At 70.8% G+C, this 55,376-nt stretch carries 57 protein-coding genes, 1 tRNA gene and 1 pseudogene (2 of these 59 running past the window's edge); 17 read left to right on the forward strand and 42 right to left on the reverse strand.

The genetic code is table 11. The features are described 5' to 3' along the window. A protein-coding gene (locus tag QWI33_RS10100; protein ID WP_289957124.1) for a low temperature requirement protein A crosses the window boundary here: on the forward strand, nt 1–920 show its 3' portion. It extends 331 nt beyond the left edge of the window; only the last 920 of its 1,251 coding nucleotides appear in the window; its start codon lies beyond the left edge, outside the window; its stop codon occupies nt 918–920. A gap of 73 nt (nt 921–993) precedes the next feature. On the opposite strand, the gene QWI33_RS10105 is transcribed toward QWI33_RS10100, so the two are convergent. Together QWI33_RS10105 and QWI33_RS10110 are read right to left on the reverse strand one after the other, a co-directional pair. Continuing rightward, nucleotides 994–1,347 (reverse strand): hypothetical protein, encoded by a 354-nt coding sequence (locus QWI33_RS10105; protein WP_289957125.1) that lies wholly within the window; start codon nt 1,345–1,347, stop codon nt 994–996. Further along, nucleotides 1,340–1,636, reverse strand: a complete 297-nt coding sequence (locus QWI33_RS10110; RefSeq protein WP_289957126.1) for a hypothetical protein — start codon at nt 1,634–1,636, stop codon at nt 1,340–1,342. The genes QWI33_RS10105 and QWI33_RS10110 overlap by 8 nt, the downstream gene beginning before the upstream one ends. Before the next feature lie 362 nt (nt 1,637–1,998). On the opposite strand from QWI33_RS10110, the gene QWI33_RS10115 reads away from it, so the two are divergent. Then, a complete protein-coding gene (locus QWI33_RS10115) occupies nt 1,999–2,802 on the forward strand; it encodes a Scr1 family TA system antitoxin-like transcriptional regulator (RefSeq protein WP_289957127.1) in 804 nt (267 codons plus the stop codon). A gap of 58 nt (nt 2,803–2,860) precedes the next feature. Continuing rightward, nucleotides 2,861–3,031: a DUF397 domain-containing protein gene (locus tag QWI33_RS10120; RefSeq protein WP_289957128.1), complete on the forward strand. Its 171-nt coding sequence runs from the start codon at nt 2,861–2,863 to the stop codon at nt 3,029–3,031. Between the two features lie 298 nt (nt 3,032–3,329). Here QWI33_RS10120 and QWI33_RS10125 read toward each other — a convergent pair whose 3' ends face one another. The 3 genes from QWI33_RS10125 to QWI33_RS10135 form a co-directional block, all read right to left on the reverse strand. Further along, nucleotides 3,330–5,084, reverse strand: coding sequence for an HNH endonuclease signature motif containing protein (locus QWI33_RS10125; protein ID WP_289957129.1), 1,755 nt, complete (start codon nt 5,082–5,084; stop codon nt 3,330–3,332). A gap of 405 nt (nt 5,085–5,489) precedes the next feature. Further along, nucleotides 5,490–6,227 (reverse strand): hypothetical protein, encoded by a 738-nt coding sequence (locus tag QWI33_RS10130; protein WP_289957130.1) that lies wholly within the window; start codon nt 6,225–6,227, stop codon nt 5,490–5,492. Between the two features lie 59 nt (nt 6,228–6,286). Next, nucleotides 6,287–6,661, reverse strand: coding sequence for a VOC family protein (locus QWI33_RS10135; protein WP_289957131.1), 375 nt, complete (start codon nt 6,659–6,661; stop codon nt 6,287–6,289). Nucleotides 6,662–6,818: 157 nt separating this feature from the next. Here QWI33_RS10135 and QWI33_RS10140 point away from each other — a divergent pair, with 157 nt between their 5' ends. After that, nucleotides 6,819–7,577, forward strand: coding sequence for a VOC family protein (locus tag QWI33_RS10140; protein WP_289957133.1), 759 nt, complete (start codon nt 6,819–6,821; stop codon nt 7,575–7,577). Nucleotides 7,578–7,649: 72 nt separating this feature from the next. Here QWI33_RS10140 and QWI33_RS10145 read toward each other — a convergent pair whose 3' ends face one another. Continuing rightward, the gene (locus QWI33_RS10145) at nt 7,650–8,078 is read right to left on the reverse strand and encodes a DUF6069 family protein (RefSeq protein WP_289957134.1); all 429 of its coding nucleotides are present in this window, start codon (nt 8,076–8,078) and stop codon (nt 7,650–7,652) included. A 152-nt stretch (nt 8,079–8,230) separates the two neighbouring features. On the opposite strand from QWI33_RS10145, the gene QWI33_RS10150 reads away from it, so the two are divergent. Then, a complete protein-coding gene (locus QWI33_RS10150; protein ID WP_289957135.1) occupies nt 8,231–9,199 on the forward strand; it encodes an AraC family transcriptional regulator in 969 nt (322 codons plus the stop codon). 150 nt (nt 9,200–9,349) lie between these two features. Then, nucleotides 9,350–9,988, forward strand: a pseudogene (locus tag QWI33_RS29345) (Pr6Pr family membrane protein); the annotation flags it as partial. 24 nt (nt 9,989–10,012) lie between these two features. On the opposite strand, the gene QWI33_RS10155 reads toward QWI33_RS29345, so the two are convergent. After that, nucleotides 10,013–11,230, reverse strand: coding sequence for an MFS transporter (locus QWI33_RS10155; RefSeq protein ID WP_289957136.1), 1,218 nt, complete (start codon nt 11,228–11,230; stop codon nt 10,013–10,015). 392 nt (nt 11,231–11,622) lie between these two features. On the opposite strand from QWI33_RS10155, the gene QWI33_RS10160 reads away from it, so the two are divergent. Together QWI33_RS10160 and QWI33_RS10165 are read left to right on the forward strand one after the other, a co-directional pair. Next, entirely contained in the window at nt 11,623–12,546 is a 924-nt protein-coding gene (locus tag QWI33_RS10160; protein ID WP_289957137.1) for a cation diffusion facilitator family transporter, read from the forward strand. A 9-nt stretch (nt 12,547–12,555) separates the two neighbouring features. Continuing rightward, entirely contained in the window at nt 12,556–12,837 is a 282-nt protein-coding gene (locus QWI33_RS10165) for a Smr/MutS family protein (RefSeq protein ID WP_289957138.1), read from the forward strand. 58 nt (nt 12,838–12,895) lie between these two features. Here QWI33_RS10165 and QWI33_RS10170 read toward each other — a convergent pair whose 3' ends face one another. Further along, the gene (locus QWI33_RS10170) at nt 12,896–13,189 is read right to left on the reverse strand and encodes a helix-turn-helix domain-containing protein (RefSeq protein WP_289957139.1); all 294 of its coding nucleotides are present in this window, start codon (nt 13,187–13,189) and stop codon (nt 12,896–12,898) included. 262 nt (nt 13,190–13,451) lie between these two features. On the opposite strand from QWI33_RS10170, the gene QWI33_RS10175 reads away from it, so the two are divergent. The 3 genes from QWI33_RS10175 to QWI33_RS10185 are packed head-to-tail and all read left to right on the forward strand — an operon-like array spanning nt 13,452 to nt 17,381. Beyond that, nucleotides 13,452–14,285 carry an ABC transporter ATP-binding protein gene (locus QWI33_RS10175; protein ID WP_289957140.1) on the forward strand — a complete coding sequence of 278 codons (834 nt, stop codon included), beginning with the start codon at nt 13,452–13,454 and terminating at the stop codon, nt 14,283–14,285. A gap of 10 nt (nt 14,286–14,295) precedes the next feature. Continuing rightward, nucleotides 14,296–15,291 (forward strand): ABC transporter substrate-binding protein, encoded by a 996-nt coding sequence (locus QWI33_RS10180; protein ID WP_289957141.1) that lies wholly within the window; start codon nt 14,296–14,298, stop codon nt 15,289–15,291. Beyond that, the gene (locus QWI33_RS10185) at nt 15,288–17,381 is read left to right on the forward strand and encodes an iron ABC transporter permease (RefSeq protein WP_289957142.1); all 2,094 of its coding nucleotides are present in this window, start codon (nt 15,288–15,290) and stop codon (nt 17,379–17,381) included. Before QWI33_RS10180 ends, QWI33_RS10185 begins: the two co-directional genes overlap by 4 nt. On the opposite strand, the gene QWI33_RS10190 is transcribed toward QWI33_RS10185, so the two are convergent. After that, nucleotides 17,344–17,616 carry an HIT family protein gene (locus tag QWI33_RS10190; RefSeq protein ID WP_289957143.1) on the reverse strand — a complete coding sequence of 91 codons (273 nt, stop codon included), beginning with the start codon at nt 17,614–17,616 and terminating at the stop codon, nt 17,344–17,346. The genes QWI33_RS10185 and QWI33_RS10190 overlap by 38 nt on opposite strands. A gap of 342 nt (nt 17,617–17,958) precedes the next feature. Between QWI33_RS10190 and QWI33_RS10195 the strand changes: the two genes are divergently transcribed. Continuing rightward, nucleotides 17,959–19,227, forward strand: coding sequence for a phytase (locus QWI33_RS10195; RefSeq protein WP_289957144.1), 1,269 nt, complete (start codon nt 17,959–17,961; stop codon nt 19,225–19,227). Nucleotides 19,228–19,273: 46 nt separating this feature from the next. On the opposite strand, the gene QWI33_RS10200 is transcribed toward QWI33_RS10195, so the two are convergent. The 9 genes from QWI33_RS10200 to iolC form a co-directional block, all read right to left on the reverse strand. After that, nucleotides 19,274–20,104, reverse strand: a complete 831-nt coding sequence (locus tag QWI33_RS10200; protein ID WP_289957145.1) for a DUF817 domain-containing protein — start codon at nt 20,102–20,104, stop codon at nt 19,274–19,276. A gap of 58 nt (nt 20,105–20,162) precedes the next feature. Then, nucleotides 20,163–21,200, reverse strand: a complete 1,038-nt coding sequence (locus tag QWI33_RS10205) for a TRM11 family SAM-dependent methyltransferase (protein WP_289957146.1) — start codon at nt 21,198–21,200, stop codon at nt 20,163–20,165. 173 nt (nt 21,201–21,373) lie between these two features. Further along, nucleotides 21,374–22,381 carry a Gfo/Idh/MocA family protein gene (locus QWI33_RS10210; protein ID WP_289957147.1) on the reverse strand — a complete coding sequence of 336 codons (1,008 nt, stop codon included), beginning with the start codon at nt 22,379–22,381 and terminating at the stop codon, nt 21,374–21,376. Nucleotides 22,382–22,410: 29 nt separating this feature from the next. Next, nucleotides 22,411–23,364: a TIM barrel protein gene (locus QWI33_RS10215; RefSeq protein WP_289957148.1), complete on the reverse strand. Its 954-nt coding sequence runs from the start codon at nt 23,362–23,364 to the stop codon at nt 22,411–22,413. Between the two features lie 11 nt (nt 23,365–23,375). Further along, entirely contained in the window at nt 23,376–24,872 is a 1,497-nt protein-coding gene (locus QWI33_RS10220; RefSeq protein ID WP_289957149.1) for a CoA-acylating methylmalonate-semialdehyde dehydrogenase, read from the reverse strand. Between the two features lie 12 nt (nt 24,873–24,884). Further along, nucleotides 24,885–26,768: a 3D-(3,5/4)-trihydroxycyclohexane-1,2-dione acylhydrolase (decyclizing) gene (iolD, locus tag QWI33_RS10225; RefSeq protein WP_289957150.1), complete on the reverse strand. Its 1,884-nt coding sequence runs from the start codon at nt 26,766–26,768 to the stop codon at nt 24,885–24,887. Then, a complete protein-coding gene (gene iolB / locus QWI33_RS10230; protein WP_289957151.1) occupies nt 26,758–27,639 on the reverse strand; it encodes a 5-deoxy-glucuronate isomerase in 882 nt (293 codons plus the stop codon). The genes iolD and iolB overlap by 11 nt, the downstream gene beginning before the upstream one ends. Then, nucleotides 27,636–28,508 (reverse strand): Cgl0159 family (beta/alpha)8-fold protein, encoded by an 873-nt coding sequence (locus QWI33_RS10235; protein WP_289957152.1) that lies wholly within the window; start codon nt 28,506–28,508, stop codon nt 27,636–27,638. Before QWI33_RS10235 ends, iolB begins: the two co-directional genes overlap by 4 nt. Then, nucleotides 28,498–29,478: a 5-dehydro-2-deoxygluconokinase gene (iolC, locus tag QWI33_RS10240; protein WP_289957153.1), complete on the reverse strand. Its 981-nt coding sequence runs from the start codon at nt 29,476–29,478 to the stop codon at nt 28,498–28,500. The genes QWI33_RS10235 and iolC overlap by 11 nt, the downstream gene beginning before the upstream one ends. Before the next feature lie 233 nt (nt 29,479–29,711). Here iolC and QWI33_RS10245 point away from each other — a divergent pair, with 233 nt between their 5' ends. Then, nucleotides 29,712–30,689, forward strand: a complete 978-nt coding sequence (locus tag QWI33_RS10245) for a LacI family DNA-binding transcriptional regulator (RefSeq protein WP_353895446.1) — start codon at nt 29,712–29,714, stop codon at nt 30,687–30,689. A 79-nt stretch (nt 30,690–30,768) separates the two neighbouring features. Here the strand turns inward: QWI33_RS10245 and QWI33_RS10250 are convergent, their stop codons facing one another. Both QWI33_RS10250 and QWI33_RS10255 read right to left on the reverse strand, forming a co-directional pair. After that, nucleotides 30,769–31,059, reverse strand: a complete 291-nt coding sequence (locus tag QWI33_RS10250) for an SHOCT domain-containing protein (protein WP_289957155.1) — start codon at nt 31,057–31,059, stop codon at nt 30,769–30,771. An 11-nt stretch (nt 31,060–31,070) separates the two neighbouring features. Next, nucleotides 31,071–31,475 carry a DUF6325 family protein gene (locus QWI33_RS10255; protein WP_289957156.1) on the reverse strand — a complete coding sequence of 135 codons (405 nt, stop codon included), beginning with the start codon at nt 31,473–31,475 and terminating at the stop codon, nt 31,071–31,073. Nucleotides 31,476–31,654: 179 nt separating this feature from the next. On the opposite strand from QWI33_RS10255, the gene QWI33_RS10260 reads away from it, so the two are divergent. Beyond that, nucleotides 31,655–32,038, forward strand: a complete 384-nt coding sequence (locus tag QWI33_RS10260) for a DUF7144 family membrane protein (protein WP_289957157.1) — start codon at nt 31,655–31,657, stop codon at nt 32,036–32,038. A 9-nt stretch (nt 32,039–32,047) separates the two neighbouring features. Here the strand turns inward: QWI33_RS10260 and QWI33_RS10265 are convergent, their stop codons facing one another. The 9 genes from QWI33_RS10265 to QWI33_RS10305 form a co-directional block, all read right to left on the reverse strand. Next, nucleotides 32,048–33,064, reverse strand: a complete 1,017-nt coding sequence (locus tag QWI33_RS10265; RefSeq protein ID WP_289957158.1) for a nitroreductase family protein — start codon at nt 33,062–33,064, stop codon at nt 32,048–32,050. A gap of 21 nt (nt 33,065–33,085) precedes the next feature. Continuing rightward, complete coding sequence (locus QWI33_RS10270; RefSeq protein ID WP_289957159.1) at nt 33,086–34,429, reverse strand: dihydroorotase; 1,344 nt, start codon at nt 34,427–34,429, stop codon at nt 33,086–33,088. Further along, a complete protein-coding gene (locus QWI33_RS10275) occupies nt 34,426–35,445 on the reverse strand; it encodes a PrpF domain-containing protein (RefSeq protein ID WP_289957160.1) in 1,020 nt (339 codons plus the stop codon). The genes QWI33_RS10270 and QWI33_RS10275 overlap by 4 nt, the downstream gene beginning before the upstream one ends. Further along, entirely contained in the window at nt 35,442–37,208 is a 1,767-nt protein-coding gene (asnB, locus tag QWI33_RS10280; RefSeq protein WP_289957161.1) for an asparagine synthase (glutamine-hydrolyzing), read from the reverse strand. The genes QWI33_RS10275 and asnB overlap by 4 nt, the downstream gene beginning before the upstream one ends. Before the next feature lie 14 nt (nt 37,209–37,222). Next, nucleotides 37,223–38,488 carry an MFS transporter gene (locus tag QWI33_RS10285; RefSeq protein WP_289957162.1) on the reverse strand — a complete coding sequence of 422 codons (1,266 nt, stop codon included), beginning with the start codon at nt 38,486–38,488 and terminating at the stop codon, nt 37,223–37,225. An 83-nt stretch (nt 38,489–38,571) separates the two neighbouring features. Beyond that, complete coding sequence (locus QWI33_RS10290) at nt 38,572–38,889, reverse strand: hypothetical protein (RefSeq protein ID WP_289957163.1); 318 nt, start codon at nt 38,887–38,889, stop codon at nt 38,572–38,574. Nucleotides 38,890–38,918: 29 nt separating this feature from the next. After that, a complete protein-coding gene (locus QWI33_RS10295; protein WP_289957164.1) occupies nt 38,919–39,752 on the reverse strand; it encodes a hypothetical protein in 834 nt (277 codons plus the stop codon). Then, nucleotides 39,749–40,624 carry a multinuclear nonheme iron-dependent oxidase gene (locus tag QWI33_RS10300; protein WP_289957165.1) on the reverse strand — a complete coding sequence of 292 codons (876 nt, stop codon included), beginning with the start codon at nt 40,622–40,624 and terminating at the stop codon, nt 39,749–39,751. Before QWI33_RS10300 ends, QWI33_RS10295 begins: the two co-directional genes overlap by 4 nt. Beyond that, on the reverse strand, nt 40,621–42,015 hold the full coding sequence (locus QWI33_RS10305) for an acyl-CoA dehydrogenase family protein (RefSeq protein ID WP_353895415.1): 1,395 nt from the start codon (nt 42,013–42,015) through the stop codon (nt 40,621–40,623). The genes QWI33_RS10300 and QWI33_RS10305 overlap by 4 nt, the downstream gene beginning before the upstream one ends. A gap of 281 nt (nt 42,016–42,296) precedes the next feature. Here QWI33_RS10305 and QWI33_RS10310 point away from each other — a divergent pair, with 281 nt between their 5' ends. Further along, on the forward strand, nt 42,297–42,539 hold the full coding sequence (locus QWI33_RS10310; protein ID WP_289957167.1) for a helix-turn-helix domain-containing protein: 243 nt from the start codon (nt 42,297–42,299) through the stop codon (nt 42,537–42,539). A gap of 220 nt (nt 42,540–42,759) precedes the next feature. Here the strand turns inward: QWI33_RS10310 and QWI33_RS10315 are convergent. From QWI33_RS10315 to hemW, 13 genes are all read right to left on the reverse strand, one after another. Next, nucleotides 42,760–42,833: transfer RNA gene (locus QWI33_RS10315), tRNA-Met, on the reverse strand. Between the two features lie 155 nt (nt 42,834–42,988). Beyond that, complete coding sequence (gene era, locus QWI33_RS10320; RefSeq protein WP_289957168.1) at nt 42,989–43,888, reverse strand: GTPase Era; 900 nt, start codon at nt 43,886–43,888, stop codon at nt 42,989–42,991. Then, on the reverse strand, nt 43,881–44,219 hold the full coding sequence (locus QWI33_RS10325) for a cytidine deaminase-like protein (RefSeq protein ID WP_270118968.1): 339 nt from the start codon (nt 44,217–44,219) through the stop codon (nt 43,881–43,883). The genes era and QWI33_RS10325 overlap by 8 nt, the downstream gene beginning before the upstream one ends. Continuing rightward, nucleotides 44,212–45,516 carry a hemolysin family protein gene (locus tag QWI33_RS10330; RefSeq protein ID WP_289957169.1) on the reverse strand — a complete coding sequence of 435 codons (1,305 nt, stop codon included), beginning with the start codon at nt 45,514–45,516 and terminating at the stop codon, nt 44,212–44,214. The genes QWI33_RS10325 and QWI33_RS10330 overlap by 8 nt, the downstream gene beginning before the upstream one ends. 6 nt (nt 45,517–45,522) lie before the next feature. Beyond that, complete coding sequence (gene ybeY / locus QWI33_RS10335; protein ID WP_289957170.1) at nt 45,523–45,996, reverse strand: rRNA maturation RNase YbeY; 474 nt, start codon at nt 45,994–45,996, stop codon at nt 45,523–45,525. Next, a complete protein-coding gene (locus tag QWI33_RS10340; protein WP_289957171.1) occupies nt 45,974–47,017 on the reverse strand; it encodes a PhoH family protein in 1,044 nt (347 codons plus the stop codon). Before QWI33_RS10340 ends, ybeY begins: the two co-directional genes overlap by 23 nt. Before the next feature lie 141 nt (nt 47,018–47,158). Further along, nucleotides 47,159–47,512, reverse strand: coding sequence for a histidine triad nucleotide-binding protein (locus QWI33_RS10345; RefSeq protein WP_289957172.1), 354 nt, complete (start codon nt 47,510–47,512; stop codon nt 47,159–47,161). A gap of 24 nt (nt 47,513–47,536) precedes the next feature. Beyond that, nucleotides 47,537–48,262, reverse strand: a complete 726-nt coding sequence (locus QWI33_RS10350) for a 16S rRNA (uracil(1498)-N(3))-methyltransferase (protein WP_289957173.1) — start codon at nt 48,260–48,262, stop codon at nt 47,537–47,539. 50 nt (nt 48,263–48,312) lie between these two features. Beyond that, entirely contained in the window at nt 48,313–48,795 is a 483-nt protein-coding gene (locus tag QWI33_RS10355; protein WP_289957174.1) for a hypothetical protein, read from the reverse strand. A gap of 342 nt (nt 48,796–49,137) precedes the next feature. Continuing rightward, complete coding sequence (gene dnaJ / locus QWI33_RS10360; protein ID WP_289957175.1) at nt 49,138–50,271, reverse strand: molecular chaperone DnaJ; 1,134 nt, start codon at nt 50,269–50,271, stop codon at nt 49,138–49,140. Between the two features lie 15 nt (nt 50,272–50,286). Then, nucleotides 50,287–51,300: a heat-inducible transcriptional repressor HrcA gene (gene hrcA / locus QWI33_RS10365; protein WP_289957176.1), complete on the reverse strand. Its 1,014-nt coding sequence runs from the start codon at nt 51,298–51,300 to the stop codon at nt 50,287–50,289. A gap of 166 nt (nt 51,301–51,466) precedes the next feature. Next, nucleotides 51,467–52,585: a CapA family protein gene (locus tag QWI33_RS10370; protein ID WP_289957177.1), complete on the reverse strand. Its 1,119-nt coding sequence runs from the start codon at nt 52,583–52,585 to the stop codon at nt 51,467–51,469. A gap of 191 nt (nt 52,586–52,776) precedes the next feature. Beyond that, nucleotides 52,777–54,024 carry a radical SAM family heme chaperone HemW gene (gene hemW / locus QWI33_RS10375; RefSeq protein WP_435367564.1) on the reverse strand — a complete coding sequence of 416 codons (1,248 nt, stop codon included), beginning with the start codon at nt 54,022–54,024 and terminating at the stop codon, nt 52,777–52,779. 12 nt (nt 54,025–54,036) lie between these two features. Between hemW and QWI33_RS10380 the strand changes: the two genes are divergently transcribed. Next, nucleotides 54,037–54,828 (forward strand): enoyl-CoA hydratase/isomerase family protein, encoded by a 792-nt coding sequence (locus QWI33_RS10380; protein ID WP_289957179.1) that lies wholly within the window; start codon nt 54,037–54,039, stop codon nt 54,826–54,828. Between the two features lie 33 nt (nt 54,829–54,861). Further along, nucleotides 54,862–55,376 carry the 5' portion of a hypothetical protein gene (locus tag QWI33_RS10385; protein ID WP_289957180.1) on the forward strand. 337 nt of this gene lie beyond the right edge of the window, so 515 of the gene's 852 nt are visible here — the first part of the coding sequence; it begins with the start codon at nt 54,862–54,864; its stop codon lies beyond the right edge, outside the window.

Consider the following 55,376-nt stretch of genomic DNA (forward strand, 5'->3'; position numbering starts at 1 on the left):
GGCTGCCGCAGATGTTCCACTCGATCGACGAGGGCGCGCACGTCGACAACAGCGTGGTCGTCGCCGGGTACGTGGTCATGCGCGTGGCCGCGATCGCGCTGTGGCTGCGCGTCGCCCGCCACGACCCCGAGCAGCGCCGCAACGCCCTCACGTACGCCGTCCTCATGGCGATCGCCCAGGTCGGCTGGATCATCCAGATCTTCACCGACCCGCCGCTGGCGGTCACCGCCGTGGTCGTGCTCGTCCTCGTGCTCTTCGAGATGGTGATCCCGGTCGTCGCCGAGCTGCGGGGCGGCCGCAGCCCGTGGCACCCGCACCACATCGCCGAACGCTACGGGCTCTTGGTGATCATCACGCTCGGCGAGATCGTGCTCGGTACGATCCTCGCCGTCTCAGCCGTGATCGAGGCGCAGGGCTGGTCGGTGGAGGCCGTGCTCGTCGCGTTCGGCGGCACCGCGCTCGCGTTCGGGCTGTGGTGGGTGTACTTCATGATGCCCTCGGGCGAGGTGCTCGCCCGGCACCGCGAGCGCGGATTCGTCTGGGGCTACGGGCATCTGCTCATCTTCGGCTCGCTCGCCGCGACCGGCGCGGGCCTGCACGTGGCCGCCACGGTCATCGAGCACATCGCCCACATCAGCGCGACCGCCGCGATCCTCACGCTGGTCATCCCCGTCGCGATCTTCACGACCGCGCTCTTCTCGCTCTACTCGTACCTCCTGCGCGAGTTCGACCCGTTCCACGTGCTCCTGTTCGTGGGCTCGATCCTCGCGCTCGCCGCCTCGGTCGTCGCCGTCGCGGCGGGCGCCACGGTGGGCGTCGGCATCGTGATCGCGGCCTGCTCGCCGCTGGTCGTCATCGTCGGGTACGAGACGGTCGGCCACCGCCACCAGGCCGCCTCCCTCGAACGCGCCCTGGAGTAGTCACCGACACCTGTCGATGTGGGCCGGTCGACCCCCACCTAGGTCGACCGGCCCTGCCGGGAGCATCAAGTCTTCAGTCGTCGCCGGAAGCGGCGATGAGTGATCGGGCGCGTTTCAGGATCCACGGGCACCACTGGTCGTTTTTCCAAGCGCCTCGCCAGACCACTTGGAAGCCTTCGGTATTGCGGTCGACCGGTTCGGCGGGCTCGTCGATGAAGCGGCAGACCTCATGCGGGCCCACGCCGTCGTCGCAGTCGATCAGATACCCGCAAGCGCCGTCCGGGAGATCCGGACCGAGCCGGTAGAGCGAGAACAGCGCATGGCCTCTCGCGAAGTCGCCCAGGAGACCGAGCGTCGACGACCCGCCGTCCGAACGACGACCGACGCGGGCACGCGACTCCCCCGCTGCCGCCGCCGTCTCAGCCATCGCAGAACCTCACCGACGCCGGGGCGCGCTCGATCATGTGCTGTCCCATCGGCGAGGGCCGCCCAGGACGCGGCCGCTCCCGCAGCCGGTCGCCGACGTGCGCGCCCACGATCACGAGGCTGAAGGCGCACTCCTCCACCCACACCTTCCAGTCCTCCTCCGCCCCGGACCAACCCGGGCCCCAGGTCGCCTTGAGGTCGCCGGAGTTCATCCCCGAGACGATGAGCACGATGTCTTCGCGCGAGCCGGAGTACACCTGGAACGAGTCCGGCGCTTCATTACTGGACACGCGAACCCGATAGATCCGCAAGCTGTCCCGGAACTCTCCCCGCTCCAGGCCCTTACCCTGCACCGCATTGCCCTGCTGCTGACCGCCCAATGCCTTACCTCCACTTCGAGTTGTCGCATTCCCGACAGATTCAGGAGCTGCGATGGACTTCTCGATGTATCGAATGTAGGCAACGGCGATGGGGTTCCGAAAGAATGACGAGGTTGCACTAGCTGCCCCGCAGGAGCACTTGGTAAGAATCGACCGGAAAGTTCTGCACCCCAATCCTTTCCTTATCGGACTCCGCATTGCATCGAACACTTGCGCGAGGGTACCGTCTGATCACAGTGCGTTTCCACCGACGAACTCTCCGGGAGGCTTGAATGCCGCTCTCACACCTTGCCGACTGGTACGTCCCTGCGGAACTCCAAGCGTTGTATACCGAGTCCGGACTCACCTACGGACAGATCGGCGCCAAACTCGGCGTGAGTGTGCGGACCATCGGTAACTACCTGACCGGAGAGACCCGGCCGAAGCTCGCAATGGCCGCGAAGTTCGCGGAGGTCTGCGGAGCGACCGAGAAGCGGACCGAATTCCTGATCCACGTCATCAGCCAGATGGACCACGGCCGGATCGTGTCTGATCTCGAGGAACGCAACATCTTCATCATCGAGCGAGCCGAAGCGACCTATGGAGAATTCTGGAAGTGGGAACCCTGGTATATCCCCGGGCCCCTGCAAATCGAGCGGTACCACATGGAAGCGCTGGCGGGTCAAGACGAGCGACCCATGCAGCAGTGGCCACGAAAGCTTCGCCGCCAGATCATGATCCTCCGCCGCAACCCGGCACCCACCATGAGGTTCCTGGTCGGTCTCAACGCCCTCCAGCCGCTCGCGCAATGGGAGTGGGGCGAAGATCAGTTCAAGAAGCTCCTTGAATTCGATCGGATGCCCAACTGTGAGATCCGGGTTCTCGAAGGCCTGCACCGAGGAGTGGAGCACTCCTTCGAAATCTATGCACCTGCCGAAATGGCGAAGGCCGGACCTGCATTTGTCTATGTTGAAGCCCTTGACCAGAGCCGACACATCGAGGAGTCCATCAAGATCGACATGTACCATGGCCGAGTCAACAAGATGTGGTCTTTTGGAACACGATTCGGAGGGCGCCTGGATGACTGGGTTCACTAGCTGGCGGAAAAGCTCCCGCAGCTCAGGGGCGTCGGACAGCAGTTGCGTCGAGTGCCGCGTGACCTGGCGAAAGAGCACCCATAGCTCCGGCGCAAGCGACAGCAACTGCATCGAAGCCCGACCCGAATCCGGCGGCTTCCAGGTCCGGGACTCGAAACTCGGCCACGATTCGCCGATCTTCGACCTCGGCGCACCCGACTTCAAGGCGCTCCTCGCGGCCGCGGAGTAAGCATCTGAGATCAGCTGAGCATTTGCCCGTGCCGATACTCGTGGAAGGGCTGCGGGTACGAGGATGGTTGCGGTCAGGGCGATCAGCGACGACAAGGCGGCGGATGTTCGGGGACGTCCTGCGGCCACCCGGCCTGGTCGGGCGCGGGCCTGGAGCGGCGACCGAGACCGGCCCGGCGATCGCGCTCCGGCCGGGTTGCCCCGTGTCATTCTGTGCCATCACGCCCGCTGCGCATCCCTGAACATCTGGCCGCTCACACTTGCAACCCAGGTCCAGGCATGCCGATGGGGCCGAACCCCTACGGGATGCAGCCTGCGTTGGCGTTGCGGCGTCTCCCCTCGACAGGTGCCGCCTGCCGAGGGCGATGTAAGAACGGGATCGGATCGAGAGCCGACCACCGTTCACCGGTCAGATCCGGTGGGACAGCGGCGGGTCGAGTGGCTCCGCTCGGTGTCCCGGGCGGCCGGTTGGCCTTTCTCTCCCCGTTCCGATCCCGCTCCCCGACTGGGCCCGCGGACGGAGCAGCCGTGTCGGCTTCGCTCGCAGCCTCGGCGGTCAGGGTCCGGTAGGTCTCCCGCGCGCGGGACCGGGCGGCCATGGCGGCTTCGATAGCCTTGTCCGTCCCGTACTGGGCGAGAGCGTCAAGTTCGGCCCGGTGGACCGGGGACCATTCCTCGCGTTCGAGATCGATGTCGAACACCGCGGACAGGTCGTCAGTGTCCACCAAGGGCTTCGTGACTCGGCCCGCCTCAGCGCACGCAGGGCAGCGCTCACAGGGAGTGTCGGGTGTGCAGCCTGCACGAGTGATCAACGCCTTGCCCGGTCCGGTCTTCTCGATCCGCCACCCGTCCGCATGGAGGCGCCCATGATGGAAGCGGCACAGCAGGATCAGGTTCTCGGCATCCGTGGGCCCGCCATCGAGCCAGTGCACCAGGTGGTGCGCTTCGAGCCAGGACACCGGCCGTCCGCACCCCCGCCAAGCGCACCCTGAAGCCTGCTCGGCCTCGAGCTTGCGGCGCAGCGGGGCTGTGGGGAGCCGCTCGTGGCGGCCCAGTTCGACCACTTCGCCCTCGGTGTAGTCGAAGACCATCGGCACCACTCCGGCCTCACACGCCAGGTGGCGCGCGCGGGTGATCCCGACCGGACGGCCTTCCAGACGAGGCGTCCGCTCCGGGTGGTCGGCGAGGGAGACCTCGCCCTTGAGCACCTCGACATCAGCGATCAGCGAGAGCGTCGCGGTGTGGCCGTGGCGAGTCGGCGCCCCCTTGGCGGTTCCGGCGGCGGCGACCAGTTGGTGGAAGGCCTCCGCGGCCCGGTTCGCCTGCGAAGGAATGACACCGTCGGCGTCGACCTCGTCCTGGCGCGGCGGTGCGATCGCGGTCTTCAAGTACTTGTCGAGCAGGCGACCGGTGTCGGCGGTGAGGGTCCCGTCGAGATCCCACATCCCATCGGGACGCTCGGTCACCTCCAGATGCGCCAGCGCCTGCTGGGAGGCCTCGTCCATCATTGCGACCCGGTCGAACAGGGCCGCCGCGATAAGGTCGATCGCCTCGCGCAGCTCCGCGTGCGAGGCGTGGACGCAGTACTCCCTGATCAAGGCCTCAGGCGTCTCGCACTGCACCGATGCGTCGTAGGGGGAGGGCTGCGGCCCGTCGTGATAGGGGATGCGGGCGTGCACCCTCAGGCCCTTGCGGTCCAAAGCGAGCATCGCGTACGCGACTGCGTCGATCTTGGCCGCGCCCGTGCGTGCGCTCTCGGCCAGCACCCGGAACTTCGGTGCCAGGCGCACGATGCGGGCGATCTGAGAGGCGGTGGTGTAGGTGAAGTCAAAGCATTCGCGTAGCCACTCGAGGATGCCGGAATGGCCGTCGAGATCCTTGTGCATGCCCGCCGAAGTGTAGGCCAGCACCGTTCGCAGAGCGGCTGCGTCGCGGACACGAGATTGAGCGGCGAGGACATCGAGCTCGGCGCGCATGACGGCCGCCTGCGCTTCACGTTCGGCATGGCCGGTACCGCAGACCAGGGAGGCTCGGGAGGGGATGGTCGGGGCCATTGGTCCTCACCTCCTCGATGTCTTCTCGAATAAGCTGGCAATTTTCGCTTGCTTGTCGTAATTCAATGATGACAGGGTGAAGTTGGATCGACATCACCCGGAAGGGTGAAACTACTGTGTGGACTATTCATATTGCCGCTGACTTTGCATGCGCCGCAATGAAAAGCACGCGTCGGCGACGGTGAGCTCGCCCCACCCGAGGGCCGAGCGCGGACCGCACCGACCCTCAACCTCTTGTCGCCGCCGGCTTTGACCGCCACCATCGACTGCCCGAGGGCCAGGATCGGACCGCACCGACCCTCAACCTCTTGTCGCCGCCGGCCTTGACCGCCACCATCGACTGCCCGACACCCGGCGACGACCGCCACCACTCTCATCACTGCGGGACTTGACCGAGGCAGGCCGTCAAGCCGGGCGCATGAGGCGGAGGTCGTCGCCCCAATCGTCGAGGATCTTGTGGTGCCCTGCATTGCGAGCCTTGCGTTCCACTTCAGCGAAGAGCCCCCGCTGGATGCCGGTGTCGGCGGTCGTGATGATGCGGCCGATGGTGTCGAGCAGCGCGGAGGTGTCCCAGCCGCGCAGCGGGTAGTGCTCCAGTTCCCACTCCAGGCACTTGTTGTAGGGGCGTGGCCGACAGTCCAGAGTGAACAGCAGGTCGAGGAGGTAGCCGATGCTGTCGGCCGCGTCGAGCCGGCCCGCCAGCGCAAGGCCGTCGCGCTGGTTCTTCACCGATCGGTACAGGGAATTCGCGTAGGCGTCGAGTACCCCTGCGGCGCGCTCGAAGGCCGTCTGCGGGTCGAGGCGGGCCTTGCCTGACAGGTACGCGGTGAGGCGGCCTTTGGTGCGGTCGAGGACGACGCGGCTGCGGGCGAGGGCGTACCGCGTGAACTCGGGCAGGGCATCCCCCAGCAGCTCGTTGACGGGCATGACGTTGAGGTCGAGCGCGGTCGAGCGCATGCCGTGGTGGCGTTCGAGAGTGGTCGTGGCGTCTTCGGCGGTGATGACGAACAGGTCGTGGTCGGAGTGCTCTGTCGTCAAGCCTTCCATGGCATTCGAGCCGATGAGGAACAGCCCGACCACGGCCGGGTCGGCTTCGGCGGCGCGGACGGCGTCGTCATAGGTGAGCGGCTGCGTTTCGGTCATCGCCGATGTCTAGCAGCCGCTGAGGCGCAGGGAAAGCGAGTATCCAGACGACACGACGGTCAGCCGATGAGGTCCCGTTTGGGTCGGACCACGCAGAACTCGTTGCCTTCCGGGTCGGCGAGGACCGTCCAGGACTCGTCACCGGTCTGGCCGATGTCGACCCGGGTCGCGCCGAGGGCGAGGATACGGTCGATCTCGGCGAGGCGGTCGTCCGCGCTCTCGGCGTTGAGGTCGAAGTGCAGGCGGTTCTTCCCGCGCTTGGATTCGGTGACCGGCATGAAGCAGATCCCCCACGCGGCGTTCCGGTCCGCGCCGATGATGACTTCGCGCTCCTTCTCGGAGACGACCTCCCAGCGCAGGACCGCGGCCCAGAACCGGGCGAGACCGGGCAGATCGTGGGCGTCGATGACGATGTGGTGCAGAGCAACGGCCATCGCCGTAGTATGCGCCACAGCGGCATCGGCTGGCACGCGGCAGTCGGGGCGATCTGCCAGGCGGGCAGCGGTTTCGGGGTCGGTTCCCCTTGCGGGACCGGTCCTCGGATCACCGAAAACGGGCGTGAGCGGCGCTCGCCCTCTCTAGACTGCGGGGATGGCGATTCGATGGACGACCGCGTTCTGGGACTATCCGGCCGAGGCCTTCGAGGACGGCATTGCGTTCTGGCTCAAGGTGACCGACTCGACCCTCTCGGAGCGGCGAGGCCCGGGCGGGGAGTTCGCGACCCTGCTGCCGAAGGAGGGCGACCCGTGCCTGCGAGTGCAGCGCATCGGGGAGGGCGAAGGCGGCAGCCACCTCGACCTGCACGTGGACGATGTCGAAGTCGAAGCGGAGCGGGCGATCGGGCTCGGCGCGACCGTGGTCCACGAGGAGCCCGGCTTGGTGGTCCTGCACTCCCCCGGCGGCTTCGCGTTCTGCCTCGTCGAGCACCACGGGGAGGCGGCCGTGCCGCCCCCGCTCGATTGGCCCGGCGGGCAGCGCAGTCGGGTGGACCAGCTGTGCATCGACATTCCGCCGCAGGCGTTCGACCACGAGATGGCGTTCTGGCAGACCTTCACGGGCTGGCGGCAGACCGTGACCGATACTCGGGAGTTCCGGCGGCTCCTGCCGCCGCCGGAGCTCCCGCTCCAATTCCTGTTGCAGCGCTTGGACCTCGCCGAGAAGGGGCAGAGCGCGACCGCGCACATGGACCTGGCCTGCTCGGACATCGACGCCGAGACCGAGCGGCACGTGGGGCTCGGGGCCGAGGAGGTGCGGCGCCACCACTGGTGGCAGGTGATGCGCGACCCCGGCGGCCTCGAGTACTGCATCACCCGCCGGGACCCTGACCTCGATCTGCACCCGATCACCTGAGCATCGGCGCGAACGCCTCCCGCGAGTGTCTGCGGGAGGCGTTCGCCTTGTGCGGCACCAGGTCGTACCGAATCAGGACGTGGGAAGGCGGCGCCCGAGGACCGGGATGAGGATCGCGGCCACGATCACGTGGAGGATCGCGAGGAAGACCTTGGTGCCGATGCTCGCTTCGGTGAAGACCACCGGGAAGACCTCGAGGGCGAAGACGACGCCGGCGCCGATGCGCCAGATGAGCACCGCGCGCTTCCTGGCGAAGCGGTCGAGGATCGCGCGGGCGAGCCACCCGGCGCCGCCGAAGAGCACGACCGACATGGCGACGTTCCACCACGCGATCGGCACCGGGTCCTGGCCGGGCTGGCTCGCGGTCAGCTCGACTCCGGCGAGACTCGCTATGCCCCAGGCGATCAGGGCGGCGACCATGGTGGCGCCGAGGGCGAGCAGTCGGGCGCGCCAGACCGGGGCCGAGGTCTCGACCGCGACTTGTTCGTCTGTTTTGGACATTCGTTGACTCCAGTGCCTTGGGATTCGAGTTCGGGGGAACGCCTTCGAAGGTATGGCCGGGAGCCCGGAGCGCCCATCTGCGAGCGTCCTCGGTTCATACGCGATCGTCCTCGGACCTGCCGTGCAGCGCCCGCGCTGGCTAGGGTTGCCGCATGGATGTGCTCAGCGACGTTTTGGCCGTGCTGCGGACCGGCCGGCCCTTCGCCGCCCGGTTCTCGCTCTCGGCGCCCTTCTCCGATCAGCGCCGGAGCCACGCGAACGGGTTCGGCGTCCAGATCATGGTGCGCGGCAACGCGTTCGTGACCACCGCCGAGGGCCGGGTCGTCGAGGTCGGTGAGGGCGACGTGCTCGTGGTGCCCCGCGGCAGCTCCCACACGATCGTCTCCGATTCGCTCAGCACCCCGACCGGGCCCGAGTGCGACGGCTCCGGCCCTGCGGGGCTCATCCTCCGCACCGCGGACGACCCCGAGGCCACGCACGTCATGGTCTGCCTCGCGTACGCGATGGCGCCCGGGCGCACCCATCCGCTGCTCGCCGCGCTACCCGACTTCACCCGCATCCCCGCCGATCCGGTGGCGCGGCCCGAACTCGCGGGCGCGATCGGCATGCTCGAGCACGAGCTGCGCGCCGAGCGCGGCGGCGGCGACACGCTCGTGTCGGCGCTGCTCGACGCGGTCCTGATGTACCTGCTGCGGGCGCTGCTGGAGGGCAACGCGCGCCATTGCGGGTTCGACGGCTGGGCGGCGGCCCTCGCGGACCGGTCGGTCGGGGCGGCGCTGCAGGCCATCCACGCCGAACCGTCCCGGCAGTGGTCGGTGAGCTCGCTCGGGGAGGTCGCCGGGCTCTCGCGGTCGGCGTTCTCGCGGCGGTTCACCGAGCTGGTGGGCCAGCCGCCGCTGGGGTACTTGACGTTCTGGCGGCTGACGCTGGCCGCGCGGCTGCTCTCGGACACGGACGCGCCCTTGGCGACCGTGGCCCGGCAGGTCGGGTACGCCTCCGAGTTCGCGTTCGCGGCCGCGTTCAAACGCGACTTCGGCCAAGCCCCGGGCCGCTTCCGGAAGCAGGCCCCCTCATGCGAGCCCGCGGTGCCCGCGTTCGACCGCGAGACCGTCCCGGCCTGATCCGCGGCCGCCGACCGCTCCCCGCGGACCGCCCTCCGGCGCTCCACCGCAAGCCCGTGCCCGCCCGATCCGCCCGCCTCCCCGGACGCGCGCCTCCCGGGACGTACCGTCGACCGACAGGCGATTCGAGGAGGCGGCATGGCCATCGAAATGGGGGTCCGCGAGAGCGCGCAGCGGCTGCTGGCGCGCCGGGTCTGGTACGCGGCGCTGTTCGCGGTCGTGCTGGCGTCCCTGGTGGTCCAGACCGTGCTGGTCGTGCAGGGCGGGACCGACGTGAACGCGAGCGAGGCGGCGGCCCCCGCCGGCCTGGCGGTGCGGCTGGTGCGCCTGGCCAGCTACTTCACGATCCAGAGCAACGTGGCCGTGCTGGCGGTCGCGCTCCTGCTGATGCTCCGGCCCGGCCGCGACGGCCCGCTGATGCGGGTGCTGCACCTCGATGCGCTGCTGGGCATCGCGGTCACCGGGCTCGTGTTCGCGATCGTGCTCGCGCCGCTGACCGACCCGCAAGGGATGGCCGCCGCGGTGAACGCGGGCCTGCACGTCGTCTCGCCGATCGCGGCCGTGCTCGGCTGGGTCCTCGTCGGCCCGCGCGGCTGGGTCGAGCGGCGGGTCATCGCGTACGCGTTCCTCTGGCCCGTCGCCTGGATCGCCTACACGCTCGTGCACGGCGCGCTCACCGGCTGGTACCCGTACCCGTTCCTCGACGTGGCCGAGCTCGGCTACCTCAGGTCGCTGGGCAACATCCTGGTCGTCCTGGCCGTGGCGTTCGCACTCGCGCTCGTGGCCGCCTGGGCGGACCGCAGGCTCCAGCGCTTAGGCGCGCTTGCGGGCGGCCTTGACGGCGATCACGACGACCGGGATGAGCAGGAGCGCGCCGATCCAGAGGACGCCGCCGGGCGCGGTCGCGTCCACGACGTAGCCGCCCGCGAAGGAGCCCACCGCGATCGACAGGTTGAACATGACCGTGTTCAGGGAGGTCGCGATCTCGACTTCGCCGGGCTCGACCGCGTTCATGTACCAGGTCTGCAGGACCGGCGAGACCAGGCCGTAGCCGACGCCCCAGAGCACGAGGACGGCCGTGGCGGAGAAGAGGTCGCCGACCGCGAACGCCATGAGCGCCATGCCGAGCGCCATCGCGACGCCGAGCGCGGCGAGGGTGCCGCGCAGGCGGGTGCCGATGAGCGAGCCGGAGGCGACGGTGGCGATGAGGGCCGCCGCGCCGAAGGCGAGGAGCAGGGCGCTGACGTGGCCCGCGGCGATGCCGTTGGCCTGGAGGATCGGGCTGATGAAGGTGTAGGCGATGAAGTGGCCCGTGACGATGAAGAAGGTCAGGGCCAGGCCGATGCGCACGCCCTTGTTGGCGCGCACCAGCTTCGGGAGCGACGCGAACGAGACCGTGGTGTTCGACGGGAGCTTCGGCACGAGCAGCGCGATCGCGGTCATGGCGACGATCGCGAGCGCGGCGAGGGCCCACATGGCGGCGCGCCAGCCGAAGTGGTCGCCGATGAGGGTGCCGGCCGGAACGCCGAGCACGGTGGCCGCGCCGATGCCGCCGTAGACGGCGGCGGTCGCGCGGGGCACGTCGCGTTTGGGGACCAGGCGCAGGGCGATGCCGCCCGCGACGGCCCAGAACGCGCCGATGGAGAGGCCCACGAGGACGCGGGCCGCCAGGAGCAGTTCGAAGCCGGAGGCCAGGGCGGCGCCGACGTTCGCGGCGGCGACGAGCACGGCCAGGCCGATGAGCACGAGGCGGCGGTCGAGCCGGCGGGTGAAGACGATGCTCAAGGGCGCGGCGATGGCGGCGACGAGGCCGGGAACGGTGACCATGAGGCCGGCCGTGCCGGCGGAGACGCCGAGTTCGGAGCCGATCGGGGTGAGCAGGCCGACCGGAAGGACCTCGGAGGTCATGACGACGAAGACGCCGAGGGCGACGGCCGCGACGGCGAGCCACTGCTTGAGCGTGGCGCGCTCGGGCGCGGCGACGGCGGTCGTCGGCAGAGCGGAAGTAGGGCGATCGTCAAGAGTGGTCACGGCGGCGGGCCTTTCGCGGTTCGGTTCGGGTCAGAGTCCTGGGACTCATTCGCCGGAACCGGTCCACCACTCGGTCCGCGCTCGGTGACACGGGCTCGGCTCGTACAGGGGCTGCGGGCCTCGCGAGAGGCGTTCGGCCGGGCGAGGCTCCATAGCGAGCCCGCCCTTGGCGGTGTACGAGCGTTTGCCCTGACCAGCTGCACGATGTACTGCTGGGGCGTCGCCTGTCCCCAAGGGTAGCGCCGTCCGGCGCGATTCGGAATGGTGAACTTCATCGCATCGCGACTCGCACGCCTGGCGGGAAGCCGTGGCCTCGTCGCGTCAGGTGTGGCGGGGCCATGACAGACTCCATGCTGCGTATCACGCACCCCTACGGAAGGAAAGACGAGCAGATGTCAGCAGAAGGCGGCACCAAGGCGATCGTCGCGGCGCTATTGGCGAACACCGGGATCGCGATCAGCAAGTTCATTGCGGCGGGGATCACCGGTTCGGCGTCGATGCTGGCCGAGGGCGTCCACTCGGTGGCCGACGCGTCCAACCAGGTCCTGCTGCTCATCGGCGGCAAGGCCTCGCGCAAGGCCGCGAGCCCGGCCCACCCGTTCGGGTACGGGCGCGAGCGCTACATCTACGCGTTCATCGTCTCGATCGTCCTGTTCTCCATCGGCGGCGTGTACGCGCTGTACGAGGGCTACCACAAGTGGCACGAGCGCGGCCACGGCGGCGAGCTGGAGTGGCCGCAGGTCGCGGTCGGCGTGCTGCTCGTGGCGATCGTCCTGGAGTCGTTCTCGCTGCGCACCGCCGTGAAGGAGTCGAACCACGTCCGCGGGAACCAGACCTGGACGCAGTTCATCAAGGGCTCCCGCTCGCCCGAGCTGCCCGTGATCCTCCTGGAGGACATCGGCGCGCTCGTCGGCCTCATCCTCGCCCTGATCGGCGTGAGCCTCTCGTGGATCACCGGCGACATCCTCTTCGACGCGCTGGGCACCTTCAGCATCGGCGTGCTGCTCGTCCTCATCGCGATCGTCCTCGCCATCGAGATCCGCTCGATGCTCATCGGCGAGTCCGCGACACTGGAGGACATCGACGCGATCAAGACCGCCATCAACGACGGCGAGGGCGACACCCTCATCCACCTCAAGACCCTGCACGTGGGCCCGGACGAGCTGCTGGTGGCCGCGAAGGTCGGCATCGGCGTCTCCGCCACGGGCGAGCAGGTCGCCGCGCAGATCGACGCGGCCGAGGCGCGCATCCGCGCGGCCGTGCCGAAGGCCAAGATCATCTACATCGAGCCCGACATCCCGCGCACCGACGCTTAAGGTGCTCTCATGGCCAAACTGGTGCTGGACCTGCACGACATCTTCAACAAGGGCGACCAGATCGAGAAGGCGCTGCGGGAGGTGATCGACGAGGCGGTCGCGAAGAAGATCGACCTCGTGGAGATCATCCCCGGCAAGGGCTCGGGGCAGCTGAAGAAGAAGGTGCTCAGGTTCCTCGACCAGAAGGAGATCAAGGCCCTGTACCACCGGGTGGACAAGGACTCGAAGAACTTCGGTCGGCTGTTCGTGCACTTCCAGCACAAGGACAAGGACAGGCGCAAGAAGCGGTAGTGATGTCCGACGGCGGCGCCGCCTCCTCCCCTGGGGCGGCGCCGCCGTCGCGCGTTCGCTAGTCGATCAGGATCCGGTCGCGCTCGACTCGTTCCCTCTCCAGCATCGGGTCGGGCGCGCCGAGCAGCTCGAGCAGCCGCAGGACCGGGACCCGGTAGCTGTGGCCGATCCGAAGGACCTGGACGGGGAACTGTCCGTCCTTCGCCAGCCGGTACGCGACCGTCCTGCCGATCCCGAGGATCTGCGCGGCCGTCTCGACATTCGTCATCACGCCGAGCGACTTGACTCGCTCGACGGTCCAGATCTCGTCGATGACGACACTCGAAGGCCCCACCTTCGCATTCGGTGTCATGTTGGTCCTCTCTGGCGAGCCGAGCCGACACGGGGTGCATCGGCCGGGTGACGCCTAGGACCAGTCGACCCCACCCGGCACTGCCAAGTCCAGAGTGCCGCGCCGGAATTCACTCTTACGCGTGGTATCCGATTCCTCACTTGATGAGGATCGTTTGGGCGCGAATGGGACTCATCGCGCATAACGAGCCCGTTCCGAGCCCTCGTCACATCGCTGAGCTGCCGAGATGCGCCGTAGCACGGGATAGGTTAGCCTTGCCTACATGCCAGACGGCCCCACTGACCCCGGCTTGAACGGGCGCGCCCTCCGCCTCGCCTACGACGGCGAGACCGTCGTCCACGACGCCGACATCACCCTGCGCGGCGGCCAGGTCACGGCCCTCCTGGGCCCCAACGGGTCCGGCAAATCCACCCTCCTGCGCTCCCTCGCCCGCCTCCACAAGGCCGACCACGGCACCGTCGAATTCACCGACGGCATCGACGCGGCCACCCTGAGCCCCAAGGACTTCGCCCGGCGCGTCTCCCTCCTCGCCCAGTCCCGGCCCGTCCCCGGCGGCATCCGCGTCGTCGACGTCGTCGGCTACGGCCGCCACCCCCACCGCGGCCGCTGGCGCCAAGGCGACGAAGCCGGCCCCGCGATGATCCAGCGCGCCATGGAGATCTGCGGCGTCGCCGCCATGGCCGAGAAAGGCGTCGAAGCGCTCTCCGGCGGCGAGCGCCAACGGGTCTGGTTCGCCTCCTGCCTCGCCCAGGACACCGCCGTGCTCCTCCTCGACGAGCCCACCAACCACCTCGACCTGCGCTACCAGGTCGAGATCCTCGACCTCGTGCGCGACCTCGCCGACGAGCACGGCACGGCCGTCGGCATCGTCCTGCACGACCTCGACCAGGCCGCCGCGGTCGCCGACCATGTGGTCCTCCTCCACGACGGCCGCGTCAAGGCCACCGGCACCCCGTCAGAGGTCCTCACCGCCGAGAACCTCACCGCCGCATACGGCATCGACATCCGCGTCGACACCGACCCCGCGACCGGCCTGCTCACTGCCCGGCCCATCGGCCGGCACAGCAGCAGGTTCGCGAGCACCGCCACCGAATAGAAGGAACCCGATGCGAATCCCCCACCTCAAGCGCTCCGCCGTGCCCGCGGCACTGGCCGCCGCCGCGCTCCTCGCCGCCTCCGCGTGCGGCACCACCGAGGAAGGCGCCGGCGACGAGGCGACGGAGGCCGAGTCCGGCCCCGTGTCGGTCACCGACTTCCTCGGCCGCACCGTCGAACTCGACGCGCCCGCCGCGAAGGTCGTGACCCTCGAATGGGCCGAGACCGAGATCGCCGCGAGCCTCGGCGTCATGCCCGTCGGCGCGGCCGACCTCGAGGGGTACAACACCTGGGTGGGCGCCTCGGAGCCCATGGACGAATCGGTCGTCGACGTCGGCACCCGCCAGGAGCCCTCGGTGGACGCGATCGCCGGGCTCAGCCCGGACCTGATCATCATGGAGCCCGACGACGAGGCCCTCATCGAGCAGATCGAGGCGTTCGCCCCCGTCCTGGTCGTCGAGGGCTCCAACGCCGCCGACAACCTCGCGCGGATGCAGCGCGACGTCGACATGATCGCCGAACTCACCGGCACGACCGCCGAGGCGGACGCGCTGTGGGCGGAGCTCCAGTCGAAGATCGACGCCACCAGGACCGCCATTGAGGCCGCCGGCACCGGCAGCGTCCCCTACCTGTACGCCGACGGCTGGGTCGAGGGCGACGCGATCTCCATCCGCCCCTTCGGCTCCGGCTCGCTCGTCGGCGCCCTCGGCACCGCCCTGGGCCTGGAGAACGCCTGGACCGGTGAGACCGACGCGGCGTGGGGCCTGGGCGGCACCGACGTCGAGGGCATGGCCCAGTACACCGACACCGAGCTGAAGTTCATCTACAACAACTCGTACAACGACGACATCTTCAACGAGAAGCTCGTCGGCAACCCGATCTGGGACGGCCTGAAGTTCGTCAAGGACGGCAGCATGTACGAACTGCCGCACAGCGTCTGGACCTTCGGCGGCCCGCGCTCCTCAGGCGCCGTCCTCGACTACTTCGCCGAGGTCTACGCCAGTTGAGCACCGTCCGCCCGCCGGCGCGGCCTGCGGTGACGGGCCCTGCGGGCCCGCGCCTCCTCCCGACCGCGGCGGTCTTCACCGCCGCGGTCGGGGCGCTCGTCGCGCTGGCGGCCCTCCACCTCACCCAGGGGACGTCCGCTGTGGACGGCGGGGACCTGCTGCGGCTGCTCACGGGCAGCGCCGACCCGGCCGTGTGGAACGTCCTCGAAGGCGCGCGGCTGCCCCGGCTGACGGGCGCGGTGCTCACCGGGATCGCGCTCGGCGCCTCCGGCGTGCTGCTGCAGTCGGTGGCGCGCAACCCCCTCGCGAGCCCGGACACGCTCGCGGTGAACGCGGGCGCGCACCTGGCCGTCACGGCCGTGGCGGCGTTCGGGCTCACGCTCCCGCTGCTCTCGGGGATCGGTGTGGCGTTCACCGGTGCGCTGCTGACGGCGGGGCTCGTGCTCGCGCTCTCGGCGGGCGGCGGCGAGTCCGCCACGACCCGCCTGATCCTCGCCGGGTCCGCGACCGCGATGGCCGCGAACTCCCTGGTGACCCTCCTGGTGCTCCTGTTCCAGGAGGAGACGACGGGCCTGTACGCCTGGGGCTCGGGCAATCTCAACCTGGCCGGGTTCGGCACCATCGTGCAGGCCGCGCCGCTCGTGCTCATCGCGGTCGCCGTGGCGGTCCTCAGTGCGCCGCGCCTGGACCTGCTGCGCCTGGGCGACGACACCGCCTCCAGCCTCGGCGTCCACGTGCGCCGCACCCGCCTCGTCGCCGTCGTCTGCTCGCTGCTGCTCGCCGCGTGCGCGGTCACGGTGGCGGGCCCGATCGGCTTCGTCGGCCTCGCGGCCCCCGTCATCGCGCGGCAGATCGCCGTGCGGGTGCCGGTGCTGCTCGCACACCGCGTCCTGATCCCGTTCAGCGCCTTGTGCGGGGCGCTCGTCATCGTCGCCGCCGACCTCGCCGTCCGGGCGGTCCTGGGCGCCGAGAAGAGCATCGAAGTGCCCGTGGGCGTGGCGACCACGCTCCTCGGCGCGGGCGTCATGGTGTGGCTGGCCCGCTCGGTCGCCAGCGGCGGCGGCGAGGACCGGCCCGCGATCCTGCACGGCGCCGCGAATCGCAGCCGCCTCGCTTTCACCCTCATCTGGATCGGGCTGGCCGCCGCCGCGGCGGCCGCCCTCATCGGCGGGATGCTCGCCGGGGACACGATGCTCCTGGGCGGCGACCTCGTCAACTGGGTGGCCGGGACCACGGGCGACTCGTACACGTGGATCATCGACCAGCGCTACCCGCGCGTCATCGCCGCGATCCTCGCCGGCGCCGCGCTCGCGTGCGCCGGGGCGGTCACGCAGGGGATCCTGCGCAACCCGCTCGCCGAACCCGGGCTCCTCGGCGTCACCGCCGGGGCGGGCGTCGGCGCGGTCGCCCTCATCACGTGGGTGCCCACGGCCGGGGCCTGGACCGTCACCGGCGTTGCGGCCGTAGGCGGTCTCGGCGCTTTCGCGCTGGTCTACGCCCTCGCGTGGCGGGGCGGGCTCGACACGTCGCGGCTGGTGCTCATCGGCATCGGCGTGTGGTCGTTCGGGATGGCCGCGATCACGCTCATCATCCTGGCCTCGGACCCGTGGAACATCCCGAAGGCGATGACCTGGCTCTCGGGGACCACGTACGGGCGCACGGCCGACCGGCTGATCCCGCTCGCCGCCGCCCTCGTGGTGGTGCTGCCGCTGATCCTGGCGCACCGCAAGGAGATCGACCTCCTCGCGCTCGACGACGACACGCCGCGCGTGCTCGGCGTGCGCCTGGAGCGGACCCGCCTGCTCCTGCTCGGCGCCGCCGCGCTCCTCACCGCCGCCGCCGTGGCGGTGGTCGGCGTGATCGGCTTCGTGGGCCTGGTCGCACCGCACCTGGCGCGGGCCCTGGTCGGCAGCAGGCACACCCGGGTGCTGCCGGTGTCGATCCTCATCGGCGTGCTCCTGGTGAGCCTCTCGGACACCCTGGGCCGCACCGTGATCGCCCCCGCCCAGATCCCCGCGGGCCTGGTCTGCGCCCTCATAGGGACCCCCTACTTCATCTGGCTCCTGTGGAGGACCCGGACCCGGACGTGAAGGAGGCGCGCAGCCGCTCGGCGTACACCTGGCGCTCCTCCGGCGCGGCCCAGCCGGGGAGCGCCTTCGTCGCGTACAGCCGGTCGCCCTCGTAGCGCGGGAAGACGTGGACGTGCAGGTGCCAGACGTCCTGGTTCCCGGCGGGCTCGTTGTGCTGGCGCGTGGAGACGCCGTCGCAGCCGTAGGTCTCGCGGCGCGACGGCGACCTCCCGCACCAGGTCCCCCACGGCCGCATAGGCGTCGGCCGGTACCGAGTACAGGTTCTCGTGGTGCCCGGTCGGCACTACGAGCACGTGGCCGCGGTTGTTCGGCCACCAGCGCGGCGAGACGAACGCCGCGGCGTGCTCGTCGCGGCGCACGACGTCCTCGACATTGGTGACCCCGTCGCTGTGTCCCGCAAGGAGATTGCAGAACGGGCAGTGGTATCCGGGCGGCTCGTGCGAGGTCTCCATCGCCCCACGGTAGCGGGCCGCCGGAGCGGGGAATTCGCCCGGCGGGTCGAGCGGCGTTCACCCGGGGTTCACGGGGAGGACCGAGCATCGAGTCGACAGCGCGACCCCCGATTCGAGGAGCCTCCTTGCTTTCCCGCCTTCTGACCCTCACCGCCTGCGGCACGGCCGCGGTGCTGGTGTGCGCCGCCTCGGCGCAGGCCCATCCCCGCGGCGACGACGAAGTGACCGCCGAGCTCGAGACCCCCGCGCTCTGGGCGGACGACGACGCCGACGCCGACGACCCCGCGATCTGGGTCGACCCGGACGACCGCGAGGACAGCCTCGTCATCACCACCGCCAAAGAGGCCGGCCTCTACGTCTACGGCCTCGACGGCGAGGAGGTCCAGCACGTCGCGCCCGATCCCGCCCCCGGCGAGGACGACGCGCCCGGCCGCTACAACAACGTGGACCTGGTGCGCGGCTTCGAACTCGGCGGCGAGGAGGTCGACCTCGCGGTGGCCTCCGACCGCGGCATGGACGACCTGGGCATCTTCGCGATCGATGACGGAGAGCTGGAAGAGGTGACCGACCCCGACACCGGCTGGATCTTCAGCGAGTCGCAGGACGAGGTCAACGGCGAGCACACCGCGTACGGCCTCACCACCTGGCAGGACGAGACCGGCGCATACGTCCTCGTCAGCCGCAACTCCGAGACCGAAGTGGCCCTTTTGAAGCTGGTCGCGAACGGCGACACCGTGGGCTGGGAGAAGATCCGCACCCTCGCCCTCCCCGCCGAGTTCACGATGCCCGACGGCTCGACCTGGACCACCTGCGACGACCCCGGCCAGTACGCGCAGGTCGAAGGCATGGTCGTCGACAAGGCCAGCGGCACCGCCTACCTCGGCCAGGAGCTCGTCGGCATCTGGAAGGTCAGCGCCGACCTCACCGGTGAGCCCGAGCTCGTGGACACCGCCGTCGAGTTCGGCCTGCCCGGCGCCTACAACGCCGAGACCGACGAGTGCGAGTACGGCGAGAACCCCGGCTTCGGCGGCGACGTGCTGCGCACCGACATCGAGGGCCTCACCATCTACTCCACGGGCCGCGGCAAGGGCTACCTGCTCGCCTCCAGCCAGGGCGACGACACGTTCGCCGTCTACTCCCTCACGAACGGCAACCGGTACATCGGCTCCTTCGCGATCGGTGACGGCGACGTCGACTCGACCCAGCACAGCGACGGCGCGGACGTCGTGAACGTGAGCCTCCCCGGCTTCGACGGGGGCCTCCTGGTCGTCCAGGACGGCGACAACACGCCTGAGGGCAGCGACGAGTCGAGCACGAACTTCAAGTTCCTGGAGTGGGAGGACGTGGCCGAGGACAGCGGCCTCGGCCTCGCCCAGGCCCGCGGACGCCGCTGACCGCACCCCGCAGCGCGCCGCTGGGGCCCCCAGGACCCGGCGGCGCTCATTCCGCGGCGCTCGGCAGCAGCTTCGTCTCCGTGCGGACCTTCCACGCCGCCACCGGCGTGAAGCAGACCGTCACCAGCAGCGCCCAGGCCCAGAGCTTCGAGAGGTGGACCGGCTCCCAGCCGTCGGCCTGATGCGGGTACACCCACGCGCCGAAGTAGGTCCCGATGTTCTCCGCGATCCACAGGAACACGGCGATGAGCGTGAACGACAGGGCCAGGGGCATCCGGTACTCCGCGTCGCCCACGGTGAAATGCACCCACGTGCCCAGTGTGATGAAGACCAGCAGCACCGTGAGCGCCAGCCGGATGTCGAACAGCCAGCCGCTGGACAGGAAGTTCAGGTAGATCAGCAGGCTCACCGCGGTGGTCGCCCACAGCCGGTAGCCCTCGATCCGCAGCCGCAGCAGGCGCCACGACCGGCACACGAAACTGCCCACGGCCGCGTACATGAACCCGCTGTACAGCGGCACGCCGCCGACGGCGAGCACCCCGAGGTCCGGGTACGTCCACGAGCCGATCGCCACCTTCACCAGCTCGAACCCGAGGCCGAGGGCGTGGAAGCCCGTGACGAGCAGCAGCTCCTTCCACGTGTCGGAGCTGAACAGCAGGAAGAACAGGGTCATGCCCATCCCGTAGACGAACAGCGCGTCGCCGCGCTCCAGCGGCAGCGGCATCACCGCCGAGGCCGCCAGGCCGAGGAAGATCGCGACCGCGAACACGCAGGCGCGCGCCTCCAGCAGTCCGAATCGCCACAATTGCCCTATCAAGCGGCCCAAGGTGAACGGGGTCCGCTCGCGGCCCGGCCGCATCCTCCACAAGAACGACATCGACCCATCGTGACGGACCTTCGCGTCCCTGCCAAGTCCCGCCGAGGCCGAGACCGCCCTACTTCGGCTTGCGGGCCACGACCAGGTCGCGGTTGATGGCCTGGTCGACGCGGTGCTCGAAGTCGAGGAACGGCGCCGCGTCCATGACTTCGAGGCCCGCTTCCTCAAGGATCGCAACGAGATCGGCGCGGCCGGTCGTGTAGAGGTTCCACGAGAGCCCGATCGCCCCGCCCCGGCGCAGCAGGTCCGCCCAGACCGGGACCGCCGCCTCCAGGACCTCGGTCGGCTTGCGCGTCAGCGCCCGCGTGTCCTTCACCGCCGCGTGCTGCACGCCGTACGGCGCGTCGGTCACGATGAGATCGAAGGCGCCCTTGCGGAAGACCTCGCCGCTGCGCAGCGTGTCCGCGTTGACGATCTCCACCACCTGCAGGTCCCCCGCGCGGTGGCGCTCCTTCGTCGCCGCGAACTCGACCCGGGTGCGCTGCCCGACCCCGCGGCCCTCGCGCTTCACCCGGCTCTGGACCGCGTGGTGCTTGAGCCGCTTGTCCTTCAGCCAGCGCTGCACGAACGCGCTGTACGTCTCGAAGTCGCGCTTGTCGACCTCCACGCCGAACGCGTCCCAGCCGTACATCGCGGCCTGGTTCAAGGTCGTGCCGCGCCCGCACATCGGGTCGAGCACCGTGACGTCGCCGGCAAGGAGCCGGTCCGGGTCGAGGGCCACCGCGGCGGTGACGTTGAGCAGCAGCTTTGTGAACTGCTCGTTGGTCTTGCCCACGTATTTGAGGATGGTGACGAGGTCGTCGTCGTACCGGTCGAGCCGCTCGACCGCGATCGGCTCCAGCATCTCGCCGCGCACCGCGAACAGCGCGTACAGGGAGGAGAGGTTCGCGAGCAGCTTCAGGTCGCGGGCGCTCAGCGAATCGGAGCGGAACGTGAGGTACGGGACGCCGCCGAAGGCGGCCTCCTCGACGTCCGCGATCGCGCCGTCGAGCGCGTGGGCGCTGAAGACCCGGATCTCGTTCGCCGCCATGCGGGCGGCGGTGCGCGCGTACACGCGGTTGGCGGAGGGCGATATCAACATCGCGTACTGCTGCATCGACTTGCAAACCTTCAAGGACCATCGGACACGTGAAAGGCCCCGGCCTGCCGGCCGGGGCCTTGACTAGCGTGACCTTAGCAAACGCCGCCGGGCGGCGCAGCGAGGCCGAGGATCCGGGGGCGGCGCCCGCTCGGACTGCGCAGGCCCTGCCACCGCCCCCCGGCGCCGGTCTACGCGTAGAAGTCCGGGCGTTCGGGCAGCTCGATCGGGACGATCTCGCCCGAGTGCAGCGAGCGCACGGCCGCGTCCACGACCACCGTGGCCGCGAAACCGTCCCATGAGGATGGTCCGGTCGGCTCCTGGCCCCCGAGCAGACGGTCGACCCAGTCCTGGAGCTCGACGTCGAAGGCGTCGGCGAAGCGGTCGCCGAACTCCTGCAGCACCTCAGCGCTCGCCTTGGCGCCCTTGCGGACCACGGGCGCGGCCGGGTCGGGCAGGCGCACCGCGCCGTCCTCGCCCACGATCTCGCACTGGATGTCGTAGCCGTACTGGCAGTTCACGAACGCCTCGACGTCGACACGCGCCCCCGAGGCGGTCTCGAACAGGAAGATCTGCGGGTCCTGCAGGTGCGGGAACCGCTTCGAGGTCTTGCGCGGCAGGATGGTCTGCACGGTGGTGAACTCCTCGCCGAGGAGCCAGCGCATCGCGTCGACCTCGTGGACGGCGGTGTCCTTGGCGGCCATCTCGGTCGTGTAGGCCTCGCGCACGTTCGGGTTGCGGTGCACGCAGTGCGCCATCAGCGGCTCGCCGATCTCGCCCGCGTCGAGGACGCGCTTCATCTGCCGGTACCCGGCGTCGTAGCGGCGCATGAACCCGACCTGCACGAGGCGGCGCCCGGCGGCCTGCTCGGCCTTGAGGATCCGCACCCCGTCGGCGGTCTCGGTGATGAGCGGCTTCTCGCAGAACACCGGCTTCCCGGCGGCGATGCAGGCGAGCACCTGCTCGGCGTGGGCCGGGCCCCAGGAGGTCACGACCACCGCCTCGACCTCGGGGTCGGCGATCAGCCGGTCGGCGGTGTCGATCACGCGCGCGCCCACCGAGGCCGCGACCTTCCCCGCCGATTCGGGGTCGATGTCCGAGACCGCGACGACCCGCGCCCCGGCCACGACGTCCGTCAGCCGGTGCACGTGCTGCTCGCCGATCCAGCCGGTGCCGATCAGGCCGATGCCGATGCTCATGGTGTTCCGTCCTCACTCATTCGAACTGCTCAGGACTGCTGACGGCCGGCGCCGAGGCCGCAGCCGCCCAGGTACTCGCGGGTGCGCACCGCGATCGGGTAGGGGACGTCGGGCTCGCACGGGTACAGGTCCTGCTCGACGATCACGAACAGCTCCGCGTCGAGCGTGGCGAGCTCGGCGACGATGTCGGCCGGGTACGGCACGCCCGCGGGCGGCTCCACGCACACGCCGCGCTTGACGGCCTCGCCGAAGCCCAGGCCCTCGTCGCGCACCTGCCGCAGGATCTCGGGGTCCATCTGCTTGATGTGCACGTAGCCGATCCGCTCGCCGTAGCGGCGGATCAGGTCCACATTGTCGCCGCCGCCGTACGCGACGTGACCGGTGTCCAGGCACAGCGACACGAAGTCCGAGTCGGTGCCGTCCAGGAACGTCTCGATCTGCGGCTGCGTCATGATCTGGCAGTCCGCGTGCGGGTGCAGGTCGATGCGGACGCCGTGCTCCTCGAACATCTGCTTCCCGAGGCGGTTGGCGGCGGCGTGCACCGTGGCCCACTGCGCGGCGTCCCATTCGGTCACGTCGTTGACCGCGTCGGTCTTCTCGTCGCGGAACAGCGGCGGGATGAGCACCACGTGCGTCGCGCCCTGCGAGGCGGTCAGCTTCGCGACCTTCCCGACGATGTCGAGCGTCTGGTCGAACAGCTCGGGCCGGTGGAGGTTCCCGAACACGGTGCCTCCGGAGACCTTGAGGCCGCGCTCGCCGAGCTCGTCGGTCAGCACCGCCGGGTCGGTCGGCAGGTACCCGTACGGGCCGAGCTCGAGCCATTCGTAGCCGGCGCCGGCCAGCTCGTCCAGGAACCGCTCGTACGGCAGCTGCCGCTCGTCCTCGGGGAACCACACGCCCCACGAGTCCGGGGCCGAGCCGAGCCGGAGGTTCGGCGCTTGCGCTCTCGGCGAAGCCTGCGAGCCGTGCGTTGGCGTCGTCATTGACGGTCTCCTTAGCTGGAGGTGGGGAAGTTGAGCTGCGCGGCCTGCGATTCGGTGTGCTTGGGCCAGCGCGAGGTCACGACCTTGGCGCGGGTGTAGAAGCGCACGCCCTCGTGGCCGTGGATGTGGCTGGAGCCGAACAGGGAGTCCTTCCAGCCGCCGAACGAGTAGTGGGCGGTCGGGACCGGGATCGGGACGTTCACGCCGATCATGCCGACGTTGACGTCCCGCTCGAAGGTGCGCACCGCGCCGCCGTCGAAGGTGAAGATCGCGGTGCCGTTGCCGTACGGGTTGGCGTTGATGAGGTCGATGGCGGCTTCGAGGGTGTCGACGCGGACGACGGCCAGGAGCGGTCCGAAGACCTCTTCGCGGTAGACGTCCATGTCGGGGGTGACGCGGTCGAGGACGCTGGGTCCGACGAAGAACCCGCCGAGGTGCCCTTCGACCTGCAGGCCGCGCCCGTCCACCACGGGCTCGGCGCCTTGGGCGACACCGGATTCGATGTAGCCGCGCACGCGCTCGCACGAGGCCTGGGTGACGACCGGGCCCATCTCGGCTTCGGGGTCGTCCCCGGCGCCGACGACGATGGCTTCGGCCTGCGCTTTCAGGCGCTTCACGAGTTCGTCGGCGGCGTCGCCCACGGCGACCGCGACCGAGATGGCCATGCAGCGCTGCCCGGCCGAGCCGAACGCGGCGGCGGTGAGCTGCGAGGCGGCCCAGTCCAGGTTGGCGTCGGGCATGACGACGGCGTGGTTCTTCGCGCCCCCGAGGGCCTGCACGCGCTTCCCGTTCTGCTGGGCGCGTTCGTGGATGTACTTGGCGATGGGGGTGGAGCCGACGAACGAGACGGCGGCGACGTCCTCGTGGTCCAGGAGCGCGTCGACGGCGGTCTTGTCGCCGTTGACGACGTTGAAGACGCCGTCGGGGAGCCCGGCGTCGGCGTAGAGCTGCGCGATGAGCAGGCTCGCGGAGGGGTCGCGCTCGCTGGGCTTGAGGACGAACGTGTTGCCGGTGGCGATCGCGATGGGGTGCATCCACATCGGGACCATGACCGGGAAGTTGAACGGGGTGATCCCGGCGCAGACGCCGAGCGGCTGGCGGAAGTCGTAGGAGTCGACGCCGCGCGAGATGTCGTTCGAGAAGCCGCCCTTGAGGGCGGAGGTGATGCCGCACGCGAACTCGATGACCTCGCGGCCGCGCACGATCTCGCCGCGCGCGTCGTCCACGACCTTGCCGTGCTCGGCGGCGATGAGCTTCGCGAGTTCGAGTTCGTGGCGCTCGACGAGGTCGCGCAGGCGGAACATCACGCGGGAGCGGTTGGACAGCGACTGGCGGCCCCAGGACGCGAACGCGGTCTTGGCGGCCTGCACCGCCGCATCCACATCGGACACCGTGGCGAGGCGCACCCGTGCCTGCTCCTCACCCGTGGCGGGGTTCCACACGGGCGCGAGGCGGTCCGACGCTCCGGCGGTCGGCTTGCCGCCGATCCAGTGCTCGATGATCTGCATTGCGCTGGTTCCTTAGAGGTAGTGGCGCTGGTCGCGCTTGTGGTCGGAGTAGGCGGCGAAGGCCGCGCGGGTGGAGTCGAGTTCGGAGACTTCGCTGACGGGGACTTCCCACCAGGCCGAACCGGGCGGGTTGGGGCCGTGGAGGTCGGTCTCGACATGGACGACCGTGGTGCGGTCGCCGGCCTTCGCCTGGGCGATGGCCTCGCGGAAGGAGGCCACGCTGTCGGCCTTGATGACCTCGGCGCCGAAGCTGGCGGCGTTCGCGGCCAGGTCGACCGGGAGCACGTCGCCGTCGAGCAGGCCCGAGTCCTCGTCCCGGTAGCGGTACTTGGTGCCGAACCGCTGGGAGCCCAGAGATTCGGAGAGCGCTCCGATCGAGGCGAAGCCGTGGTTCTGGACGATGACGATGATGACCTTGAGGCCTTCGGAGACCATGGTGGCGATCTCGGCGGCGAGCATCAGGTAGGAGCCGTCGCCGACGAGGACGACCACTTCGCGATCGGGCGCGGCCATCTTCGTGCCGACTCCGGCGGCGATCTCGTAGCCCATGCACGAGAACGCGTACTCGACGTTGTAGGCCTTCGGGTCCCTGGCGCGCCAGAGCATCTGGAGGTCGCCGGGCATCGACCCGGCGGCGTTGATCACCACGTCCGAGTCGTCCAGGGCCTCGTTGAGGGCCCCGAGGATCTCGGTCTGGGCGGGCAGCGGGCCGTGGCCCAGGTTGAAGCACGCGTCGGCCTTGGCGTTCCACTCCTCGGCGAGCCGGCGGGTCTCGGCGCGGTACTCGTCGGCGACGCTCCACCCGTCGAGGGCCTTCGTGAGCGCGGCCAGGCCGGTCTTGGCGTCGGCGAGCAGCATCTCCGCCGAGTGCTTCGCGGCGTCGAGGCGGGCCACGTTCAGGTTCGCGAACGTGACGTCGGGGTCGCCGAACACGGTGTGGGAGGCGGTCGTGAAGTCCGAGTAGCGGGTGCCGATGCCGAGCACCACGTCCGCTTGGGCCGCAAGGGCGTTCGCGGCGGAGGTGCCGGTGGAGCCGAGGCCGCCCACGGCCTGCGGGTGGTCCCAGGGGACCGCGCCCTTGCCGGCGTGCGTGTCCGCGACGGGAATCCCGGTCGCTTCGGCGAACGCCCGCAGCTCGGCCTCCGCCTCGCTGTAGACGACGCCGCCGCCCGCGACGATGAGCGGTTTCTCGGCACTGCGCAGCAGTGCCGAGACCCGCTCCACAGCAGACGGTTCGGGCGCGACCCGGCCGACGCGCCACACCCGCCTGCGGAAGAAGTCGACCGGCCAGTCGAACGCCTCGGCCTGCACGTCCTGCGGGAGGCACAAGGTCACGGCGCCGGTCTCGACCGGGTCGGTGAGCACCCGCATCGCCGCCAGCGCGGCCGGGATCAGCTGCGCGGGCCTGCTGATGCGGTCGAAGTATTTGGAGACGGGCCGGAACGCGTCGTTCACGGAGACGTCCCCGGCGCGGGTGTCCTCGAGCTGCTGGAGCACGGGGTCGGGCACGCGGGAGGCGAACATGTCGGAGGGCAGGAGCAGTACCGGGAGCCGGTTGGTGGTGGCCAGCGCCGCGCCGGTGATCATGTTCGTGGAGCCGGGGCCGGTCGAGGCCGTGCACGCGAAGGCCTGGAGCCGGTTCTTCATCTTGGCGTAGGCCGCGGCGGCGTGGACCATGGCCTGCTCGTTGCGGGCCAGGTAGTACGGCAGGTCGGCCTCGCGGGTGCGGGCGGCTTGGAGGAGCGCCTGCCCGAGCCCGGCCACGTTGCCGTGGCCGAAGATCCCCCACACGCCGGGGATGAGGCGCTGCTCGTCGCCGTCGCGCTCGGAGTACTGGGCGGCGAGGAACCGGACCAGGGCCTGGGCGGTGGTCAGGCGAATCGTCTCAGCGGGCATCGTCGCCCTCCTTCTCCACGGCAGAGGACAGCGGCAGGCGAGGATCGAGATCCTCAGGGGTCCAAGTGGACCGGACCCAGGCGTGGGCGGGGTCGTCGGCGATGAGCCAGGCGCGGTCCCCACCGGGTCCGGCCATCACGTTGAGGTAGTAGAGGTCGTAGCCGGGGGCGGCGGCGCTGGGGCCGTGCCAGCCGTGCGGGATCACGACCACGTCGCCGCTGCGGACCGACTCGCTCACCTCGATGGGCCGCTCGGGGGTGCCGTAGACGCGCTGCCAGGCAAGGCCATCCCGCCCTGAGAGTTCGAAGTAGTAGATCTCCTCGAGCTCGGCTTCCCCGTCCTTCGCCTCGTCGTGCTTGTGGGGCGGGTAGGAGGACCAGTTGCCGCCGGGGGTGAGGACCTCGCAGGCGATGAGCTTGTCGGCGTCGAAGGTCTCGGGCGTGCAGAAGTTGTTGACCTGGCGCGAGGCCTGGCCGGAGCCGCGCAGCTCGACCGGGACGTCCTCGGCGGGGCCGTAGCGGGCGGGCAGGCGGCGCTCGCACTTCGCGGAGGGCAGGGCGAACCGGCCGCCGCTCGCGCTGGTGACCGTGGCCTCGGCGTCCCTGGGGACATAGACGAAGTCGGTGACGCGGCTGAAGACGTTCCGGCGGCCCCGGACCTCGAAGACCTCGCCGTCGCAGGAAACCGTGCAGCTCCCTGAGAGCGGCAGGACGAGCGTTTCGGCGTCGCCCGTGGCGAAGGTCGCGGTGCCGCCAGGGCTGAGCGCCAGCACTTTGAGGCCCGAGTACGTCCAGCCGGCGGTCTCCGGCGTGACGACCGTGTCGTAGTCGCCGTCCGCTGTGGACCCGGCGGGCAGGTAGTAGGTGCTCACAGGAGGCTCACCACCGCTTCGACGGCCCCGGCGACGTCGCCGTCGGGCGGGTAGAGGAGCGAGCGGCCCACGGTCAGGCCGACCACATTGGGCAGTGCCAGGGACCGGCCCCAGCTCTCGCGCTGCGCGGCGAGGTCGGCGACCTCGCCGCCGAGCACGACCATCGGCAGTGTGGAGGCGGCGGCGACGCGCGCCATGTCCGGTGCGGTGGGCAGCTTCAGCCAGGTGTGCGCCGAGGTGGAGCCGAGGCCGGAGGCGATCGCGACCGAGGTGACGACCGCTTCGGTCGACAGGTCGTTCACGATCGTGCCGCCTTCGCGGCGGGAGATGAAGGGCTCGACCATCGCGATGAGCTCCTGCGCGGCCAGCGCGTCGATCGCGCGTGCGGTGGCTTCGAGGGTGGGCGCGGTGCGGTCGTCGCCGTAGTCGATGCGGGTGAGCATCTTGCCGCCGTCGAAGCCCATGCGGGCGATGGCGTCCGCGTGCATGCCGGTGAACCGGTCGTCGATCTCGAACGCGGCCCCGGCGAGGCCGCCGCGGTTCATGGAACCGAAGACGGTCTTGCCGTCGAGGGCGCCGAGGAGGAGCAGGTCTTCGAGGATGTCGGCGGTGGCGAGCACCCCGTTGCAGCCGGGGTTCTCCAGTGCGGTGGTGAGGCGGTCGAGGAGGTCGCCGCGGTCGGCCATGGCCAGCGGGTCGCCGCCGGTGGCGAGGGCGCCGCGGGCGGGGTGGTCGGCGGCGATGACGAAGCACTTGCCGGAGGGTCCGACGGGCGCGGTGGCGCGGGGACGGGAGTCGGCGGCCTTGCGGATCGCGCCCGGGTCGGTGAGCCGGGTCCGCGCCAGTTCGGCGAGCTGGTCAGGCCGCATCGCTTGCCTCCTGCAGTTTCTGCTCCACTTCGGCTTCGGTCGGCATGGCGTCGGAGCAGGCGAGTGCGCCCGCGACGAGCGCGCCCGCCGCGTTGGCGAAGCGCATGATGCGCTCGGTGCCCCAGCCGGCGAGCAGGCCGTGGACGAGTGCGCCGCCGAAGGCGTCGCCCGCGCCGAGGCCGTTGACCACGGTCACGGGTGCGGGCGGCACTTCCACCTGCCCGCTGTCGTCGAGGGCGAGGACGCCTTTCGGACCCTGCTTGACGACGGCGAGCGAGACGCCGGCCGCGCGGAGCGCCTGGGCGGCTTCGGCGGGAGCGTCATGGGCGCCTACGGCCACTTCGCACTCCTCGCGGTTGCCGACCGCGACGGTGACGTGCGGCAAGGCCAGTTTCACCCAGTCGCGGGCGGCCTGGGGCGAGTCCCAGAACATCGGCCGGTAGTCCAGGTCGAGCACGGTGATGCCGCGCTTGCCCTCCCGGCGCAGGTGATCGCTCCTCGCTTCGAGGGCGGCGAGTGTCGCCGAGCGCGAGGGCTCCTGGCAGAGGCCGGTGACCGTGACCCAGAAGACCGAGGCGTTCCGGATGGCCTCGAGGTCGAGTTCCTCGGGGCGGATGTCGAGGTCAGGGGCGGTCGGGAAGCGGTAGAAGTAGAGCGGGAAGTCGTCAGGGGGGAAGATCTCGCAGAACGTGACGGGCGTGGGCAGGCCCGCGGAGGTCCCGACGAGGGAGTCGTCCACTCCGTACCCTCGGAGCGCCTTGCGCACGAACGTCCCGAAGGGGTCGGCGCCGGTCTTGGTGATCACGGCGGCGGTGCGCCCGTACCGTGCGGCCGCCACGGCGACGTTCGTGGGGCTGCCGCCCAGGAACTTGCCGAAGGACTCGACGTCCTCGAGGCCGACGCCGATCTGCTGCGGGTAGATGTCGACCCCTACCCGGCCCATCGTGACGACGTCATGCGTCGCGGCCACGGGCTCACCTCCCTCTGGAATCTGGAGCGCTCCACTGTCGCGCGTTACTGTCGCGCGACAGTGATTTGGAATATACTCACTTCCGGGCCCGCGCGTCAAGCCGCCCGGCAGGACGGAAATAAACTCGGGTCACCGGCCGTGCGCCCCCGAGGCCAGGAGAGGATGAGGCGTTGGACGAAACGCTCGACCCCCAGCAGGAGGCGGCCCGCAAGGGCGCCCCGCAGCGCGCCACCATGGCCGACGTCGCCAAGCGGGCCGGCGTCTCCCGCACGCTCGTCTCCCTCGTCCTGCGCGACCGCCCCGGCGCGGGCGCCGCGACCCGAGAGCGGGTCCTCAAGGCCGCCGACGAGCTCGGCTACCGGCCCGACAGCGCCGCCCAGATGCTCGCCCGCGGCCGCAGCCGCACCCTCGGAGTCCTCATGAACCTCGAGCAGCCCTTCCACGCCGAGGTCGTCAAGGCCATCTACCCGGCCGCCGGGAAGCTCGGCTACGACGTGCTCCTCTCGGCCGTCGCGCCCGGCCGCGACGAGCACATGGCCACGGGAGCGCTCCTCGGCCACCGCTGCGAAGCCCTCGTACTCCTCGTCTCCGACCCCGAATCGCACGCCACCGAACGGCTCGGCGGCAGCGTCCCCACCGTCGTCGTCGGCCGCCAGGCCACCACGCCCGGCGTCGACAGCGTCCACACCGCCGAAGCCAAAGGCGTCCGCCAGGCCGTCGACCACCTCGTCGACCTCGGCCACCGCCGCATCGTGCACATCGACGGCGGCAAAGGCCCCGGCTCGGCCGACCGCCGCACCGCCTACCGCGCCGCCATGCGCCGCCACCGCCTCGCCGACGAGATCCGCGTGATCCCCGGCGCGCAGGACGAGGACGCCGGCATCGCGGCCGGCACGCTCCTCCTCGGCGAGGACACCCTCCCCACGGCGGTCCTGGCTGCGAACGACCGCTGCGCGATCGGCCTCATGCACGCCCTGCGCAGCGGCGGCGTGGACGTCCCTGGCGACGTCTCGATCGTCGGCTACGACGACGGCAACCTCTCGCACCTGTCCCACATCAACCTCACCACGGTCCGTCAGGACGCCACCGGCATCGCCGAGCACGCCGTGCGCAATGCGGTGGAGCGCTTGGAGAACGGGTCCCTGCCGGGCCGGGAGACCGTGTGCGACGCCCAGCTCGTCGTCCGCGCGACGACGGCCCCGCCCCGCTGAGCCCAGGACTGATCGGCCAGGCGATGACGCTGCCGAGCGGCGCGCCTCGGACATGCCGACCGCGCGTCTCGTCGAGGGCTCAGGCGAGCAGCTTCGCTTTGGCGGCGGCGAACTCGTCGTCGGTGAGCACGCCTGAGGCGTGCAGCTGCCCGAGCTGGCTCAGCTTGGCGATCACGTCGTCGCCGCCGGCAGCGGCAGGCGCCGCGGGAGCGGCCTGCTGCTGTCGGTAGGCCTCCGCGTCGGCCTGGGTCTGCTCGCGGCCCTGGGCGGCGCGGTTCATGGAGCGGTTGACCGCGCCAGCGGTGCCGGCGATGACGGCGGTGCGGGCCATGGTGCCGAGCAGGCCCGGCCGTCCAGCACGTCGGATCATGGCGGTGCCCCCTAGTTCTCGGCGAGTTCGGCGACGGCGGCGGCGGGAATGCGTTCCCAGTCGAGCAGGCGACCGCCCACGCCGCGCATGGCCTCGGCGAGGGTCGCGGCCCAGGAGTGCTGGAACACGAGCATGCCGATCGCGGTGTCCGGCTGCAGCTCTTCGGCGACGGCCTCGGCGTCCTCGGCGCTCAGCAACCCGGCGGGTTCGCCCACGAGCGCGGCGAGCCGCTTGTCGACCGTGGCGGCCTCGAGCCACTCGATGGAGCTGTCCGCGCGGCGGCTGACCAGCAGCGCGTCCAAGACCTCGATGGTGCCGTCGGCCGAGAGCCGTTCGAGCTCGGTGAGGACCCGGCCGTCGAACCGGTTGCCCGAGAACTCGACCAGCACCAGGTCGACGGGTGCCTTGCCTGCCATGCCTGCCTCCCATTGCGGAGCCTGCGCCGCTCCCCCAACGGGACGCTACCGCCCGCACCGCACCGCGGTGCCCGATTCAAGCGAACGGGGCAGCCGTCCGAGCGGGACATTCGGCGAGTCGGGCGCGCCCGGTGCCGCGCGGGTCCATGATCGGTACGGGACACGCGATCGGGGGAGCCATGACAGCCACAGCAGTCAACGCGAGACGCCTCATCTTTCCGGCGCTCATGCTGGTCGTGGGCGGCGGCTGGCAGGCGTTCACCGGGATCGCGGCGATCGCGCACGGCGGGTACTTCACCGCACCGGCCGGCTACGCGTTCGAGTTCAACATCGCCGCGTGGGGCTGGGTGCACCTCATCGTCGGCGTCTTCGCGATCGCCGTCGGCATCGCCCTCTTCAGCGGCCGCCCCGCCGCCCGCCTGCTCGCCCTCATCCTGGCGTCGGCGTCGCTCATCGCCAACTTCCTGTGGCTGCCGATAGAGCCCGGCTGGTCGATCGCGGTCATCGGCCTCGACGCCGTCGTCATCTGGGCCCTCGCGACCGCCGGGGGCGACCGGCCCTGACCTCCCGCGTCACCCGGTGTGGTGCACGATCGGGAGCGTCGGCTCGCGGCGCGAACACGTGGTGGCGACCGTCTCCGGCAGGTGCCCCACGACGAGCAGCATGACCACGCTCTCGTGGCTCGGCAGGTCGATCACCGTTCGCAGCCGCCGGTCGGGGCGCCGTCCCACGGACCAGTTGAGGCAGCAGCTCCCCAGACCCAGGGCGTGGAAGGCGTGCACGAGCGACATCGCGAACATGCCGCCGTCCACCCAGACCTGGTTGCGTTCGTGCTCGAACACGAACGCGCGCAGATCGGTGGCGACGACCAGCACGTGCGAGGCCGTGTGGCCGAAACCGGTGTTGCCGCCCTGGCAGGCCAGCACCTTGTCGGCCGCGGCGCCGCGGGGGAAGACGTGCACCCTCCACGCCTGCCGGTTCCAGCCCGAAGGCGAGTGCTGCGCGGCCTCCACCGCGGCGGCGATGTCCTCGGCGGCGACCGGTCGCTCGTCGAACCAGCGGATGCTGTGCCGGGAGGCGAAGAACGCGAGCGGGTCGGCGGGCGCCGCCTTCAGCAGCTCGTCGCGGGTGTAGGTGACCGTGGCGCCGTCGCCGAGGGCGGCACGGAGCCGGGTCTGGAGCGCCGCGGACTCGCGCTCGAGGTCCACCGCCCAGGCGGGGGCGCCCGCGGTCTGCGCGTCGTGCCAGGCGAAGTAGGTCCGCAGCGCTTCGCAGGCCGCCGACGCGGCGAACGAGTCGGGGCGTTCATCAAGGAGCAGGCGGGTGTTCGCGAGCAGGCGGGGCAGCACGGCCTCGCCGAACCACGGCCGGGGCCGGGCGCTGGCCAGCCCTTTCTCGATCCGGTGGGTGTCGATGACCACGAGCGATTCGAGGGTGCGGGCGCTGCGGGCCCGCAGCGCGCCCGAATGGCGCAGGAACCGCGCCGCGTCGTACAGGTAGTCGGTGACGACGTCCCGTCCGCGGGCGAGGGCTCCGGCACGGGCGGGGACGGCGGGCACGCCGCCCAGGGTCGGCTCACGCATCGGCATTCGTTGTCTCCCTTGCATTGCTCATCGCAGGCGGCGCCCGTCCGGGGTTCCGAACCGTGCGCCTTCGCGGCTGTAGACGAGGTTCCCGGCTCTGAAGGTGTGCTCCACGGCGCCGCGGAAGCGCCGGCCCTCGTAGGCCGACCAGCCGCACTTGGCGCCGACCGAGTCGGCGTCGACGGTCCATTCGCGCTCGGGGTCGAAGACGACCAGGTCGGCGTCGCGGCCGGGCTCGACCGCGCCCTTGGTGCTGAGGCGGAACAGCCGCGCCGGCGTCTCGGCGAGGACCCGGACCGCGCACGCCAGCACGGCGGCGTCGCCCAGGTCGGGGGCGGCGGCCTGGACGGCGGCGACCGTGGCGGCCAGCAGCTCCTGGGTGCCGGGCAGTCCCGGCGGGGCGTCCGGGATCGGGCGGTCCTTCTCCTCGGCCGTGTGCGGGGCGTGGTCGCTGCCGACGGTGGCGGCCTGGCCGGTCAGGACCGCGGCGCGCAGCCGCTCGCGGTCGGCCGCGTCCCTGATGGCCGGGCGCAGCCGCAGCCGGGTGCCGGCCTTGGCGGTGTCGGCGTCGGTGAAGGTCAGGTGATGGCCGGTGACCTCGAAGCTGATCGGCATCCGCTGCCCGGCCGCCGCGAGCAGATCCGCCTCCTCCTTGGTGGAGGCGTGCAGGATGTGGGTGCGGGTGCCGAACCGCTCGCACAGGCGGATCAGCCGCCAGACCGCGACGATCGCGCCCGTGCGGGGGCGGTGCGGTTCGTAGTCGGCGGCGCTCACCGGGTCCGGCCGCCAGGTGTCCAGGAGGTCGAACACGTCCTCGTCCTCGGCGTGGAACATGAGCGTCAGGTCGCGTTCCTTCGCGACCGCGAACAGGTCGGCGAGATCCTCGTCCCGCCGGACCACGTCGGGCGCGGTGTGGTGGCCGCTGAGGAAGACCTTCACCGAGGCCCCCGCGGGGAGGGCCCTGAGCCGGTGCGACTCCCCCGGGCCGACCCCGGTGTGGAAGGCGTAGTCGACGAGGCTGCGGCCGTCGATCAGGCGCTGCTTGGCGTCGGCGTCGGCGGGCGTGCGCAGCGGCGGGCGGGTGTTGGGCATGTCGAGGACCGTCGTCACGCCGCCGGCGACGGCGGCGCGGGAGCCGTGGCTCCAGTCCTCCTTCCAGTCCAGGCCCGGCTGGCGGAAGTGGACGTGGGAGTCGATCAGTCCGGGCAGGACGAACCCGCCCGCGACGTCCACCGTGCGGGCGCCGGTCGCGCGCCGCCCGGGGTCCAGGAGCGCGGCGATGCGGCCTTCGGCGACCGCCACGTCGCAGCGGCGTGCGCCGCCCGCGCCGATGACGGTGCCCCCGTGCAGGACCAGGTCGTATTCGCTCAAGGGGTGCGCTCCGAGACGGTCAGGGCCGCCAGCGGCCGGTCGGGTCCACTGTGGATGGGAATGTCCACGAGGTCGATGAGGCGCACGGCCTTGTTCCCGATGCCCACACCGAGCAGGCGGCCGTGCGCGACGACCGCGGTCGCGCTCGTCGCGCCGCCGGGGGTGAGGATCGTCAGCTCGCCGTCCCGGGGGCCGCCGCGCAGTCGGCGGGAGGGGACCGTGCCGGGGATCGCGCACGCGGCGGCGAGGCTGATGGCGCCGGTGAGGGCGAGGGTCGGGTGCCAGGAGGGGACCGAGATCGCGCGGGCGGCCACCGCGCCGTCCGGTCCCGGGGCGACGGCGGCGATCTTGGGGAACGTCCCCGGGCGCCATCCGAGGCGCCGCTCGGCGGCGTCCCTGATCGCGGCCATGCGGCGGTACAGGTCGTCGCCCGCGGTGAAGAGCGCCGCCGCGGAGTCGGCGCCGAGGCGGGCGGCGTCGACGAAGACGTAGGGGTTGCCCGCGTCCACCCCCGAGACCTCGGCCCGGCCGCCGGGGACGTCGAGCATGGTGGACGGCTCATCGAAGAGCGTGAGCGCCCGGAGCGGCTTCGGGGCGGCGGCGGTGAAGCGGACGGCGTAGGTCGCCGCGCCGGCGCCGCGGCCGGAGGGCTCGCAGTGCACGATGTCGCCGTTGCCGCGCACCGCGACCCGGACCGCCGCACCGGCGTCGGTCCAGCCGAGCGCCTCGGCTCCCAGGACCGCCGCGAGGATCGAGTGGCCGCAGGTGCCCCGGAGTTCGAAGGCGTCGCGCGCGCCGGGCACCACCTGGACGAAGCGGTAGTCGAGTTCGTTGCGTCCCTTGGGTTCGGCGAGCGCGAGTTTGAGCACGGGGCCGAGTCCCGCACCGCGCATCCACCGGCGGACCTCCGCGAGCCACGAAAGGAGCCCGCCGGCCTCTGGCGGGGCGGCGGCCAGGGGCAGGACCGCGGTCGGGCAGGGGCTTCCCTCGGCCTGGACGATGGCGGCGCGGATCATCGCGGGCCCCCTTCGGCGAGCGAGTCGAGCCAGAGCCGGTACACGGCCAGCGCCCACAGGGCGAGTGCGGTGTCGGGCGCGGCCCGGTCCTCGACCGAGTCGACGAGGCGGCGGACGGCGGTGGCGTCGAGGAGGCCTCCGGCGGTCGCGTCCCCCGAGAGCAGGACTTCGCGCAGGTGCTTCCCGAGGGCGGTGCCGCGTCCGGTCATCGCCGCGATCGGGAGCGTGAACGGCTGCTTGGGGCGGCCCAGGACGCTGTGCGGCAGGAACGGTGCCGCGGCGGCGTAGAGGGCGGGTTTCGCGGCGGCGCCGGTCGGCTGGAGGGGGCCGGGGAGGTTCGCGGCGAGCGCGCGGATCGACTTCTGGCAGAAGGGGACGCGGACTTCGACGGCCGCGGCCATGCTGAGGTGGTCGACGCGGCGCAGGTGGTAGGCGTCCAGCCGGGTGCCCACTTCGAGGCCGCGCACCCGCTCCCACCGGGAGCCTCCGGCCGCGGCGAGCCGGTCGATGAGGCGGTCGCGTTCGGTGCCGTTGCGGGAGAGGAACGCCCGGTAGTCGCCGCTGTAGAGCGTGTGGCGCAGTGCCGGGGGCACCGCGGCGAGCGCGTCGACGTACCCGGGTATCCAGTCCGGGGCGGCGAGGGCGGCCCGGATGCGGTCGTAACCGCCGAACGCCTCGTCGGCGCCGTCGCCGCTGACGGTGACCTTGTACCCGGCGTCGCGGATCGCCTCGAACAGGACCAGGGAGCTGACGGTGATCGGGTCGGCGTTCGGCTGCCCCAGTCGGGCGACGACCTGCGGCAGGCGGGCGCCGATGTCGGCCGGGTCGAGGAGCACGTCGTGCAGGCGGGCGCCGCTGCGGGCGGCGACCTCGGCCGCGTACCGGTGCTCGTCGAAGGGCCAGTCGCCGTCGTAGCGGATGTGGAAGGCGTCGACCCCGTCGCGGCCCGCGGCCATCAGCGCGGTGACCAGGCTCGAATCGAGTCCGCCGGAGCAGATCACGGAGACCGGGACGTCGGCCCTGGCCAGCCTGCCCACTTCCCGTTCGAGCGCGTCGCGGAGCAGGGCGGCGTACGCGGCCGGGTCCTCGGCACCGGCCAGCGGTGCGGGCCCGGACCGGTCGATCCGGCGCGGCGCACCGCCGCCGTACACCACTGTGGACCCGGGGGCGATCGCCTTGACGCCGGCGAGGACCGTGTCTTCACCGAAGGGGGCCTTGGTGGTCAGGTACGCGTCCAGCCCCCCGGGGGTCGGGACCGCCGCGAACCCGGGGAAGGCCCGCATCGCCGGGAGCTCGGAGGCGAAGCAGACGCCGCCCGAGGCGGGACCCCAGGTGTAGAGGGGTTTCATGCCGGCGTCATCGGTGCACAGGACCAGCGTCGGGCGCTCGCGCGCGTCGACGACGGCGATCGCGAACATGCCGTCGAGGCGTTCGGCGAAGCCCGGCCCGTACCGGTGGTACAGGGCGGGGATGATCGAGCCGTCGCAGCGGTCGGCAAACCGGTACCCGAAGCCGCGCAGCTCCTCGCGCAGCAGGTCGTGGTTGTAGATCTCGCCGTTGAAGACGGCGGTGATGCCGTCCAGTTCGTACGGCTGCGCGCCTCCGGCGGGGTCCATGACCGCGAGGCGGGTCGCGCCCAGGCCCCAGTCCGGGCCATGGCGCCACCCGGCGCCGTCGGGGCCGCCGTGCCGCAGCGCGCCGGCCAGTTCCGGCAGGGTCGCAGGGTCGATGTCGGCTTCGAAGTATCCAAAGACTCGGCACACGGCCGACCTCCTCACTAGCGGGTGACCGGCTCCGCTCGCTGTGCGTCCATGTAGGCGGTGCCAGCGCTGCGCCCGGCCGTGAGCCACCAGGCCACGCCGATCGCAGCCGAGATCAGGCCCGCGGCGACGCCGAGCCCGACGAGGCTCACCGCGGCCAGGGCCGCGCCCAGGGCCGCCAGCGAGATCCTCGCCATCGCGTTGTAGGTGGTGATGTGGACGGAGGTGACGCGGCCCCGGAACTCCTTCGGCACGGTCTCCAGCAGGATCGTGGTGTCCAGGGCGATGATGTAGCCGCTGGCCACCCGCATCACCATGAGGCAGGCGACGGCCCCGATCAGGTTGGGGGCGAGGAAGAACGCGGCCCACCCCAGGCCCTGCACCACATAGCACAGGCCCCAGGCCGAAAGGTGCGCCGAGCGGCGCAGCCGCCCCGCGAGCACGGTCGCGCCCAGCACGGCGAGGCCGTCGCAGCAGAAGACGACCGCGACGGCAACCGAGTTCCCGCCGAGGTCTTCCACGATGTGGCCGTTGATCATCACCGTGTAGCCACCGCCGATGAAGCCCCACGCGATCCCGATCCAGATCACCGACTGCGCCAGCGGGTACCGCCGCGTCGCCCCGAACCCCGCCCGCAGGTCCGCGGCGAAGCCCCGCAGGTGCGCGCCGAGCCGCTCCGGCTTCGGCCGCCCCGCCGCGACCGGCTCGGGGGCCCGCACGCGGAGCAGCTGGACCAGGCCGAGGGCGAGCAGGCCCGCGACCGCCAGCATCGCGACGGCGGGCGACCAGATCGAGACGACTCCGGCGCCGACCGCGCCGACGATGGTCATGATGCCGTTGAGCGAGCCGATCGCCGCGTTCGCCTTCTGCCGCAGATCCTCGCCGACGACACCGTAGAGCCACTGCTGACGCGCGGGCGGCCACAGGGCCGTCGCCGTGCCCTGCAAGGCGAAGCAGAGCGCGAGCGCGACGAGGCCGCCGCGCTGGGCGCTGGCGGCGGCGCCGACCACGGCGGCGATCTGCACCGCCGCGCCGGTCAGCGCCAGCTTCCTGACGGAGAGCTTGTCGGCGGCCAGACCGGCGATGGGCATCAGCAGCAGCGCCGGGAGCGCACCGGTCAACTGCACCGCCGCCAGCGCCGCCGTGTCGGCGACGGACAGCACGTGCAGCGCGACGGTGATGTGCAGCATCCAGAACGCCGCGGAGAAGCACGCGCTCGCGTACCACAGCCTCCTGGCGTCGAGGTTTCGGAACAGGCTCGGATCGGGAGTAACCGCAGGCACCGGCGCTCTCTCATGGGTTTGCGCCTCGCCGGCCCGTGCGGGCCGGCGAGGCGGACTTGGCGGTAGGGAGCCGTCCGGGGCCGCTAGGCGGCGACCAGCTCGGCTTCCTTACCGGCGGACGAAGCGTCCTTCATGACGATCGTGCCGGGACCAAAGGTCCGGTCCTTACCGGCGGACGACGCGTCCTTCATGACGATCGTCCCCGGACCGAACGACCGGTCCTTACCGGCAGACGACGCGTCCTTCATGACGATCGTGCCGGGCCCGAACGTCCGGTCCTTACCGGCGGACGACGCGTCCTTCATGACGATCGTCCCCGGACCGAACGACCGGTCCTTACCGGCAGACGACGCGTCCTTCATGACGATCGTCCCCGGACCGTACGACTTGGCGTTGCTCATCGCGTTCACTTCCTTTCCTGTGTTCGTTGCTAACGGGTGTATTCCGCTACGGACTCGGCCGGCACCTCGAGGTGCACGACCTTGTCGGCGTAGAGGTCGGAGAGTCCCGCCAGGATCTGGGCGTAGGACCATTCGGGAAGGCGCTCCCCCAGTTCGAGCGCGCTGGCGGGCCCCTCGGCGAGAGCGGCCACCAGCGGCTCCTCGTCGAGCGGGAACAGCCGCGACCGCTTGTGCTGGCGCCAGTCGCGCTGGATCAGCACCCGGGTCCGCTTGGGCGCCAGCCCTTCGCGGTACCGCGGGTCGTCGAGGAGCCGGAGCACGTCGTGCCGGTAGACGCGCACTTCGAAGGGCCGGCGCAAGGAGGCCCTGAACGTGGGGGCGACCGCTTTCAATCCGGCGGGGTCCGTAGTGGAGCCCTCCGGGAGCGCCTTCGGCGTGTCGGCCACCTTGGTGATGCTCGCGCACAGCCGCGCGAGATCGATCAGGTACTCGGGCAGGCCGTTGCGGACGATGAAGTCCGTCGCGAACGTCTCGAACCGGCGGGTCTCGGCGAACCGCTGCCACCACCCGGCACTGTAGACGCGGTCGTACTCGAGGTAGAGCCGGTCGTAGTCGACGTACAGGCGGAGCTCGTCGATGAGGGCCCCGAACACGGTGTACGTGCGCCCCGCCCGCTGGTCGCGGACGCTGGTCGCCGCGTGCTCGTACTGGTCCAGGTCGACCGCCGCGATCATGGCGACCTCGGCATCGTCGAGCCCGAGCTCCTGCTGGAACCTGGCCACGCCCTCGGCGCGGCACTGCTCGCGGAACTCCGGCTCGCGCAGGAAGCGGGTCATGAAGACCTGTGTGGCTCTGAGGGTCACGGCCGGCCTCCGTTCCCGGCGACGCCGAGCAGTTCGCGGCCCCGGTCGAGGGCGTCCTTGAGCTGTTCGGCGCTGGCGTTCGCGGCGGTCAGGGCGTCCTCGACCTCGAAGATCACCGAGATCGGCCGGAAGTCGGGTTCGGCGAACAGCTCCTCCAGGGTCCGGTCGGCCCACTCCTGTTCGCGCCGGTACCGGGCCATGTCGGGGCTCTGGAGCTCCTGCGCGTTCCCCAGCGGCAGGTGCACCTGCCAGACGCGGTCGAGCGGCAGGACGGCGAGCTCCTTCTCCCGGTCCATCGGGTGGTGCTTCTCGGCGGTGATGAAGTTCGAGAGGCTCAGCAGGATGCCCACATCGGCGCCTTCGGCGATGTCGCGGACCTGCTCGCAGACCGAGCGCGGCCCGACCTGGTCGAACCACTGCGCCTGGTTCTCGATGGTGATCGGGCAGCCGACGACCTCGTCGAGCCCGGTGAGGTTGTCGATGAAGCACTGCGTCTGCTCATCGGTGCCGAACGGCTGGATGAAGGTGCCGGTGTACTGCTCGGTGGTCCCCATGATCCCGATGTGCTCGCCGATGTAGCGGCAGTCGCTCAGCTCGACCATCCGCGCGAGGCGGTCGGTGACCGCCTGCTTGGGACGGTCGACCGAGCCGATCATGAGCTCGAAGCTGTGCAGGGTCGAGGGCAGCGAGCCCATCGACGCCGACACGTCGGCGAGGTACTCCGGATCGGACGCGTAGTGCGCGCCGAGGTACTCCATGATGTCGGCGTGCCCCCCGAGCTCCTCCACCCGCGCATGGAGTGCGGCGAACGCGGGAACGCAGTGGTACAGATATCCGGCACCGATGACCGGTGGTTTGGCCTGCTTGTTCAATTGCGTGCATCCTCCTCTGCGTCGATGAGCAGCTCATCGGCGATTCGATCTCGGCACATGCCGTTGACGGGTCCCATGAGGGCGGTGGCCTGGGCGTCGCGCAGATGCCGTTCGAGCGGCAGGTCGGTCATGAAACCGAGCGACCCCATGCCCCCCAGCAGATCGCGGGTGACGGCGACCGACGCGTCGGTCAGGTGCGCTTTCAACCGGCTGGCGGCGCCGTAGGCGGACTCCGGCCGCACGGCGGTCGCCCGCACGAGCGCCGCGGCGTACGCGTACATGGCCTCGACCTTCGTCGCGGCCTCCGCCAGCACGCGCCGCGAGTGCGGGTCCTTCGCACGCGGCGGGACGCCGTCGACACGGCCGCCGTACGCGCGCCGCGCGAAGTCGAGCGATGCCGCGGCGGCGCCGAGGGCGATCAGCCCCGGGTTCAGCGGCGTCTGGTGGTTGGCGCGCATGAGCGCCGGAGCCGTGCCGAACCCGGACAGGACGTCGTGCTCCGCGACGGGCGCGCCTTCGAGGACGATCGTCCCGGTGCTGGTGCCGCGCAGGCCCATCATGCGGTAGACGTTCGCGACCTTCACCCCGTTCCCGTGCATGTCGACCCGCACGAACGTGGGGCCGGCCCCGGGCACGTCCTCGGCGCGCAGGAGCACGTCGACGACCGAGGCGGAGGTCAGGCCCGTGCAGAAGCTCTTGACGCCGTCGATCGCGAACCGGTCGCCCTTGGGGCGCATGACGGTCTGCAGATCGGTCTTCCGGGCCGCACCGAAGGGCTCGGTCCAGGCGCTGGCGGCGATCATGTCGCCGCGGGCCATCGCGACGAGATCGTCCGCGCGGCGCTCGTCGTCGGCGAACGCGAGCGTCCGGGCAACGACCTGGCAGTGGAACATGAGGATCGCGGCGGTGCTGGCGCAGCCGCGGGCGACGCGCTCGACCATCGCCGCCGCCGTGCCGTTGTCGAATCCGAGCCCTCCGAACTCGACCGGGATCTGCACCCCGAACGCGCCGATGTCGCAGAGCGCCTTGATCGGCGCGGCCGGATGCAGGGACTCCCGGTCGACCGCGTCGGCGGCCGGAGCCACGGATGCATCGACCACTGTGTCCAGTTCATTCATCCATGAACGGGCGGAGTCCGGTGCCCCGGAAAGGCAGGAGTCCCGAAACCCGACTTGCATGAGACGATCCAGGTGTTCATCCATCCGCTGCGGCCCTTCCGTATCTGGGCACGCCAAAGCGCTGCCAGGTCGGCTTGCACGGTCGTGAGGGAAGTCGCCATCGGACGACCGGAGCGCCCTTGCTCCGGCACGACGGCAGTCGATTCGAGCAGTGCGCGGCGGGCATGAGCCCTGTAGTCCCGAGCGCACTTGCTGTGGTGGACGCGACTCCATGCTATGACCGCGATTGCCGCGAAGTCGAGTGCGAAGTCCGGATCAGGACATAAGGAGGCCTTGCCCCGCTTTGCCCGTAGCGATCGAGGAGGGCAGATGCTTCGATTCGAGAACCGTTGCGGCGCAACACTATCGACCATCGTTCGACAGCGGTGGTTTTGCGGGGGTTTCCGTTGGCGGGCACGGAAAGTGAACTGCCCGAGGCGACGCTTCGTGATACCGTCTTCACTCAACGGGGGTACGCAACGCTAGAGAACCGGCACTGAGAGAGAACGCGTGCAGTGAACTACACCCACCCCAGCGCAGATCAATTCTCCGACCGCGACCGCCAGATCCTCGCGAACCTCGTCGCCGCCCCCGACCAGCAGACCGCGGCGGCCTGGCTCGGCATCACCGACCGGCATCTCCGCCGGAGAATCGACGCCATCATGCGCCGGCTCGGCGCGGAGACCACGTACCAGATGATCGTTCTGGCCACCCAAAAAGGACTCATAGATCCCAAGGCCCTGCCCGCCGACACCTGACGGCGCGCCGCAAGGCCGCGGGGCCGCGTCCCGGTCGAGGAGCGCCCCTCCATCATCAGCGTCACGATCTTCGGCATCACGCCCGAGGAGATCGTGCCGCCCCGCATGCGCGGGTTCAGCCCCTGTCAATCGGAGTGCCGGGGGGAATCATGGCCCATCCGAACTGGAGATACAGAAAAACCCGGCTCCCTCTTTCGAGGAAACCGGGTTTTTCATCCAGTAGCGGGAGGCGGATTTGAACCACCGACCTCCAGGTTATGAGCCTGGCGAGCTACCGAGCTGCTCTATCCCGCGTCGGTAGTTAAAGAGTACATGACTCCATTCAGCCTCTGCCACAGCGGGGTCCGTGAGCGCAGTCACCACGCATTCACCTGGCGTTTCACTGGAATGCGGAAAGCGAACGGCCCGGCCTCCCGCAATTGCAGAGGCCGGGCCGCACGCGCGATGGATCAGAAACCGAGGCGCTCGAGCATCTTCGGGTCGCGCTGCCAGTCCTTGGCCACGCGCACGTGGAGGTCCAGGTAGACGCGGCTGTCGATGAGCTGGGCGATGCCCTTGCGGGCCTTGGTGCCGACCCGCTTGAGGCGCTCGCCGCCCTTGCCGATGATGATGCCCTTCTGGCTGTCGCGCTCGACGTAGATCTCCGCCCAGATCTTCTTGCGCGGGCCGCCGTCGGAGTCCTCGTCCTCGACGTCCTCGATGACGACGGCGAGGGAGTGCGGGAGCTCGTCCCGGACGCCTTCGAGGGCGGCCTCGCGGATGAGCTCGGCCATCATGACCCGCTCCGGCTCCTCGGTGATCATCCCGTCCGGGTACAGCTGCGGCGATGCGGGCAGTTTGTCCGAAAGGACCTTGACGAGCTCGTCGAGGTTCTCGCCCGTCTTCGCCGAGACCGGCACGATGTCCGCGAAGTCCGCCAGCGCGGCCACGTTCGTCAGGTGCCGCACGAGGGCGTCCTTGGAGACGAGGTCGATCTTGGTGACGACCGCGACGACCTTGGCGCTGAGGTTGGCGATCTCGCCGGCGATGAACTTGTCGCCGGGGCCGGGCTTCTCGTTCGCCGGCAGGCACAGCCCGATGACGTCCACTTCGGACCAGGTCTGGCGGACGAGGTCGTTCAGCCGCTCGCCCAGGAGCGTGCGCGGGCGGTGCAGACCGGGCGTGTCGACCAGGATGAGCTGCGAGTCCGGGCGGTGCAGGATCGCGCGGACCACGTGGCGGGTGGTCTGCGGCCGCTTCGAGGTGATCGCGATCTTCTGGCCCATGATCGCGTTCGTCAGGGTGGACTTGCCCGCGTTCGGACGGCCCACGAAGCAGGCGAAGCCTGCACGGAAGTCATTGCTAGGCAAGACGGGTCACCTCTTTGCGAATGACCGACCATACGGTGAGGTCGGCACTGATCTCCCGGGCGGCCTGGAGGCCGTCGTCGTCGGACGCGGTGCCGAAGAGCACCGCGGCCTCAAGCTTGTCGGCCCCGGCCGCGAAGGCCTGGGCCACGGCCGCCTGGAGGGCCGTGAGCTGGAGCGAGGGGAGGTCGACGGCCGCCGAGGCGTAGGTGCGGCCGATGCCGTCGCGCACGGCCGCGCCGGTGGTCTGCTGGACCCGGCCCGCGGCTCCGCGGGCCAGCGTGGCCAGTTTCGCGTCCTCGGCGTCGAGGGCGTCGACGTGCAGGTCAGACATTGATCTTGTGCCTCTCATCGTTCGCGGCGGACGCAGGGGCGTCGCCGTTCTCGGGCAGGCGCGCGACGCGCACCGTCTCGATGCGGTTGCGGCGGCCAACGGTACCCTCAGCGGTCAGTTCGAGCCCGCCCAGCCGGGCCCGGTCGCCCGCGAGCGGGACCTTTCCGAGCTCGGCGGCGAGCAGCCCGGCGACGGTGTCCACGTCGAGATCGGGCAGGTCCACGCCGAACAGCTCCTCCAGGTCCTGCACGGAGAGCCGGGCGGTGACGCGGGCGGTCCGCTCGTCGATCCACGCGACCGGCGGCAGCTCGTTGTCGTACTCGTCGGTGATCTCGCCGACGATCTCCTCGAGGATGTCCTCGATCGTGATGAGACCGGCGGTCCCGCCGTACTCGTCCACGACCGCGGCGATGTGGATGCGGGCGGTCTGCATCTCCCGCAGCAGGTCGTCCACGGGCTTCGAGTCGGGGACGAACGAGACCGCGCGCATCACCTCTGAGACGTGCGGGTTCACGCGGTCGTCCAGGCGCACGAGGTCCTTGAGGTAGACCACGCCGCGCACGTCGTCGAGGTCCTCCCCCACGACCGGGATGCGCGAGAAGCCGGAGCGGAGCGCGACCTGCTCGGCCTCGTCCGCGTGCATGTCGGCGGGCACCCACACCATGGCGGTGCGCGGGACCATGACCTCGCGGGCCACGGTGTCGCCCAGGGCGAACACGGAGGCGATCATGTCGCGCTCCTCGTGGTCGACGGTGCCCTGGGCCTCGGCGGCGTCGACCATCTCGCGGATCTCGATCTCCGAGGTCGCGAACGGGCCCTCGCGGAAGCCCTTGCCGGGCGTCACCGCGTTGCCCAGGAGGATGAGGAGCTTCGCGAACGGGCCGAGCGCGGTCCCGAGCAGGCCCACCGGCCCGGCCACGGCGAGCGCGATCGGGTAGGCGTGCTGGCGCCCCAGCGTGCGCGGGCCGACCCCGATGGCGACGAACGACACCACGGTCATGATCACGGCCGAGATGCCGACGGCGAGCCACGAGTCGTGCCAGGAGTCGAAGGCCACGACGGCGACTATCGCGATCGCGGCGGCCTCGCAGGCCAGGCGCAGCAGGATGAGCAGGTTCAGGTGGCGGGGCAGCTCCCCGATGACCTTCACGAGGGACTCGGCGCCGCGCTGACGCTGCTCGGCGAGCTCCGCGGCGCGCGCGGGCGAGACGGCCGTGAGGGCCGAGTCGACCATGGCCGCGGCCCCGGCGACGACGGTCAGTGCGACCGCCGCTGCCAGGAGCGAATACGGGATCATGCGGGCCTAACTCTCCGCTGCGGCGTCGCGTTTCGCCCGCCATGCGTCGAGCAGCCGGTTCTGCAGGCCGAACATCTCCTTGGCCTGCTCGGGTTCGGCGTGGTCGTAGCCGAGGATGTGGAGCACGCCGTGGACGGTGAGCATGTGCATCTCGTCGGCGGTGGAGTGCCCGGCGTCCTTGGCCTGGGCCTCGGCCACCTCGGGTGAGAGCACGAGGTCGCCGAGGATCGGCGTGCCCGGCTCGGAGGAGTCGGGGCGGCCGGGCATCGCGTCGTCCATCGGGAACGAGAGGACGTCGGTGGGGCCCGTGCCGCCCATCCAGCGCTTGTTGAGCTCGGTCATGTGCTCGATGTCGACGACGAGGATCGAGAGTTCGGCGAGCGGGTTCACGCCCATCTCGTGGAGGGCGAAGTCGGAGACGGCACGGATGCCCGACTCGTCGACGGCTCGCCCGGACTCATTGATGATCTCGATGCCCACGGTTTCCTCGTTGCCCCTTCTTCGGGTCGCCCATGCGGGCGTCCCACTTCTCGTAGGCGTTCACGATATCGCTGACCAGCTGGTGCCTGACGACATCTTCGGCCCGGAGGGTGGCGAAGTGCACGTCCTCGACGCCTTCGAGGATGTCGCGGACGACGCGCAGCCCGGAGGTGGCGTTGTTCGGCAGGTCGACCTGGGTGATGTCGCCGGTGACGACGATCTTCGACCCGAAGCCGAGCCGCGTCAGGAACATCTTCATCTGCTCGGGCGTGGTGTTCTGCGCCTCGTCGAGGATGATGAACGAGTCGTTCAAGGTGCGACCGCGCATGAACGCAAGGGGCGCGACCTCGATCGTGCCCGCTTCCATGAGCTTCGGGATCGACGTGGGGTCGATCATGTCGTGGAGCGCGTCGTAGAGCGGGCGCAGGTAGGGGTCGATCTTCTCGAACAGCGTGCCCGGCAGGAAGCCGAGCTTCTCCCCGGCCTCGACGGCGGGGCGAGTCAGGATGATCCGGGTGATCTCCTTGGCCTGCAGCGCCTGCACGGCCTTGGCCATGGCGAGGTAGGTCTTGCCGGTGCCGGCGGGGCCGATGCCGAAGACGATCGTGTTGTGGTCGATCGCCTCCACGTACTGCTTCTGGCCGAGCGTCTTGGGGCGGATCGCCTTGCCGCGCTTGGAGACGATGTTCTGCGAGAGGACATCGACGGGCCGCTCGCCGGGAGCGGACTTGAGCATGTTCTCGGTGCGCCGGATCATGTCCGGGTCGACGCTCTCACCGTTCTCGACCAAGGCGAGCAGCTCCTTCACGAGTCGTTCGGCGGCGTGCAGGGCGCCGTTGAGTCCGGTGAGGGTGATGGTGTCTCCGCGCACGTGAAGATCGACGCCGGGGTTGCGGCGTTCGATGTAGCGGAGGTTCTCGTCGGCGCGGCCCAGCAATGCCATGAGCGAGCTCTGGTCGCCGACGGTGATCGTGGACGTGATCGTCGAGGTGTGCTTGCCGTTCTCAGAGCTGTCGGTCATAGGCTTCGCCCGCTGAGGGCTGTTCGCCACCTGCTTCCCAAGTGAGACTTTCAGCGGCCTCCGGGCCGCTGTTCTACATGCCTCAATGGTAGTTGGCGCGTGCGACGGGCGACAACGAGTAATCGCAGAGGCGGTGTGATTTCAGGCCGAAAGCATCCGTCCGAGCGGTTTTCCCCCCGCGACGTGGAAGTGGACGTGGAAGACGTCCTGGCCGCCGTCCGACCCGGTGTTGGCGAACAGGCGCCAGCCCGACTCGGCCACGCCCTCCGCGGCGGCGACCTCGGCGGACGCCTGCAGCAACTCGCCGGCGAGCGCCGGGTCGGCCGCCGCGAGCTCGGCGACGTTCGCGTAGTGGTCCTTCGGGATGACGAGGACGTGCGTGGGGGCCTTCGGGTAGAGGTCCCGGAAGGCGAGCACGCGCTCGGTCTCGAGGACTTTCGTGGACGGGATGTCCCCGGCCACGATCTTGCAGAAGATGCAGTCGGCGTCGGTCATGGTGGGAATCCTAGGGCGTTCCGGTCACCAGCGGCCGAGGCGGGCCTGGAGGACCGCCAGCGCGGCGGGGCCGGCGGTGGAGGTGCGCAGGACGGTGTCGCCGAGGCGGATCGGCTCGCCGAACTCCTTGAGGGCGGCCAGTTCCTCGGGGCTGATGGAGCCTTCGGGGCCGATGACGACCGCGATCTCCCCGGTCTCGGGGAGCGGGGCCTGCGAGAGCGGCAGGTCGGCCTCCTCGTGGAGGACGAGGACCTGACTGGCGTTGCGCAGGCGCGCGACGAGCTGCTTGGTGGTGTGGAGTTCGGCGACGTGCGCGAGGCGGGGGCGGCGGGCCTGCTTGGAGGCCTCGCGGGCGGTCGCGGTCCATTTCGCGCGGGCCTTGTCGCCGCGCGGGCCCTTCCACTGGACGATGGAGCGCGATGCGGCCCAGGGGATGACCTCGTCGACGCCGATCTCGGTGAGCATCTGGACGGCGCGCTCGCCGCGGTCGCCCTTGGGGAGGGCCTGGACGACGGTGAGCTTCGGGTCGGGGGCGGGGACGGTGCGGCGTTCGAGGATGTCGAGGCGGAGGGACCCTCGCTCGGCGTGGGTGACGCGCGCTGCGGCGAGTCCGCCCTGGCCGTCGGTGAGCAGCAGCGTCTCGCCGGGCTGGAGGCGCTGCACGTCGGCGGCGTGGTGCCCTTCGGGGCCGTCGAGTACGAAGTCGGCGGCGGCGGGGAGGGCGTCGACGAGGAAGACCGGGTCGCTCACGTGGTTCCTGTTCGGTCGCGGATCGGTGACCGGGTCAGCTTAGTCCGGGGTCAGCCGATGAAGTCGACGGCGCGTTCCCACCGGAGGCTGCCGGTGATGTCGCCGTAGAGGGCCCGGTCGGCGATGCGGCCGAACGAGTGCTCGAGGCGGGCCTTGGGGAGGTGGTACGGGACGAGGTCGACGTAGCCGTCCCGGTCGGCGTCCGGGTTCCAGCGGTCGGCGGGCACGTGGACGCGCCATTCGGCTTCGCGGGGCGGCTGGGTGGTGCATTTGAGGACCCAGTAGCCGCGGCCGGAGTAGCCGATGACGAGGCAGGGGCGCTGCTTGGACCGGTGGGGTTCGTCCTCGAAGGGCACGTCGGCCATCCAGCGCTCGCCGATCTGCGGGCCGCCGGCGGGTGCGGTCGCGTTGAGGCGGGGTCGGCGCGGCCGGCGCCGGGAGCGCAGCCGGAGGGTGATGACGAGGGCGAGGAGACCCGCGGCGGCGAGTATGAGGGCGATGGCCAGGAGTGCGCCAGGGTTGAGGCTGATCACGGGGCGGAGTGTAGCGGGCCCGCCTCCCGGCCGCATGGAGCGCGGTGGGGAGACGGGCCCGGCAGGCGTTGCGTATGCGGCGCTGCTCGCTCGGCGGTGCCGCTATGCGTGGCGTTGCCGCGCTTCAGGTTCGGCAGGTCCGGCTACGTGGGGCGTCACCGCGGGTTCCGAACCGTTGCGCGCGTCGTTGCTGCGCTTCAGGTTCAACGGCTCCTGCTACGCGTGACCGTTGTGGCGCCACCGGCGCAACGGCTCCGGCTACGCGTGACCGTTACAGCGCATCCGGTTCAACGGCTCCCGCTACGCGTGACCGTTACAGCGCTTCAAGTTCAACGGCTCCCGCTACGCGTGACCGTTGAACGCGTCACGCATACGGCTAAAAAACCCGCTGCCGCCTTTGACCTCTTTGATCTCCTCGTCGCGGAGGCTGGCGAGCTTCTTGAGGAGTTCTTCCTGCTCGGCGTCGATCTTGGTGGGGGTGCGGACGTCCAGTTCGACGTAGAGGTCGCCGCGGGTGCCGCCGCCGCGCAGGCGGGGGACGCCGTGGCCGCGGACCTTCTTGATCGTGCCGGGCTGCGTGCCGGGGACGACCTCGACCTCGACCTGGTCGTCGAGGGTGTGGATGTTGAGCTTGGTGCCCAGGGCGGCCTGGGTCATGGGGACGCGGACGCGGCAGCGCAGGTCCGAGCCTTCCCGGGTGAAGACCTCGTGGGGCTTCTCGTGGACCTCCACGTAGAGGTCGCCGGCGGGGCCGCCGCCGGGGCCGACTTCGCCTTCGCCGGAGAGGCGGATGCGCATGCCGTCCTCGACGCCCGCGGGGACCTTGACGGTGATGCGTCGGCGCGAGCGGACGCGGCCTTCGCCGCCGCACTTGCGGCACGGGTCGGTGATGATCGTGCCGTAGCCGGAGCAGGCCGAGCAGGGGCGCGCGGTGCGGACCTGGCCGAGGATCGTGCGCTGCACGACCTGGACCTCGCCGGAGCCGCTGCAGGTCGAGCAGGTCTGCGGTTCGGCGTCGCCTTCGGTGCAGGAGCCGTTGCAGGCGTCGCAGAGGATCGCGGTGTCCACGGTGAGGGTCGACTCGGTGCCGAACGCGACCTCTTCGAGGTCGAGGTCCAGGCGCAGCAGCGCGTCGTTGCCGGGCCGGGTGCGCGAGCGCGGGCCGCGGCGGCCGAAGCCGCCCATGGAGCCGCCGAAGAAGGCGTCCATGATGTCCTCGAAGCCCATGAACGGGGCGCCGGAGCCGCCGCCCGCGGTGCGGGAGAACGGGTCTCCGCCGGCGTCGACGATCGCGCGCTTCTGCGGGTCCATGAGGACCTCGAAGGCGGCGTTGATCTCCTGGAGGCGCTCTTGCGCGTCCGGTTCGTCGCTGACGTCGGGGTGGTACTTGCGCGCCAGCTTCCGGTACGCCTTCTTGAGTTCGTCGTCGGTGGCGTTCCGGTCGACGCCGAGAATGCCGTAGTAGTCCTTAGCCACGTGCGCTCTGTCCTGTCAGCGGTTCTGTTCCAAAATCTCGGACACGTACCGGGCGACGGCGCGGACGGCCGCGATCGTGCCCGGGTAGTCCATGCGGGTGGGACCGAGGACGCCCATGTGGCCGACCACCGATCCGGGCCCGTATCCGGCGGTGACCACGGTGGTCTCGCGGAAGTCGTCGATCTCGTTCTCGTCGCCGATGCGCACGGTGAGGAGCGCGTTGGAGTCGGCGCGGCCCAGCAGCTGCATGAGCACGACCTCCTCCTCGAGCGCTTCGAGGATGGGGCGCATCGACCCGGCGAAGAAGTTGCCGCGGGTGAGGTTCGCCGCGCCGGCGACGGCGACGCGTTCCTCGGTGCGCGCGACCACGGTCTCTTTGAGGACCCGCGCCAGTTCGGCGGCGGTGTCGCGCAGTTCGGGGCGGACCAGGGCGGCGAGGTCCGCGGTGAGGCTCGGGACGTCGGCCAGGGCCTTGCCCTGCAGCTGCTCGTTGGCGAGGCGGCGCAGTTCGAGGACGTGCGCCTCGCCGAGTTCGGCGGGGGCCTCGACGTAGCGCTGCTCGACGCGGCCGGTGTCGGTGATCATGACGACCATGAGCCGGTTCGGGGTGAGCGAGACGAGTTCGAGGTGGCGCACCGAGGAGCGGTTGAGGCTCGGGTACTGGACGACCGCGACCTGGTGGGTGAGCTGGGCGAGCAGGCGCACGGTGCGGGTCACGACATCGTCGAGGTCGATGGCCTCGGAGAGGAAGCGGTGCACGGCGCGGCGCTCGGCGGCCGAGAGCGGCTTGATCTTGCCGAGGCGGTCGACGAAGAGGCGGTAGCCCTTGGCGGTCGGGATGCGCCCGGCGGAGGTGTGGGGCTGCTGGATGTACCCGGCGTCCTCGAGGTAGGCCATGTCGTTGCGCACGGTCGCCGCCGAGACGCCGAGGGCGTGGCGCTGGGAGACCGCCTTGGAGCCGACGGGTTCCTGGGTGGCCACGTAGTCCTCGACGATGGCGCGCAGCACTTCGAGTTTGCGATCGTCCATCGCCGCCACGTCCCCTCTGCCTTGAAACCGCTCTGTGGTCTTGCAACAACGCTGTGGTGCGGCCGGCCGGTTCGCGGCCGTGCACGTCTCCAGACCGAACCGGGGTTCAGTCTGCCGGACTCAAGTCTGGCACTCCCGGCCCGGGAGTGCCAGTCTACGTGTGCGGTCAGGCGGAGGGGAGGACGAGCGCGCCGTCGTCGGCGACGGTGGCCGCGTCGTCCCCGAAGTCCTCGGCGAGTTCGTTGAGGTCCTCGAACGCGCCGTTGTCCTCGTCCAGCTGGGGGTAGCCGTCGTCGTCCATGCGGGTCGCGGTCATCTTGGCGGCGACGATCGTGCCGTCCTCGCGCATGGTGACGGAGAGCACCGCGGAGCGGCCGAGCGGGCCGTCGGTGGAGAAGAGGTTCTGTCCGCCGCCGAAGTTCCCCAGCGAGTAGCAGATGAGCTTGCCGTTGTAGACCTCCATGCCGCGCAGGACGTGGGGGCCGTGTCCGACGACGAGGTCGGCGCCGTTGTCGATGCAGGTGTGGGCGAACCCGCGGGTGTCGCCGCGGTCTTCGCCGAGGTAGGTCTCCACGCCTTCGGGCACGTGCCGGTGGTCGGTGCCTTCGGCGCCGAGGTGGGCGGTGGCGATGACGATGTCGGCCTGCTCCTTGGCGGAGGCGACGAGCGCGGCGACGGCGTCGAGGTCGCGGTTGTCGGTGTAGAACGTGTAGGGCGCGAAGCCGACGAGGCCGACGGTGAGGCCGTTCTCGGTCTCGACCAGGCACACCTCGTCCTTGATGCCGCAGACGTGCATGCCGGCCTCGCGGATGGCCTCCTGGGTGTCGGCGGCGCCGTCGGGCCCGGCGTCCCAGCCGTGGTTGTTGGCCTGGTTGAGGACGTGGAAGCCGGCGTCGGCGAAGACCTGGGCGTACTCGCCGGGGAGGCGGAAGTAGGTGCACTCGCCGCCGCCGCACTTGTCGAACTCGTAGGTGGCGAGGGCGCCTTCGAGGTTGGCGATGACGACGTCGCCGGTGAGCGCGGACTTGACGCCTTCGAAGAAGCTCGCGCCCTCGTCGGAGGCCATCTGGTTCGGGTACGAGCCGGGCATGGTGTCGCCGACGTGCGTGATGGTGATCTCGCGGGGCTCGGGCGAGGGGGACTCGGAGGTGGGCTCCTCCTGGGCGGCCTGGCCGCCTTCGTCCTCGACCGGAGGCGGCTCCTCCTCGCTGCAGGCGGCGGCGAGCGCCAGGCCCGCGGCGGAGGCGACGAGAAGGCCTCGCCGCGCGAATTTAGGGCTCGACAAGCGTCGCCCTGAGGCAAGGGTGGGCGTTGCAGTGCGCATTGGTGGCGGACTCCGGGTGGTTTCGTATGGGGGTCCGTGCGCGGACGTCGCCTGGGGGGCGCCGCGGCCTCTAGGGGGAGGGCGCGCGGGGCGGCACGGTAGGCGAATGTGGTTCGCCTTCACGAATCTAACGTTGACCGGCCCGAACGCCGTCAGGAGGTGAGGTCTCTCACGACCGCGTCCGCGAGGAGTCGACCGCGGAGGGTGAGTTCGAGGCGGTCGTCCTCTATGACGGCGAGCCCGTCGCCCGCGGCGCGCTCGGCCGCGGCCCGGCCGGAGGGGCGCAGCAGCGCGAGCGGCAGACCGCTCGCCAGGCGCGTGCGCAGCAGGATCCGCTCGAGGTACTGGTCGTCGTCAGTGAGGATTTCGTGCCCGGCCGCGGGCAGGCCCTCGGCAAGCGCCGCACCGTACGTCGAGGGGTGCTTGTGGTTCCACCAGCGCACGCCCGGCAGGTGCGAATGCGCGCCCGGCCCGGCGCCCCACCAGTGGCCGCCCTCCCAGTACAGGAGATTGTGGCGGCATTGCGCCGCTTCGGATCGGGCCCAGTTGGAGACCTCGTACCAGTGGAAGCCCGCCTCGGAGAGGACCGCCTCGGCGGCGAGGTACCGGTCGGCGGCCACGTCGTCGGAGGGCTGCGGCACCTGGCCGGAGCGGATGCGCCGGGCCAGCGCGGTCCCGTCCTCGACGATGAGCGCGTACGCCGAGACGTGGTCGACCCCCGCGTCCACGGCCGCGTGCAGGCTCGCCGCGAAATCGCCGGCGGTCTCACCGGGCGTGCCGTAGATCAGGTCGAGGCTCACGTGCTCGAACCCGGCCTTGTGGGCGTACGCGACGGCGTCGAGGGCCTTCTGGGGCGAGTGCTCGCGGTCGAGGATCTTGAGCACGTGGGAGGCCGTGGACTGCATGCCGACCGAGAGGCGGGTGAAGCCGCCGTCGTGGAGCTCGGCGAGGTAGTCGGCGTCCACGGACTCGGGGTTGGCCTCGGTCGTGGCCTCGTAGCCCGCCGCGAGGCCGAACGAGTCGTCGATCTCGGCGAGGATCGAGGCGAGGTCGGCGGCCGAGAGCAGCGTGGGCGTGCCGCCGCCGAAGAACACGGTGTCCACCTTCGGCCTCCGGCCGCTGTGCCCCTCGTTCGCTCCGCTGCGCTCCGCGAACCGGGCCGCGGCGTCGCGGATCTCGGCGCGGACGATCTGGGCGTACGTGTCCCGCGAGACCCCGGCGCCCAGCTCAGAGGCCGTGTAGGTGTTGAAGTCGCAGTAGCCGCAGCGGGAGACGCAGAACGGCACATGCACGTAGAACCCGAACCCGGCCTCACCGGCCGCGGGGTCGGCGGCGGCCGCCGCAATGGACGCGGCGGGCGAATTCGGGTCGGCTACTGGCGAGACGGTCGGCACGCCCACTACGGTACTGGCGTGGAACGCAATGACGCACCGATCGCCTACCGCGCCCAAGAGGCAGTGGCGACCATTACCCTCAACGCGCCCGAACGGCGCAACGCCCTCTCGATCCAGCTCATCGCCGAGCTGCGCAGCGCCCTCGCCCGGGCCGTCGCCGACCGCGACGTGCGGGTGGTCGTGATCGACCACGCCGGGCCGGTGTTCTGCGCCGGCGCCGACCTCAAGGAGTCCGCCGCGGCCGCGAGCCTCGCGGCCCTCCCGGCCGCGCACCTGGCCGAGGCGCTGGCGGACATCGCGGAGGCCCCCAAGCCGGTGGTCGCGGTCGTGCGCGGGGCCGCGCGCGGCGGCGGGCTCGGTCTCATCGCCGCCGCCGACTTCACCGTGGCGCGCTTCGACGCCGAGATGGCGTTCAGCGAGGTCAGGCTGGGTGTCGTCCCGGCCGTGATCGGGCCCGTGGTGGCGCGCCGGATCACTCCGGCGCGGATGCGGGAGCTGTTCCTCGTCGGCGGCGGGCTCGTCGTCGAAGGCGCGGACGTCTTCACCGCCGAGGACGCCGAGATGTGGGGCCTGGTCTCGGCCGCGCTCTATGAGGAGCATCTCGACGCGGTCGCCGCCGACCTCGTGAGGCGGCTCAAGCTCGGCGGCCCCTCCGCACAGGCGGGGATCAAAGTGCTCACTGCCACACCGGATCTGCGCGGGGAACTGCGCAGGGCGGCTGCCGTGACGGCTGATTACTTCTTCTCCGAAGAGGGCCGAGAAGGCATCCGTTCGTTCATTGAGAAGCGTCCCTCTTCTTGGGTAGGCTGATCAGCCGCCGACCGACCTGATCGGAGTCATTCGTTGCGTGCGATCCCTGCTCTGACCTCCCTGTTCCTCCTCGCGGCTCTCACCGCCTGCACCGAGGACGCCCGGGACGCCTTGCGCCCCAGCAAGACCGGCTGCTACATCGGCAGTGGCGGCGAAGTGCATCTGAGCGCTGAGCAGGCCTCGAACGCGGCCACGATCGCCGCGGTGGGGATGCGCGACGGCATGGACGAGCACGCCGTGGCCGTGGCGATCACCACGGCCATGCAGGAGTCCGAGCTGATCAACGTCAATTACGGGCACGACGACTCCCTGGGCCTGTTCCAGCAGCGCCCGAGCATGGGCTGGGGCTCCGAGGAGGAGCTCATGGACCCCGTCTACGCCTCGTTCAAGTTCTACGAGAAGCTCCAGCGCACCGACGGCTGGCAGGACATGCGGCTGGCCGAGGCGGCCCAGGCCGTGCAGATCAGCGCCTACCCCGAGCTGTACGAGCAGTGGGAGAGCGACGCCGAGGTGATCGCCGACGCGTTCGCCGGAGGCGAGGAGGCCGG

Source organism: Glycomyces tritici, from assembly GCF_030403505.1.

Excerpts from the sequence above, each read along its gene's own strand:
- QWI33_RS10105 (WP_289957125.1), bottom strand. The coding sequence starts at position 1,347 with ATGGCTGAGACGGCGGCGGCAGCGGGGGAGTCGCGTGCCCGCGTCGGT.
- QWI33_RS10115 (WP_289957127.1), top strand. The coding sequence starts at position 1,999 with ATGCCGCTCTCACACCTTGCCGACTGGTACGTCCCTGCGGAACTCCAA.
- QWI33_RS10125 (WP_289957129.1), bottom strand. The coding sequence starts at position 5,084 with ATGGCCCCGACCATCCCCTCCCGAGCCTCCCTGGTCTGCGGTACCGGC.
- QWI33_RS10130 (WP_289957130.1), bottom strand. The coding sequence starts at position 6,227 with ATGACCGAAACGCAGCCGCTCACCTATGACGACGCCGTCCGCGCCGCC.
- QWI33_RS10135 (WP_289957131.1), bottom strand. The coding sequence starts at position 6,661 with ATGGCCGTTGCTCTGCACCACATCGTCATCGACGCCCACGATCTGCCC.
- QWI33_RS10140 (WP_289957133.1), top strand. The coding sequence starts at position 6,819 with ATGGCGATTCGATGGACGACCGCGTTCTGGGACTATCCGGCCGAGGCC.
- QWI33_RS10145 (WP_289957134.1), bottom strand. The coding sequence starts at position 8,078 with ATGTCCAAAACAGACGAACAAGTCGCGGTCGAGACCTCGGCCCCGGTC.
- QWI33_RS10150 (WP_289957135.1), top strand. The coding sequence starts at position 8,231 with ATGGATGTGCTCAGCGACGTTTTGGCCGTGCTGCGGACCGGCCGGCCC.
- QWI33_RS10160 (WP_289957137.1), top strand. The coding sequence starts at position 11,623 with ATGTCAGCAGAAGGCGGCACCAAGGCGATCGTCGCGGCGCTATTGGCG.
- QWI33_RS10165 (WP_289957138.1), top strand. The coding sequence starts at position 12,556 with ATGGCCAAACTGGTGCTGGACCTGCACGACATCTTCAACAAGGGCGAC.
- QWI33_RS10170 (WP_289957139.1), bottom strand. The coding sequence starts at position 13,189 with ATGACACCGAATGCGAAGGTGGGGCCTTCGAGTGTCGTCATCGACGAG.
- QWI33_RS10175 (WP_289957140.1), top strand. The coding sequence starts at position 13,452 with ATGCCAGACGGCCCCACTGACCCCGGCTTGAACGGGCGCGCCCTCCGC.
- QWI33_RS10180 (WP_289957141.1), top strand. The coding sequence starts at position 14,296 with ATGCGAATCCCCCACCTCAAGCGCTCCGCCGTGCCCGCGGCACTGGCC.
- QWI33_RS10190 (WP_289957143.1), bottom strand. The coding sequence starts at position 17,616 with ATGCGGCCGTGGGGGACCTGGTGCGGGAGGTCGCCGTCGCGCCGCGAG.
- QWI33_RS10200 (WP_289957145.1), bottom strand. The coding sequence starts at position 20,104 with ATGTCGTTCTTGTGGAGGATGCGGCCGGGCCGCGAGCGGACCCCGTTC.
- QWI33_RS10205 (WP_289957146.1), bottom strand. The coding sequence starts at position 21,200 with ATGCAGCAGTACGCGATGTTGATATCGCCCTCCGCCAACCGCGTGTAC.
- QWI33_RS10210 (WP_289957147.1), bottom strand. The coding sequence starts at position 22,381 with ATGAGCATCGGCATCGGCCTGATCGGCACCGGCTGGATCGGCGAGCAG.
- QWI33_RS10215 (WP_289957148.1), bottom strand. The coding sequence starts at position 23,364 with ATGACGACGCCAACGCACGGCTCGCAGGCTTCGCCGAGAGCGCAAGCG.
- QWI33_RS10220 (WP_289957149.1), bottom strand. The coding sequence starts at position 24,872 with ATGCAGATCATCGAGCACTGGATCGGCGGCAAGCCGACCGCCGGAGCG.
- iolD (WP_289957150.1), bottom strand. The coding sequence starts at position 26,768 with ATGCCCGCTGAGACGATTCGCCTGACCACCGCCCAGGCCCTGGTCCGG.
- QWI33_RS10235 (WP_289957152.1), bottom strand. The coding sequence starts at position 28,508 with ATGCGGCCTGACCAGCTCGCCGAACTGGCGCGGACCCGGCTCACCGAC.
- QWI33_RS10245 (WP_353895446.1), top strand. The coding sequence starts at position 29,712 with ATGGCCGACGTCGCCAAGCGGGCCGGCGTCTCCCGCACGCTCGTCTCC.
- QWI33_RS10250 (WP_289957155.1), bottom strand. The coding sequence starts at position 31,059 with ATGATCCGACGTGCTGGACGGCCGGGCCTGCTCGGCACCATGGCCCGC.
- QWI33_RS10255 (WP_289957156.1), bottom strand. The coding sequence starts at position 31,475 with ATGGCAGGCAAGGCACCCGTCGACCTGGTGCTGGTCGAGTTCTCGGGC.
- QWI33_RS10260 (WP_289957157.1), top strand. The coding sequence starts at position 31,655 with ATGACAGCCACAGCAGTCAACGCGAGACGCCTCATCTTTCCGGCGCTC.
- QWI33_RS10265 (WP_289957158.1), bottom strand. The coding sequence starts at position 33,064 with ATGCCGATGCGTGAGCCGACCCTGGGCGGCGTGCCCGCCGTCCCCGCC.
- QWI33_RS10275 (WP_289957160.1), bottom strand. The coding sequence starts at position 35,445 with ATGATCCGCGCCGCCATCGTCCAGGCCGAGGGAAGCCCCTGCCCGACC.
- QWI33_RS10290 (WP_289957163.1), bottom strand. The coding sequence starts at position 38,889 with ATGAGCAACGCCAAGTCGTACGGTCCGGGGACGATCGTCATGAAGGAC.
- QWI33_RS10305 (WP_353895415.1), bottom strand. The coding sequence starts at position 42,015 with ATGGAGTCGCGTCCACCACAGCAAGTGCGCTCGGGACTACAGGGCTCA.
- QWI33_RS10325 (WP_270118968.1), bottom strand. The coding sequence starts at position 44,219 with ATGTCTGACCTGCACGTCGACGCCCTCGACGCCGAGGACGCGAAACTG.
- QWI33_RS10330 (WP_289957169.1), bottom strand. The coding sequence starts at position 45,516 with ATGATCCCGTATTCGCTCCTGGCAGCGGCGGTCGCACTGACCGTCGTC.
- QWI33_RS10340 (WP_289957171.1), bottom strand. The coding sequence starts at position 47,017 with ATGACCGACAGCTCTGAGAACGGCAAGCACACCTCGACGATCACGTCC.
- QWI33_RS10345 (WP_289957172.1), bottom strand. The coding sequence starts at position 47,512 with ATGACCGACGCCGACTGCATCTTCTGCAAGATCGTGGCCGGGGACATC.
- hrcA (WP_289957176.1), bottom strand. The coding sequence starts at position 51,300 with ATGGACGATCGCAAACTCGAAGTGCTGCGCGCCATCGTCGAGGACTAC.